We start from the raw sequence: 57545 nt of genomic DNA on the forward strand, positions 1-57545 counted from the left end.
TGACCTTATCTTTCACAAGAAACGTCACAGCCGTTCCGGCAAATACCAGCCCGAAAGCCAGGTTGTCGTTGATCCAGCTTAATGGCCTGACGCCGAGCAGCAGGTCGCGCAGCGTGCCGCCACCATAGGCCGACACAAATGCTACTACCAATCCCCCGAATACGTCCAGCTTGGCTCCGCGTGCCTTGAAGGCACCGGCAAGCGCAAAGACGAATATACCCAGGTAGGTGATAACTTTCAGAAATGTCACTTTGCAAAAATATACGCTTACCGCCGTTCCGGGCGTGCATTGCCGATATACAGATAAAAAATTTTCTGTACGTTTAAGGGACAAAAAACAAAAGCAATGGATTTTAGTACAATACTTTTTGATGTGGAAGACCATATCGCAACGATCACCATCAACCGGCCGGATAAGCTCAACGCGCTGAATAAAACGGTGTTTGATGAACTTGAAGCAGCGATTAACCAGGTGATCAGCCGGGAAGATATCAGGTCGGCAATGATTACGGGCAGCGGAGACAAGGCCTTTGTTGCGGGTGCGGATATTTCAGAATTTACAAAACTGGATGCGGACACTGGCGCAGCCCTGGCGCGACGCGGACAAGCCGTGTTTGAAACAATCGAAAACAGTCCCAAGATCGTAGCGGCAGCCGTTAACGGTTTTGCGCTGGGTGGCGGCTGTGAATTGGCGATGGCCTGTCACTTCAGGGTAGCAGGCGACAACGCCCGGTTTGGACAGCCAGAGGTGAACCTGGGCCTCCTGCCCGGCTATGGCGGAACCCAGCGTCTCACGCAGCTCATCGGAAGGGGACGCGCGATAGAGCTGCTGGCAACCGGCAATATGATCGACGCATTGACCGCATTTAATTATGGCCTTGTCAACCATGTCGTAAGTCGCGAAGAGCTGCTGCCCAAAACACGTTCTGTGCTGGCCGTCATCAACAGCAAAGCGCCCGCCGCCATTGCATCCTGCATCCACGCAGCAAAATATGCCTATGATGCGGACCGGAAAGGCTTTGAAACAGAAGCGCTTGCGTTTGGGAGACTGTTAACGACCAACGATGCCAAAGAGGGTATTGCCGCCTTTCTTGAAAAGCGGAAACCCGTGTTCACGAATAGTTGATCCGGTTGCTGCGTTATTCTACGAAAAAGTCGGAAAGTTATAGATTTCCTAAAACTGGAACAGGATTTGCTTCTTTATAGAAAACGCAACAGCAAGATGATGACAATACGCGAAAATGGGTGCTATTGCTTGACATTGGAAACTATTGATACGGTAGATATCTTTACGAAACCTATGTACAAACAGATCATTGTGCATAGTCTCAATCATTTTATTGACAGTAAGGGCTTGATCGTATACGGATGGTGTCTTATGTCCAATAAACTCTATGTCATTTGTCAATCTCTTGAGCACATATCTCTGCCTGAATTAAGAGATGGATTTATGATTTTTACCTGTGAAAAGATCATCGAAGCAGTGAAAGAAGAACCTAGCGAACGAAACGCCTGGTTGATCAAGCATTTCATTCCGGTCGCGGAAGATGCTGCCAATGACCCCCGCTTTTCCTGCTGGGGTGATGTGAAAACCACCGCCCAGATTGATATGCGCCAGCCTCAAAGCATGGCCGAACAGCTCGAATTTATACACAGCATTCCTGTAAAAGAAAGAGTTGTCCAATATTCTTCTGATTACATTTACAGCTCGGCAAGGGATTATGCCGGTATGCCCGGATTGGTCAAAATCAGCAAACCCGCCACCGTGGAGCGTGAGCTCTACGAGATCGAAAGCCGTAAAAATGGTTTTCGCACCAATTACAACCAGCAATCCTGATCCTGTTAAAATTAGTGCCAGACCCAAGGTGCTTTTTGTCAACCAATATCTTTGCAAAAAGTAAAAACCCCGTCGTATCTGAATGCCTCGTAAGAAAAGATATCATTACAACAACCTGAAACTGATTGCCTCTGTAGCCCTTCTCTGCGTACTGGTGCTCGGATTGTTACAATGGATAGAATCGAGGAAAGTGAAATTCATTCATTATGATGCCTTCGGGATAGATATGCCGGTGGCCTATTCTATACACGGCATTGACGTGTCCCGCTATCAGAAGAAGATCGCCTGGAAAGGTGTCAAAGAGATGAACGTCAATAATATTCAGCTCAACTTCGCCTTTATCAAAGCCACTGAAGGGCAGGGACTTACGGACAAATATTTCAAGTCTAACTGGCGCAACGCCAGGAAAGCGGGCATTACCCGGGGAGCCTATCACTTTTTTATTGCAAGTCAGGATCCTTCCAAGCAGGCGCAATATTTCATTTCGCGGGTCAAACTGCAGCCCGGCGATCTGCCGCCGGTCCTGGATGCCGAACAAGCCAGCATCTTCCCGGTTAATATGTACCGGCAAAAGGTTCGCGCCTGGCTGGCGATCGTGGAGGCACATTACAAGGTCAGACCTATCATCTATACCAATGCCGAGTTCTATAAAAAATACCTGGGTCCCGAATTTGATGAATACCCGCTTTGGGTAGCGCATTATTATGAGAAGAAGAAGCCGCGCATCAACCGCGACTGGACCTTCTGGCAACACAATGACCTGGGCAATGTCAACGGCATTGATGCCAAGGTAGACTTCAACGTTTTCAACGGAGATATTGTTGCGTTCAATGCCTTGCTGATCCAATAGCTACTTCCTGAGCTGAGGATAGAATGATAATCCCAGGGACAACAAAAAATTGCGGGACTGAACGTTATAGGTAGACAGATCCGGCCTGAGCGTTTCATCGCCGCCATTAGATTTCGTAGTAAACGGATCTGTTGCAAAATGAAAGCCCAGGTCCAGCTTTAGCCAATCATTATTTTTGAAGCCTGTTTGCAGCAAAACAGATGGCTCGAACAATCCAAACGTATTCCGCCGGGCTTCGTCATACCCCAGCACTACTTCCTCTTCTGTGTTATAATTAGTCTGAATGCGTTGCAGTTTCGTCAGAGAAAAGCGCGGCGCAACCGACATCCTGAGGTAATCGTTAAAAAAGAAATTGAAGGAAGGGTGTAGAAAATACTTAAGCGTATTGGCCTTGTACCAGCGACTGCGCCCGGCTTCAAAAGGATTCGCGTTGTCTGTCGAGGACATCCGTCCAAAGCCCACACCCGCTACGCCATTAAAATAGGCTTTGTCGCCCGCTCCCACAGGCGTGTAGAAGCCGGCGCCTATTTCAAACATATGCCTGTCGTAGTGGACGCTCGTACGCTGTGACGTGCCCGAAAGATCATCATCCTTAAATCGGTCTTTTTCACTGCGATACATACCGCTTGCTGTCAGCATAAAATGATTGGTAACAGCAACGGCCGCCTGTCCGTCAAATCCGGCCGAGCGGTTTGGCGAGTCGTCTTCATCATCATCTGAAGAGATAAGGCTGGCGGGGTTACCTGCGGCCGCCGCAGAAAATTTAAAATCTCCCTGTTGCCGGAAAAAGGCTGCATTATGTGTCGAAGGGGCATTGATGTACCGGGGGTTGGAGCAGGCTCCGAGTAATACGATCATTGCTGTTAAGCAGATCAGCAGGTTGTGGGGCTTTTGTATGTTCATGCAAATGGTTTGAATCGTTTGGAGGGCGGGGCTTGATAAGCGGGCTATTCCCATTTTCCGGCGCCCTGTCGAATAACGTCATACTCGTCGTTCACACAGTTGATAATCGTAGATGGTACCGTTCCGCCCGGTCCGCCGTCAATAACAACATCAACAAGGTTTTTATATTTTTCATGAATAATCTCGGGGTCTGTATAGTCTTCCACGAAATCTCCCGGCAAGGTAGTGCTCAAGATCGGGTGTCCCAGTTCTTTCACCAGCATATGGGCTATTTTATTGTCGGGTATACGCAATCCGATCGTGTCCTTCTTACTTTGTAAAATTTTCGGCACCTGCTTACTGGCTTGTAAGATAAAGGTGTAAGGGCCTGGCAGATGCTCTTTTAAAATGCGGTAGGTGCTGTTGGAGATTTGCCTGGCAAAATCACTGAGGTGGCTCAGGTCGCAGCAAACAAAAGACAACTGGGCTTTTTTAGGGTCGATCTGTTTGATACGACAGATCTGTTCAATGGCTTTTGTCTGGTAAATATCGCAACCAAAGCCATAAATGGTATCTGTCGGGTACACGATGATACCGCCGCTCCTCAAGGTTTCAGCAACCTGTTTGATCAGTCTTTCCTGTGGATCTTTTGGATGGATTTGGATAAGCATGCCGGGTAAAGTTAAAAAGTTTACAGATTAAAATGTCGAAAAGGTTGCAACGCTTTTCAACCATCTACTTTCAAACTTTATTCTGCAACTACTGGACCGTCCAGGTTTCTTTACCTCTCAGCAGCGCATTCAGATCCGGAGTTTTACGGGCGATAGCATCTTCCAGCTGGAGCGCCATCATCTCTTCGTAGCAAGGTCTGTCTGTCTGGTAAAACACCCCAAAAGGTCTGGGCAGGTGCCCTTCGATGGAAGGGTCATCAAAAATACGCGTGAGGATCTGCGCTTTATAAATATCCTGTTCGTCGTGGATCCAAAGGTCATCGGCACTGAATTCTTCTCCGATGGTGACTACCTGAGGTTTAAAGCCATCGAGTCGCAGACCTTTGTTGCCTTCGGCCCCGAAGATCAGGGGTTTGCCTTGTTCCAGGAATAGGGTTTCAGTCGGCTTGGAACTTTTCTCCGTAAAGATCTCGAACGCTCCATCGTTGAAAATGTTACAGTTCTGATATATTTCCAGGAAGGAGGTGCCTTTGTGTGCATTAGCCCTGAGCAACATGGCTTGCATATGCTTGGGGTCGCGGTCCATGGTCCTCGCAACGAAGGTCGCGTCGGCACCTAAAGCCAGGGCAGCCGGGTTAAAGGGATGGTCGATACTACCAAAAGGAGTAGATTTTGTGATCTTATTTTCCTCTGAAGTAGGAGAATACTGACCTTTGGTCAAACCATAGATCTGGTTGTTGAAGATCAACAGGTTGACATCAAAATTCCTTCTGAGCAAATGAATGGTATGGTTGCCTCCTATGCTCAGGCTATCGCCGTCCCCGCTCACGATCCAAACGCTCAACTCCGGCCGGGCAGCTTTCAGGCCGCTGGCGATGGCTGTTGCACGCCCGTGGATCGAGTGCATACCATATGTGTTCATATAGTAAGGAAAGCGGCTGCTACAGCCGATTCCGGAGATAAAAACAATATTTTCCTTAGGAATACCAAGGCCCGGCATGATCCGTTGAACCTGGGCTAATATAGAATAATCACCGCAACCGGGGCACCAACGCACTTCCTGGTCTGTAGCGAAATCTTTTGCTGTTAATGTGGGCACTAAAACTTCTGACATCTTTATTAAAATCGGGTGCAAAGGTAAGATTTTAGCAGGGGATTACTAAAGCGAATGACAATTGCATGACCGATTTGGCGTAAATTGCTCTATGTTTCAGAAAAAATTGCCTCTGGTCATCATCTCGGTGTGCAGCCTGCTGATGGTCGGCTTTGTGACGAACCATCCCTCTTCTGCCCGGAATTTAAAAGTATTGCCGCAGGATATCAGTGATGAAAAGCTCGATAGCCTGATGGAAACCTACAACCAGGGGCTAGGTGTCACCTGCGATTTCTGTCATGCACGCGAAGTCAAAAGCGGCGATACCACTTTGAATTTTGCTTCCGATGATAATCCCGTGAAAGAAGAAGCGCGCAGGATGATGCGCCTGACCATCGATATTAACAAGAGCTATTTCAATTACGACCCTAAGATCCACCCGGCTTATCTGACAAGGATCAGTTGTAACACCTGTCATAAAGGAAACGCCTACCCGGAGGATTAGTTAAAATACAGATCGAAGCCGGCTTAGCCCTGTTTTAAATTTATTCAACAGCTGCAGCAGTCGCCGTATTGACCACCGGCCAGGCTCCGGGTGAGGGCACGCTGATGCCTTTGTTATCACCTTTCGCAGCGTCGCTTCCAAAATAGTACAGCGGCCAGCCTTTGTAAGTCAGCTGTTCTTTGCCATGTACCGTTATTTTCCCGAAGTCATCTTTATTTAGAATACTGGGTAGCCGATCGATGTCTGTGTAAAATACAGGCCAGATACCATTATTGGAAAAGTCGCTTTTCGTGAAATTGTTCGTGTTCTTCTTGTCTTTGGCTTTGAAGATGTAGAGCGTTCTGCCCAGCGCATCCGTGATATACATGGTCTTTCCATCGCCTTCCACTACCGCGCCGGTCTGATTGATGGTGTAATTTTTGCCGTCGTTCCCCGTAAGCTGAGCGTTCACATACATCAACGAATAATCGGGCTTGGCCACATACCAGACTGAACCTACCTTGTCGCCATTAATATCACCGGCTTTCAAGTCTTTCGCAAAGTAATACAAAGGCCAGCCTTTGTAGGCTGTTTGTTTTTTGCCGTCTTCACGGGTGATGGTCGTGAAGTCAGTCTTCTTCAAGCCATCCGGTACATCAAGCTGATCTGTATAGAAAATGGGCCAGTTATCCAGGCAGCCTCCTGTACAGGTAGCCGTCAGTTTGGCATCATTCGAGAAAAAGTATAATGTTCTTCCGTTTGCATCCGTCAGAATTTTACCGTGGGTGTTATTAGCGGCCAGTTGCAGACTGTAGTTGATCCGGGCCCCGTCCGTGTCATCTTTCCAGCAGCTTTGTACAATGAACGCAACCAGCAGTAAGGCAAAAGCAATTTTGTGTTTCATATATTTTGGTTTTTGAGATTAATCAATGCGGCTAAAAATATATAAAAAATGTTAAATAAATTATTTTTTATATAAATATATCGCAATGAGCGTGGGGAGAAGTATGCTGTTTCTAAGGCAGGCTGTTAACATCGCGATTCACGCGATGCAGCAAGAGATCACCCGATCCCGGTTTGAATTGTTGAGATTAATGCCAGCAAAATTGCCGGTGAATCTCACTTAAGAAGTGGTCCCCTGGTCTGACCGTCCAGGTCTGACCAGATCTATAAATGATTTGACCTTACATGGATTCCCAAATGCGCCAAAGGGGTGGTGTCCAGGCATTCGCATTCGGTTCATCATTATGTATTCCCGGCTGGTTTTGTCGGGAAAGGTTAGACCCTGTTCCGGTATAAACGCATACTGCTTATTCGTTTTTAACAAAGACCATCTTAGCCTGATCCGCCTTGTATATTTTGTTATAAAAGTCCACGAAATCTTTATAGTCGCTTGCGGGAAACAGTCCGCTGTTTCTTTCATACACTCTTTGCAGGAGGATGTGGTTGCCTTCAATTTTGTACTCCATCGAGTAGCTGCCGAACTTGTTGTTGATCTTGAAAGGTTTGGGCGCCGACTCTATCGAATAACCTTCAGGGATAGTGATTGCCACGGAATCGCGGTCGACGAATGGGTAGGTGTATGAAATGTCGTTCTGCCGGGCGTCAGATTCGCTCAGTTTTGATGTGTAAGTAGAAAGAATGTTCGGACGGATAAACAAGCGCTTCCCTGTGATGGCCGCATAGTCGCGGGAAACGATTTCCAGCGTTTCGCTTACCACCGGTATTTTCTTGCTTTTATCTTCATAGTAGGTAAAAGCAGGAACTTCATAATTGGAAATGTTGAAAATATGCTGCAGCCGCTTTTTCTGATCTTCTCTGGAAGATCCATTGATCAGCGAGTGCAGATCATCTTGCTGAAGCCCCGAGCTTTTGGTGACTACCTTGGCGGTCAGGTTACCTGCTGCATCTACAGTGGCAACCACCTCGCGTGCCTGGATGTTCTGATCCTTGGTATATCGCGGCGTGCGCACGATGGTGCTGTTATTTTCATCCACCAACAACGCGTAACGATTGCCGGTAAAAGAACCCATATAGCCGGGCGTAACTGTCTGGCTCGTGCATTCTAACCAGGTGGTATCTTTCGCGCCGGGCACGCAAACCACTACGTGATTGAACTGGTTGGATGGGAAGTCCGTCAACAACGCCGTTTCATTGTCACCGGCCCTGATCAGCACATTATTGGCTTTAATACCCGCTTCTTTCAGCAGCGCCACCATGTAATTAGAAAGTGCTTTACAATCGCCGTATTTTTTTTGCGCGACGAAGGTCGCATCCAGGGGCTGCCAGCCACCGATTCCCAGCTGGATGCTGATATAATGCGTATTATCCTGCATGAACTTATAAAGCGCATTTATTTTTTCTTTCGGACTGGAAAGCTGATCTGTAAGCTGGTGTACTTTGGCTTTCACCTCTTGCGGCAGCACATCCCTTCCGCTATACAAGGCCTGCATGAATTTCCCAAAGTTTTGCCAGCTGCTCATTTCGCCTTTATAGCCGCCAATTTCGAATAATGAAGGAGCAATGAGCACACGCGTTGAAATATCATCCCATTCCGGCGAGTAGATTTCGTCGCGTGTGGCCATCTGATTTGCCAACTGCCATTGATATATTTTTACCGACTTCTCTTCTTTGGTAATCGGTGTCCCTTTGTAGCGCAGCGCCTTGTAGCGAAGCTGGTAATCTTTAGGGGTAACCACCGTTAAAGAGGATTGCTGCACGGCCACTTCCGGCGCGCTCACGGGCTGCCATTCCGGTAGGTTCAGCATGCCTTTCATTTCCACCTCCACTTCGTATTCAATCGTATAAGGATAATTTTTGTGGTAGAAGCTGTGCATTTTGTACCGGGCATCATCTGCGAGCGTATTCCTGCTCGTGCCGCTTTCATCAGCAATGTCTTTCTTTTTGACATTTTTAATCTTATTGCCTGCGGCGTCATACAAGGTTCCGGAGATGCTGAGAATATCCTGGAACTTATCATAGTGGTCAACAAAATAGGCGTACCGATCGGCCGCTTCGTCCAGGATCGTGTAGACATAATGCCGGTAATAGTAAGCCTTGCCCGGACCTTTGATATCCACTCTCGTGTCATCCAGTCTTTTTACCAGGTGCGCGTTTTTAAGCAAAGTGTCCGGGATGTCTTTAACGGCGTATTGTGCGTAAGAGGCGTAGCAGGCCAGCAAACACAGCAAAAGGGAAGCAATTTTTTGCACAGTTCAGTTTTTTTATTGATTAGTTGGTGGCGATCTTCTTCAGAACGATCTGTTCACTGTGTTTCTTGGTAACATATCCGAAAAAGTCGCGTAAAGATTTATAATCTTCCGCTGCAAAGGTCGCGCGGTTCAGACTGATCCTACAGTTCAGCATGATCTTTTTTTCGTCTGCAGAGATCAGGTATTCAAACAGACCGTCGTTTTCGTTGAGCCTTACCCGGGCCGACTTAGGCAATTCATCTACTTTGTAGCCCTTGGGGATCTCCATATTCAACACAAAGTTTTCGTTGATCCTGAAAGGCATTTCAACTGGATATTTGCGCTCTGCGGCAGTAAACGGATTTTTCGTTGTGCCTTCGGCAAACATGGGGTTCAGGTACACGATATCCTGGTCATCAAAATCGAATGAAATATCGTAACCCAACGACACGGGCGTTTCAAACCGGTTCAAAGAATCTACAAATTCGTTTTTGATATCGATCGGGAATGAATACAATTTCTTGGTTTCTTTCACCAGGTCTTCCAGGCGTTGCTTCGTCAGTTTTTCTCTCAGGTTGGTAGACTCGTAATAACCCGGCGTAGTTTTATAAAATCCTTTTAAACCGCCTTTGTCATCACGCGTCAGGAAAATCATGGTAAACTTGCTTTCCGAAAGAGAGTCTGACTGCAGGGAAATATTGTAGGGTTGTGGCTTTACTACGAAACCGGTACCATTGTAGCAGGAAGGCGAGAGTTTGCCAAAGCCCATCTTTGGTTCAGACGCATCCAGATACACCCGTTTACCGTTCATATTGGTTTCGCATAGAACGTAGTTGTACTTGTTCATCAGCGGATAATAAGGATGTGCCCATCCATGGCCGCGGGTGCTGATTACCACGGGATCTGCAGTGAGTCCGGCCTGGCGGAACATGGCGATCATCAACAGGTTGATCTCTGCCACGTTGCCGCTTTTCTTGCGGAAAATATCTTTCAAGGTAGTGCGATCATTGATATAAAGGCCGGAATGTTCCGTAGCGGTAAAATGATCTCTTACATATGCGTAGATCTTTTGTTTCTTTTCGTCGTCCGAAGTAGCGCCTTCCAAAATGGTCTTCACGTCGTCGGTCAGCCAGTTGTTGGGCCTTGTGATCTCGTAACCAAAATCTTCTCTTTTGAGCAGGTTTTCGGCGGCCTTGGCCCAGCTGCCAATGTGTTCCTGCACGGGCTGTTGCGGAAACTGCATCTGCTTCAACTGGAAGTCAATTTTAGAAATGTGATTGTCAATAGTAGAAGTGTAGGTCTCCTCGCGCAGAGCGGGGACATCTTTTGCGATCCATTGATTGGTGTTTTCATAACCGGAAAGGCTGTAACGGTCCGATGCCTGAGTGCCGTTCGCCTCTGTGACACTATAGGTCTGCATCCTTGATTGGTTATCTGTTTCAAGCGGGATATAACCCTGCGCCAAAAACACATAGCTAAAAAATTGCGGGACCTTTATGGTATACTCTGAATAAACACGCGGCCACGAAGTGCCCTGGAACTCCCAGGAACGCAGGCTGGCCAGAAACGGAGATTCAACCGTGTAAGTATATTCAATAATAGATCCTTCCTTAACGTTGGGGAAGGTGAACTTTCTTACGGAAGCGTACTGGCTCACTTTTTCTTTGAAGATGCTGCTGTTCTCCAGCTTTGTCTGTTTCACCTCGCCGTTTTCCAGGTTATAAGTAACAGCTTTGCATTCGTCCAGCTTTTCTTCTGCATTGTCCCCCATGAATAAGGGAATTGACACATCTGCAGCTTCCAATCCTTTTTTGTTAAGAATTTTGATGCGCCGCAGATGCGTGTAGATCAAAGAAAAGAAGCCTTTATCATTTCCTTTTAAAGTGGAGCTGCCAATATCAAGCAGAATCACTGCGTCGCTGGCAGAATCTACCGCCGGAGACTTTACGTTGAAATCAGCTGCAGTGACTTTCCCGATTTTGGGAGTCTTATTTTTTTGAGAAAAAGATACATGTGCGACCAGGATAAATAGGATCAGCAATGCCATGCGGAATCTGATAATCATAAGTTGTTAGTTAGTTGTTGCTATATCAATACCGGTGCAAGATAGAAAAAACCTGACAAGTATTCTGCAAATCGGATCTGGCAACTTCCTGATTTAGAGCCCGCGATGTCAAAATAACAGTGTCATATGTCAATAACTGTTAAATCATAGGCCGCTGTTTTATAATTCATTTATCTCACTAAAGAGTGAGTTTTGTAATTGGTAAGTGCAAAAAAAATTTTTTCAGGTTATTGAAAAAAAATTTGAAGCCGGTCCATTTGCGCCCGACTTCAAAGTCCTTAGTGTGATGCCTGCCTACAAGTGATACCTGCCCGATTCGATCACCGCCTCCGCAATTCTCCTGCGTGCGGCCTTCGTGTTATAAGGCGCCGCTTTGGTGAAGCGTTTAAGTCCCATCAGGATCATCCGTTGCTCGTCGCCCTCTGCAAATGCGTTAATAGCATCTTTACCGCTCTTGTTGATACGATCTGCCGCGTCATACAAATACGTTTGCAGGATGTCTGATTGAAGTGCAGTCGCTTCGGTTCCCTTTTCCCCGGTCATCTTCATCACACGCAACAAAGTGCTTTCTGCATGAAATACCTCGATGGCCATATCAGCAATGTTCATCAATATTTCCTGCTCGCTCTCAATCTGCATGCTCAGTTTCTGAACGGCTGCTCCCGCAACCATCAATATCGCTTTTTTGAGATTCGTAATGAGCTTCCTTTCTGCGGCAAAGGCAGTATCATCCCCCTCCCCAAAATCCGGGATACTCATCAGTTCCTTTTGTACTTCCATAGCCGGGCCCATAAGGTTCAACCGTCCTTGCAGCGCGCGCTTTAATGTCATGTCCAGTGTCAGCAAGCGGTTGATCTCATTCGTTCCTTCATAAATGCGGTTGATGCGGCTGTCGCGGTAGGCGCGTGAGATATTATATTCCGCACTGAAGCCATTGCCTCCGTGTATCTGCACACCTTCGTCCACTACAAAATCCAACAACTCACTTCCATACACTTTCAGAATGGCGCATTCGATCGCATACTCTTCTGCAGCGCCCAGCAGGGCTTCGTTAAATGGCTTTCCTTCTTCCACCAGTTTCTTCTCCAGGTCATCGATCCACTTAGAGGTGCGATATAAAGCCGACTCCGCCGCGAAAATCCGGATCGCCATCTCGGCGATTTTCTGCTTGATCGCACCAAAGTTGGCAATGGGTTGCTTGAATTGTTCGCGGGTTTTTGCGTATTGCACGCTGGTTTCAAAAGCCTTTTTCGCCCCTCCCAATGCTGCTGCACATAATTTCAGCCGGCCGATATTTAATATATTAAAAGCGATCTTGTGGCCTTTGCCAATTTCACCGAGCACGTTTTCTACCGGGATCTTTGCATCCTGGAAATACAGCTGAACGGTCGAAGAGCCTTTGATCCCCATTTTATGCTCTTCAGGTCCGTTAGTGAATCCCTCCATGCCGCGTTCAACAATAAAGCCGGTGAATTTATCTCCGTCTATCTTTGCGAAAACCGTGTACACCTGCGCAAAACCGCCATTGGTGATCCAGCATTTCTGTCCGTTGAGTATATAATGTTGGCCGTCTTCACTCAATTGGGCAGTCGTCTTTGCGCTCAGCGCATCGCTGCCTGCATTCGGCTCCGTCAATCCATAGGCGCCCGCCCATTCTCCTGTAACCAGCTTGGGAATATATTTTTGCTTCTGCTCATCGGTTCCGAAATATAAGATCGGCAAGGTGCCGATGCCTGTGTGAGCCGCGATAGCCACGGAAAAAGAGTGACCGGCGCCCAGGTATTCATTGATGATGGTAGAAGTAATAAAATCTTTCCCCAATCCTCCGTACTCCTCCGGAAAGGCTGCCGCCAGAAGGCCCTGTTCACCTGCCTTCTGCACGAGGGATTTCATCAAGCCTTCTTCCAGGCTGTCTATTTGATCCAGCCTGGGCCACACTTCGGCTTGCAGGAATTGAATGCACATATCTCGGATCATCAGCTCTTCTTCGGAAAATCCTTCGCTGGTAAAGGTTTCAGCGGGTTGCGATTCTTTAATAAGCCATTCGGCTCCTTTTATGGTTTCGGTAGCGGTGCTCATTATTTTAAGTTTATTTTTTATTAAAAATTCCCGGGCAACGAACCTCTTCAATCGGTTATTTCAGATTTTCATACACTTGCTTCAACACCGTCCGGCAAACTTCAATATCATCTTTGCTCACGCCTACCAGCGCTTCCTCCACTGTTTCCGCAGCAAATCCATGACAGACATCCTGAAGCGTCTTGGCCTTTTCCGTTAGCAGGATCAGGTTTTTTCGCCTGTCTGTCTTTGAAGCGCTTCTTTTCACGAGGCCGGCTTTCTCGAGGTTGTCTACCAATCTCGTCATGCTCGGTTTGTCCCTGAATGTTGCCTGGCACAGGTCCTGCTGACTGATACCATCCTCCTTCCACAAATGATATAGCACACTCCACTGCTCAATCGTAAGGTTCAGATCGGCATTGTTAAATTTCTTCTGCAATCGCCTCGCTATGGCCGTGCTCGCAACTCCTGTAATAAAACTATATAGTTCGCTCCTTTTAAAATGGTTGTTTGGCATATAGTTGTTTTAGCAACTAATTAAAGTTAAGAAGAATTCCTGATTGAAAAAACCCGGTGATCTTTTATTGATTTCAGGCAAAGGTTGTGCAGCCGGGGCTATTATTGGACTGAAGATAAAAAGGATATCGTACGGCGGAAGGTAGCGGATTGCGCTTACTTTTGCGGCATGGCCTTTTTGTTTATTGCTGTGTTGTTATGTGCGGTGTTGTACGCGATGGTGATCGGTTACTATCGCGGCAGCTGGCGCGGGTTGCCCCGCTACGAGCCAAAGAATATCATGATCCCGGATATCCGCTTTTCGGTGATCATTCCAGCCAGGAACGAAGCGGATCATATCGGTGCGCTGCTCGAAAGCCTGGCGGCGCAGACCTATTCAGGTGATCTTTTTGAAGTGATCGTAGTTGATGATCATTCGACAGATGCAACAGCCGATGTGGTGCGTCGGTTTGAAAAGGTGCGGCTGATCCAATTGAAAGAAGATCAGATCAATTCTTATAAGAAAAAAGCCATTGAAACCGGCATTGCAGCTGCCACTAATGAATGGATCGTTTGCACGGATGCGGATTGTGTCGCGCCGGATAGCTGGTTAACCACATTGTCTTCGTTCATTGCAGACACTAACCCGGTGTTTGTGGCCGCCCCGGTAAGCCTGGTTCCGGATCCGGCCGTAAGGCACGGACGTGGTTTGCTGTATATTTTCCAGGCGCTCGATTTTCTGACACTGCAGGGTATTACAGGCGCTTCTGTTTACAAGAAAAAGCACAATATGTGTAACGGCGCCAACCTGGCGTATCAACGGGAGGTTTTTTATGAGGTGGATGGTTTTAAAGGCATCGACACCATAGCCTCGGGCGATGACATGCTGTTAATGCATAAAATATGGAAGCGGTATCCTGATAAGGTCGGGTATCTCAAATCGCCGCAAGCGATTATTGAAACTGCAGCCGCTCCCACATGGAAGGCTTTTTTCAATCAGCGTATCCGTTGGGCCAGTAAGGCTACTACGTATGAGGATAAGCGGATCTTTGCGGTATTGCTTTTAGTATACCTCTTCAATGTCTCTTTTCTGATATTGGCGATCGCTTCCTTTTTCCATATGGTTTACTTTTATGGTCTTCTGGTATTTATTATTCTAAAGACGGTTATAGAAGCGCCGTTTGTATTGGATGTGAGCCGGTTCTTCAGCAGGCAACGGTTAATGAAATATTTTTTACCGTTTCAGCCGCTGCATATTGCTTACACCATTGTATCCGGCTTTTTGGGAAGTTTTGGCAAATATGAATGGAAGGGGAGGAAAGTGAAATAGGGCGATAATTATTTTTTCGTTCGCTTGTCGTACGTGCTACTCCTCATCGGCATGTGTATAAATTTTGATATTTTCACACCAAAACCATGATCCTCGCGCCTTTCATGGATTTTCTGGTATTGATTTTCTTTAAGGTTTAAAAATAAAGATGAATATCGAAAACGTTCAATACAAAGAATGGCTGTTTGAGTTAAAGAGTAAAATCCGCTCCACACAGATTAAAGCGGCGATAGCTGTAAATAGCGCATTGATTGCATTTTACTGGGAGTTGGGTAAAATGATAGCGGAAAAAGAAAGTATCTGGGGGAATAAACTCATTGAAAATCTTGCAAAGGACCTGAAGAAGGAGTTCCCGGATATGAAGGGGTTATCCCGAAGTAATCTTTTTTATTGCAGGCAGTTTTATTCTTTTTATAAAGATAGTTCTGTCCAACAACTTGTTGGACAATTAAAGGAGCATGCGGGAAGTCAGAATGACCCCGGGAACTCTGCAGACGAATTAATCCAACAACCTGTTGGACAATTTTTACAGATCGTTGCAAGGATCCCGTGGGGTCACAATATTCTTATCTTTTCTCGATCGGGTGACGTCTCCGAGGCAGCGTTCTATATTCAGCAGACCATCAGCAATAATTGGAGCAGAGATACACTTGCCCTGCAAATTAAAGCGGACCTGTACCAAAGGAGCGGGAAAGCGATCACTAACTTCACTAAAACGCTTCCCCAACCGCAATCGGATCTCGCACAACAAACATTGAAAGACCCATATATATTCGACTTTATGACGTTTTCCCAAAGCGTTAAGGAGCGGGATATCGAAAGTCAGCTGACAGACCCTATTGCTAAATTTTTATTGGAACTGGGGAGAGGGTTTAGAGGGTTTGCATTTATCGGAAGACAGCACCACATAGCCATTGCAGGGAATGATTATTATCTCGATCTCCTTTTTTATCACACAATACTAAAATGTTATGTGGTGATCGAACTGAAAAATAGAAAGTTTATTCCGGAATATGCCGGTAAGCTAAACTTTTACTTATCCGCCGTCGATGAACTTATCAAACAAAATGATGATAAGCCCACAATCGGCATTATGCTTTGCAGGGAGAAAAATAATATTGAAGTTGAATTTGCGTTACGCGACATAAACAAACCCGTGGGTGTGAGCGAGTTTGTAATTACAGAAAACCTTCCCGAAACTTTGAAAAGCAATTTCCTACTATCCAGGAAATTGAGGATGAATTAAGTAGTTTATAAAAATGAATAGTGCTTTCAATAATCCTGCATGGTTAAGGCTGAAAAAAAATAAGGGCGCGATGGCCGGCCTGGTCGTCATTGCACTTTCTGTTGTCGTGGCCGTCTTTTGCTATTTCATAGCGCCCGACGATTCTCCTTTTTCCAACAGGATCATATTAGAAACCGGCGGTGAAAAACCGGGATTCGAAAAAACATTTCTATTAATCAAAAGATCCCAGCTGCCGTCGCAAACGGGTTTCTTTGAACGGCTTCTGAACGGCCGTCCCGACGCGTATCAATATTTACCCGTTAATAGTTATGAGTTGACGAAAGATAGTGTCGTTGCCGAAAAATACATTGACGACGATGTTAGTGAGCGGGTTAGTTTTCCCAAAACTGCACTGGCGCCAACGCCCGTCGTTACTAATAAGTACTGGTTGGGCACTGATAGTTATGGCAGGGATATTTTAAGCCGGCTGATCGTCGGTACCAGAGTCAGCCTGAGTGTGGGTCTCATCACGGTGATCATTTCGATCAGCATTGGTTTGATACTCGGATCGCTCGCGGGTTTTTACCGCGGTAAAGTGGATGATGTGATCATGTGGTTCATCAACGTTATATGGAGCATACCCACCTTGTTGCTCGTATTTGCCATTACCCTGGCGTTGGGTAAAGGGTTCTGGCAGGTGTTCATTGCAGTAGGTTTAACGATGTGGGTCAACGTGGCCAGGCTGGTCCGCGGGCAGGTGCTGGCCGTGAGGGAGCTGGAATATGTAGAGGCCGGCCGCGCCTTAGGATACACCAGCATCCGTATTATATCGATGCATATCTGGCCCAATATTGTCGGGCCTGTCTTAGTTATTGCTGCGGCTAATTTTGCCTCCGCTATTGTCATCGAGGCGGGTCTGAGCTTTTTGGGAGTAGGTGTGCAGCCGCCGATGCCCAGCTGGGGTCTGATGATCAAGGAAAACTATAACTTTATTATCACGCAGAACCCTATGCTGGCGCTGGCTCCCGGCTTTGCGATCATGATCCTGGTGCTTGCATTCAACCTGCTTGGGAATGGCCTGCGGGATGCACTGAATGTGAAAGGGAAATTATAATCCGGTATGTTGGGATGATATCAGCATTCCGTCAGGTTCTTTACACTATTCCTCTATTTTTTCAAAACGCCTCTTCATGTCGGTCACATCATGGGCTTCCTCGAAATTATGCTCTGCTGAACGCATAACCATTTCCGCGTGTTGCAGAACAAACGTGTGATAGTCCGTGCCTTTGGTGAACTTACCGATCAGCTGAAGCGCGTCCATCAGCCTGATCAGTACGGCCGGACTGCCGGATGCGAACTGCCGGATCTGGTTAAAGGCGGTATCGATCATGCCGCTAAACGTCACCTGGCAACTAATGATGCGCAGGTTATGCTCGTCATCAAAATGGTGTTGGGAAGGGAAATCTGCTTCGGCGAGATAACACAAAACAGCAGTCAGGTTATCGATGCACGCGATGGCCGTGTAAGGATCATTAACGCCTGGCGAAAGCGCCCTGGAGGCAATTTCAACCATTTGATGGATCGCGTATTTGGAATCTTGTAAGGGTGTTCTTACGCCACCTACAATGAAGCTTCGGCGGATATGATCGCGGATACTTTCAGCACATGCTTTTGTAGCATAGACATCCACCATATGCAGGTGATCTACCAGGAAATCGCCCGGCTTATAGTGTATCTTCAACAGCAGGTTTTCTTCGGTGGCAATGCGAAGTAAAGAGTCCAGGTCGACACTCTGCAGGTAACCGCTTTTAGTACTTTCAATATGGTGTGTGACGGGATACGCGCGTTTACAGGCATCCAGATCCGGCGAGATCGTTGCGGCATGCCGGGTGTCTTCGCTTTTATATTTTTGAAACTTCGACTTGATATGTCGCGTTAATGTTGATGTGATATTATACACCACGTTGTCCGATTGAATGCTCACCGCGACATGATGGATGAAAACGATCAGCAAAAACATATTAACGATCACGAGAATGATCGCTACCAGCACTGAAATGATGGGAAGGAAGATCTGGTAATTGCTGTCTTCAACGGCGTTCAATACCAGCAAGCAATAGATAAAAGTGGAGATGTAAGAGCCCAGCACGATCTGGTTCAGCCGGTCATACATGAAGTTTCTGAGCAGCCTTGGTCCAAATTGGGAAGAAGCCAGTGTGAGCACGACCAGTGTGATAGAGAAGATGGTTCCCGCCACACCAATCATGGCGCCCGCAATGGCGGACAATACACTCCTGGCTGAATCGGCGCTGCCCGGAAAAATATAGCTGATAATACCTTTGGGTGTATAAGAGATCTTACTATCTGCGTAGACCACCAGTATGCTGCCAATAATACCTGCGGTGATGATGCACACGGGCAGGAACCAGAAGCTGGATCTTAGCTGATCCCACAGGTATTTCAGTTTTGCTTTCAATAAGGTTGTTTTGGAAAGCAAGATAGTTGTTTTCAGAAAAACCTATTATCTTTTATTGTAAAATGTTCTCACAGTTGTGATCATAAAAAAGCTGTCTCAGAGCGTTGTTAACCGAACGTTTGAGACAGCTTTGTATTATATCTGTTGGCGTAATGAATGCGTTAGTACAACCCTTCAATACTCAGGTAGCGTTCACCGGTGTCATAGTTAAACGTCAATACCGTCGCCCCGGCAGGGATTTCAGGCAGTTTCTTGGCCACCGCCGCAAGTGCAGCACCGGTAGAGATACCGGCAAAGATCCCTTCTTCCCTGGCCAGCCTTTTAGCATATTCAAAAGACTCGTCCTTACCGGCAGTAATGGCGCCATCGAGCACACCGGTGTTTAAAATGCCGGGAATAAATCCTGCTCCCAGGCCTTGCAAGGGGTGTGGTCCCGGAGCACCGCCGCTGATCACAGGTGACAGTTCGGGTTCTACGGCAAACACTTTAAGATTCGGAAACTTCTCCTTCAGGATTTCTGCAACGCCGGTGATATGGCCGCCCGTGCCCACGCCGGTGATCAGGTAATCGATACCATCGGGGAAATCAGCAAGAATTTCCGCCGCCGTCGTCTTACGGTGGATTTCTGTGTTCGCTTCGTTGTTGAACTGTTGTGGTATCCAGGCGTTAGGCGTTTCAGCAGCCAGCTCTTTGGCTTTTTCAATCGCGCCGGTCATACCTCTTTCACGAGGTGTCAGAACAAATTCAGCACCGTACACGCTCATTAATTTTCTGCGCTCTACACTCATGCTTTCCGGCATCACCAATATCAGCTTGTATCCTTTTACCGCCGCCACCAACGCCAGCCCGATACCGGTGTTGCCGCTGGTAGGTTCTATAATAACCGATTCTTTATTTAATATGCCTTTTTGCTCCGCATCTTCGATCATTGCTAATGCAATACGGTCTTTGATGCTGCCGCCGGGATTTGCTTTTTCCAGTTTGATCCACACTTGATGCTGATCACCGAAAAGCCGGTTGATCCTGACGTGCGGCGTATGGCCAATGGTTTGCAGAACGTTTTGTGCTTTCAATTTTTTAAGTGTTTAAAAGTTAAAAAGTAGATTGGGCGAACCGGGATCAGTAAAAGATATGATCGCCATTTCAGGTTAACCAATCATTAAATTACAAAATTCAGAACAGAATCATCCGGAGGTAAAAGGTCTTTCACACTGACCTGACTTTTGTGATATACCACCGAATTGTGTGGCACACTGCTCGTAAGCCAGACGTTACCACCAATGATGCTGTCTTTGCCAACGACGGTATTGCCTCCTAAAATGGTAGCGCCCGAATAGATCACGACATTGTCCTCAATGGTAGGGTGTCGCTTGGTAGTCGCCAGCTCTTTCACAACGCTTAAGGCGCCCAGGGTTACGCCCTGGTAGATCTTGACATGATTACCAATCAAGGTTGTTTCCCCGATCACCACACCGGTGCCGTGGTCAATGCTGAACGCGTGCCCGATGGTAGCGCCGGGATGTATATCAATGCCTGTCTTGCTGTGCGCATATTCGCTAAACAATCGCGGTAATACCGGTACGTTATAGCGGTAGATCAAGTGGGACAGCCGGTAGACGGCCGTTGCATAAAAACCGGGATAGGCGGCCATTACTTCTTCTAAAGATTTTGCCGCAGGATCCGATTGCAACAAGGCTTCCGCATCTTCTAACAACATCGAGTGGATGCCCGGTAACGCCTCAAAATAATGGGCGCTGATATTTCGAATACGTTCTTCATCTGTGATCACATCACGCAAAAGATGCGAAAATTTATCCTGCAGAGACTGAAACTGTTCTTTCAGCTGCGCTTCACATTTGTGATTGATGTCGTTGGGTAAAAACAGAACCGTATACAGTTCGTCGATAAAGCTTTCCACAGCTCCTTTATCAGGAAAGCCGGAAAAGCACCTGGAGTTTCTTTCAAACAGGGATTTTATAAAATCTTCACTCATTGTTTATCCTATTAACACAGTAGACAAAAATAACTGATAAATAGGAAAGTGTAAAATCGGGTCCTCTGCCGCGATATATGCAAGACCCGGGAATGGGAAAAACAACCCCCGGGTTGTTATAAAGCCTCAAAGCCATGGTCGCTTGGCGTGTAGCCTATCGGAACAAAGACTTTCACAAATGCCAGATGCAGGCTTTTATCAATCGTTCTTAAAAAAATTTGGCAGAATGAGAAACTATACTATATTTGTGGTGTACTAATACAATAGTACACCAAATCACTCATTATGATAGCCATTAAAAACTTACATTTTGCTTACAAAAGGAGAAAGGTCTTTAACGGGCTCTCCCTGTCGTTTGCGCCCGGCCATATTTATGGTTTGCTGGGGAAAAACGGAACCGGAAAGTCAACGCTCCTGAAAAACATAGTAGGGTCGCTTTTTCCAACAGAGGGTGAGATCCGTGCATTGGGTTACGAACCCGGGAAGCGACAACCTGCTTTTTTACAGGACGTGTTTATCGTACCTGAAGAGTTCTATCTTCCCGATGTACCCATTAGTCAATTTGTGAAATGCAATGCCGCCTTCTATCCTAAGTTCAGCAATGAGCAGTTTGAAACGTATTTGCGGGAGTTCGACATTCCCCTTCAGAATAGTTTGCAGCAAATGAGTTATGGTCAGAAGAAAAAAGTACTGATCAGCTTTGCACTTGCCGCTAACACGGCTATTTTATTGATGGATGAGCCTTCAAACGGCCTCGATATCCTGAGTAAAAGCCAGTTCCGGAAAGTGATCGCGGGTGCTATTGATGATCAAAAATGCATGATCATTAGCACCCACCAGGTAAAAGACCTGGAAAGCCTGATCGACCGGATCACGATCATCGATGAGGGCGCAATCTTGTTTGATCAAACCATCGAGGCGATCAGTTCGAAACTACTGTTCAAAGTTTCGTTTGACGATGCCGAAACCAAAACGGCTTTCTACAAAGAGGAAGCGTTGAAGGGCCATCTGATCGTGGGTAAAAATGACACCGGAGAAGATTCAAAAGTGGATCTTGAGTTGTTATACAAAGCTATTGTGACCAACGGGCATGCCGTAAACACTGAATTTAAACATCAACCTTAAACCTTATTTTTTTTATGACTGCCAATTTCAGTTTTAACAGGCTCATGAAACTCATATCGAAGCAGTGGGTGGAGAACCGGAGACTTTATTTCATGTCTATCCTCGCCTTGCTGGGCTTGTTGGGTATCGTATTTTTAATTTGGGTCAGCACAACTGGTCGCCGCTACGAAGAAGAAAACTTGTATGGAATAGGTCTTTTTGGATTGTTTGCGACAGGGGCCATTTTTGCCAGCACTACCTATAGCATGCTGAGCTCAAAAGACAAGGGCATTTACTGGATCAGTTTTCCCGCCAGCCATTTAGAAAAATTCCTGGCCAGTTTGTTCTTCAATGTGGTTGTGTTTACGGTTGCTTATCTGTGTTGCTTTTTCTTGCTGAAGACGGCAGTTGAGGGATACATCCATTACCTGATCGAGAATGATCCGCTATCTTATTCTTACAGCAAGGTAAAATGGGACCAACACAACAGCCCGGGTCCTTATGTGCCGGCTTTTTTCGGGGCGTTTTTTGCCGTGCAGGCCGCTTTCCTGTTAGGTTCGGTGTCATTTAAACGGTTCTCTTTCATTTTGACGCTGATCGTCGTGGCGGCACTCATCTTTCTGTTTGTTTTTTATATGGCGAAGCTCTATAGAGATGACTTTGACGGTTACAGTTTCGACCTTTTTTCCTTGCGTAGTTCCGCCACTGGCGAGGGAAATGAGATGACCTATAAAGAGTACGAGATATCGCCGGTGTTGAAGCATAGTGTCGTCTTTTTTATCAAATATCTGATCGCGCCGTTCCTGTGGCTGATCACCTGGTTGAAGTTGAAAGAAAAACAAATCTGATTCACCTTGTCCACTCCGGAGACGCGGAAGTAACTCTTAAAGAAAACTTTTATGGAATTCAATAATAATGCACAAGCCATCTACATTCAGATAGCAGATTATGTGTGCGAAAAAATACTTTTAAAGGAATGGCCTCCCGACGCCAAGATCCCCAGTGTCAGGGAACTCGCCATGCAGCTCGAAGTGAATCCCAATACAGTAGCGCGGGCCTACGAGTTTTTAAAACAGCAGGATATTATCTATGACAAGCGGGGTATCGGTTATTTTATATCCGGCGACGGAAACAAAAATGCCGTAACCTATCGCAAGCAGGAGTTCGTAGAAAAAGAAATGCCGCTGTTTTTTAGAAACATGTATTTGTTGGGCATTGAACCTGACGATCTGAAAACCAAATACGAAAAATTTAAAAAGCAGTATTTATAAAGCCAGGCAGAAACAGTTTTATACCATGTTCTGCCGGCAAAACAAAAAGCAAAACACAGCAAATGAAAACCAGCAACAAATTATTGATCCTATTGATCCTGCTTGTATTTTCTATACCACTGATCATGATGATGAGTTTTAAAGCGGCTATTAAAAATAACAGGTATGTAGTAAAGACCGTTAACAACTTCAATGCGATGCCGTTCCGGAAGACCGATTCCTTCAAAGTAGTCAAGTTTAGCGGTTATGTAAATCCCGAGTCTTTGCAATGTACTGTTAAGCAAGGGGACGTAGTTGGTTACAAGTATCTGTATGCCTCCCAAAATGGAGACGGCGGTTTAGACACGAGCAGAATTAAGATCATAGGAGATACACTGTTCATCTCTCATGAAGCACAATACGAAACAGTTGATGATGGTAAGACCAAGATGCCCCGGTATTTTGAAAATCAGATAGAGCTGTCGGTTCCTGAACAGGTTACGATCATAGGCGATGCTGTAAAAGTCAATATAAATAAAGATGTGGATCCGAACGGATCTATTCATCTAATGCTATCTAATTCAATCCTGGAGGTTCTGACGGGTGCGCCGGAAGTTGAAACTCACAATGTCGGAGACAGCTTGGTAGTCGATTCGCTGGTTGCTCAAACAATGGTAGCAAAAATGACAATAGATGCCACCAGTTCCACCATTAACATTAATAATTATCCGGCCTTCCAGACGCTGAACCTCTATCTTAAACAACAATCAAATCTCAACATACGACTGGGCGTACAAGCCGGAAGTGTAGACGGATTTATATCTAAGGATTCTTACATCAATGCCACCGCTGGAGAAGCGCATAAATTTTTACGTTTGATCAACCCATAGCCGGGTAATGTAAAGGTGTTAGTTGCTGTTCTGCTGGTATGTGTAGGATATAGCCGGACTGGCCGGTTGTAAAACAATCACTGGTTTGAATTAAAACTCAGGACTCCAACATAAAATCCGATGAAGAAATATTCAGGACTTTAAGTTCAAACCTTCAAGCCTGTCAAGAAACATTTCTATTTTAGCTGAAAACATTCAGCTATGCTACAACCATCTACTATACAATTTTTAAAAGACCTCAAGCGCAATAACAATAAACCCTGGTTTGATGAAAACCGTAAAAATTACGAAGCGGCTCGTCAGGATTTTGCTGATTTTATTGACCAGGTAATCCAGGCGTTTTCCGCTACGGATCCACACATTGCCCATCTGAAGGCTAAAGATTGTATGTTTCGCATCAATCGAGACGTGCGGTTTTCGAAAGATAAATCGCCATACAAAACCAATTTCGGTGCTTTCATCAATAGCGAAGGAAAAAAATCGATGACGCCTGGTTACTATTTTCACCTGGAACCCGGAGCCAGTTTTACGGGCGGCGGCATGTGGCAACCTCCGGCGGATATGCTGTCCAAAGTGCGGCAGGAGATCGATTACAACTTAGCAGACTTCCGGAAGATTGTCACCTCGAAAAAATTCAAAACGGTATACGGAGGACTTGCGGTAGAAGACGGCCAGGTACTGACCCGGGTGCCAAAAGGTTATGAAGCGGATAACCCCGCAGCAGAATACCTGAAACATAAAAGCTTTATCGCTATCATGAATGTGGCCGATTCCGATCTTACGCAAAAGTCGCTTGTAAAAAAGGTCTGCAACGCGTTTGACACTTTATTGCCGTTGAACCAATTCCTGAATCGCTCCCTGGAGTAAACGGTTCTTGTGATCAAAACAAGCGCAGGCTGATTTTCGGCACCTTATTACGCCTCATGCCCATTGCCTGTTATCGGCTGCCCATCGTTTATGTGAGAAAAATGTCAAAGTTAACCTACATTAATTGATGTTGAAACAATGATCTTTAGCTTTGTGTCATAATCACAAAAAAAAATACAATTTTATGGCAACTTGGAAAATAGACACAATGCACTCCGAAGTAGGTTTCAAAGTGAAACACCTGGTAATCTCTACCGTTTCGGGAAAATTCAAAACATTTGAAGGCACCGTAGAAGCCAGCAACGAAGATTTTTCTGATGCGAAGATCAGCTTCTCGGCGGATGTGAATAGTATTGACACTGGTGTAGCTGATAGAGACGCGCACCTGAAATCGGGAGACTTTTTTGAGACAGAAAAATTCCCCACGTTATCTTTCGTTTCTACTTCAGTGAAGAAAGATGGAGATGACTACCAATTGACTGGAGACCTTACCCTGAAAGGAATTACCAAGCCGGTGACGCTGGCAGTAGAGCATGGCGGTGTAGGACCTAATATGTATGGTCAGACAGTAGCAGGTTTTGAAGTGACGGGCAAGATCAACCGTAAAGAATTTGGTTTGACCTGGGGCGCGGTTACCGAGGCCGGTGGTATCGTAGTAAGTGATGACGTGAAGCTGGTAGCGAACATTGAATTGGTAAAAGAGGCATAAGCTTTCTACATAACAACTTTTTGCTAAGCGGCTTTCATTTTGGAAGCCGCTTTTTACATGGTCCGCCCCTGGCCGTAAAGTAGAGACGGGCGCCGCGGCCTGGTTATACTCCATCGCAACTTTTTAATAAGCTGTTTTCATTTTGGGGGGCTGGTTTACATGGTCTGACGGTCCCCGTCTGACCATCTTCCGTTCGTGATATCTTTTTTGTACACCCTAGCTTACGGGCATCTACGTGAAAAACCTTTTTTATTCGCTGGCAGGGATAGCGTGTTTTGATTTATCTTCGGAAGCAACTTCCGGATATTATTCGCTAAACATTCAGCGCTTTTGCACGTATGATGAAGAAACTTATTCTCGCAACCAGCTTAGTCGCGATGACGATGACGTCATTCGGCCAGCAACCCGCTTCTGTAAAGGAATATCAACAGGCTTTTCCCACGTATCCTTTTTCAGATCCCAATCCCATCGCATTACTGTCGCCGGTATATCCATATTTCAGGTATGATGGATTTACTGATCGACCAGTGACCAAGCAATGGAAGGTCGTCGAGCTGCAGAACGATTATATCAAACTCCTGATCCTGCCGGAAATCGGCGGCAAGGTCTGGGCAGCTATGGAAAAGAAAACCGGGAAACCTTTTATTTACTATAACCATACGGTGAAGTTTCGAGATGTCGCGATGCGCGGTCCCTGGACCAGCGGCGGGCTTGAGGCTAACTATGGGATCATGGGCCATACGCCCAATTGTGCAACCCCCGTCGATTATACAACAAGATCCAATGCCGACGGAAGCGTGAGCTGCTTTATCGGCGTGCTCGATTTATTAACCCGAAGTAACTGGCGCGTCGAGATCAACCTGCCCAAAGACAAAGCGTATTTCACTACCCGCTCTTTCTGGTACAACAGCACTCCGGAACCCCAGCCCTATTATCACTGGATGAACCTCGGTGTAAAAGCGAGAGGAAACCTCGAGTTTGTTTTCCCCGGCACCAAATACATCGGTCATGATGGTGAAGCATCCGATTGGCCGGTTAATAAAGAGCGTGGGAAGAAGATCAATTTTTATGAAGAGAATGATTTTGGAGGATATAAGTCGTATCACGTATTTGGAAAACCTGCTCATTTTTTCGGGGCATATTATCATGACGAGGACGAAGGTATGGTCCGCTATGGAACTTACGATGACAAAGCCGGCCGCAAGATATGGATATGGGGGTTGTCGCGCCAGGGCATGATATGGGAGAAGATGCTCACCGATACTGACGGTCAGTATGTCGAGATCCAGTCTGGCCGCATGTTTAACCAGAACGGTGTAAAAAGCACCTTCACGCCTTTTCAGCACATCAGCTTTGCGCCATACGCCACAGACACCTGGAAGGAGTACTGGTATCCTGTATCAAAGACCAGGGGAATAACGGAGGCCAATGAATACGGAGCTTTGAACGTTAAACATGAAGATGGCCGGCTCAAGGTTTTCTTTTCCGCTGCCCAGTTCATCGACGACACGATACGGGTTATGGCCAACGGGAAAACCGTTTACCAAAAGAAGCTGCGGCTACACCCGTTGGAAGTCTTTCGCGATTCCTTAAAGATGAAGGCAGACCTCAACGACGTGGAAGTTTCATTGGGTACAAATACGCTCGTTTATCAGGCCGATCCTCGTAAAGAGGTGTTGAGCCGGCCGGTTACCGCTCCCGCTGACTTTGACTGGAATACTGCCTACGGACTGTACATGCAGGGAGAGGAGCTGATGGACCAGAAAATGTATCCAGAAGCGGAGATCAAGCTAAAAGAGTCGCTGGAGAAGGATGGTTATTTTCTGCCGGCATTAGTGAAAATGGCGGCCTTGCAATATCGCAATATGTTATATGCGGACGCGTTGAAAACGATCATGCGTGCTTTGCAGATCGACACCCACGCCGGCGACGCCAATTATTATTACGGACTGATCAATGCTCGGTTAGGAAATATCGCCGATGCTAAAGACGGGTTTAGTCTGGCCGCGCTCACGCAGGAATATAGAAGTGCGGCCTACACGGGTTTGGCGCATCTGTTTATTAAAGAAAAGAACTTCGCCGCCACTATCGATTACTGTAAAAAGGCGATAGATTATAACCGTTACAATATAGAAGCGCTGATGCTGCAGGCCGCAGCCCTACGTTATTCAAATAAGGCGGCTTACCAAGCCGCGCTCGATACCATTCTTTCTTACGATCCGCTGAATCATTTTGCTCGTTTTGAAAAATATTTGTCACAACCCACTGCTGCTACAAAAGCAGCTTTCACCGCGCTTATAAAAAACGAATTACCCCAGGAAACCTATGCAGAGTTAGCCACCTGGTACTATGGCGCAGGTCTGGCAACGGAAGCGGAAATGGTTTTCAGGATGAGCCCGCCTTCGGCCGAAGCCGGCTACTGGCTTGCCTTCCTGAATGATAAAAAAGTTGACGTCAATAAGATCGATCCGGAATTGGCTTTCCCTTTTCGGGCAGAAACGGCCATGGTGCTGGAGCGATTGCTCAGCCGCCAAACAGATTGGCTCCTGAAGTATCAGCTGGCCCTGATTTATAAAGATCGCAACCGCGTGCAGGAAGCTCAGCAGCTTCTGAACGATTGTGGCAGGAAACCCGATTTTGCACCGTTCTACGTAGTGCGGGCGGCCATTGGCAAAGATGAAGCGCGGGAGCTGACCGATCTACAGACCGCACTGGCACTGGACAAACAGCAATGGCGCTACCACAAGTTGTTGGCGGAGTATTACATCCGGCATCAGCAGCCCGCTAAGGCGCTTTCTATTGTTGAGCCTTACTACAAATCCCATCCGGATCACTATATCATGGGCATGCTGTATGCAAAGTGTTTGCTGCTCAATAAAAAATATGAACAGGCTGATAAAGTCGTGTCCGGACTTCATATCATTCCTTTCGAAGGTGCTACAGAAGGGCGCGCGCTGTATCGCGAAGCGAAGTTGATGCAGGCAGTCAACGCACTCAACCGTGGTAAACAGGCTCAGGCGAAAGCTTTGATAGCAGAGGCCAGATTATGGCCCGAGTCGTTAGGTGTCGGCAAGCCTTATGAAGCAGACATCGATGCGCGGCTGGAAGACTGGTTAGAATATATTGCCGGTAACAAACAGCCGCAATCTCTGCTACAGCGGATCAAAACTTTTACACCGAAGGTAGATAATACGGTAAAAAATTTTATTCCCTCCAACGCTGTGATAACCGCCTGGGCTATTGAAAGCACAGGGAGTAAAGAGCAGGCCAACCAATGGCTTGACGCCCAGATCAGTCAGCATAAAGACCAGGAAAAAATACTGAAATGGTGCAAGGCGGTTTTTAATGGCGACCAACCGAAACCTGTTGCTGAAGAGGACAAGGATGCGAACCTGCGTATTATTGAGGCGTTGATATCGAAACAATCTTAGAACATTCAATGAATGCAATATTTTTCCATTGTAGAAAATTCTTTACTCGCAAAGATCGCCGCTAAAAAGTTGCGGGGAAAAAACGCGGCCATTGTGTTTGGAAACAGGATTTACCTGCATGGCGTGACCCGAAATGAATTTCTTGGTCATAAAAAATGGCTGCGTCATGAATTAAAACATATTGAACAATACGCGCGGATGGGTTTTTTCACTTTTATCTTTACCTACATGTGGCAAGCGATTCGTAAAGGCTACTATAACTGTGACCTGGAGCGGGAGGCCCGCGAGGCGGAGTCGGATGAAGCGATTATCGACCGCTTTCGAATAAGAACAAAGAATAAGATATAGCGTGATGTGCAAAAATCCGATAACTTAGAACCCGTTATTATTTTAAAAACCATCAAAATAGTGCCTGAACAGATTGTTGAAAGCTCAGGCAGACAAGATGCAGCGATCCACCTCAACCATTGAATCTAAAAATAAGTACATGAAAAAAGCGCTCTTTGCCTCCTTAGCCCTGGCGGTTTTACTCGCCGCTTGTGGCGTTTCCAAAAAGTCAATGACATCCGACATGAAGTTTGCCAACAAAGTAATTGCCCATCGCGGAGCCTTTAAACATACCGGTGCACCCGAAAATTCGATCGCTTCCCTGAAAGCCGCGATAGCCATGGGTTGTGGCGGAACAGAATTCGATATACACATGACCAAAGACGAGGTGCTGGTGGTCAATCATAATGCAGATTTTTTAGGATTGCCTATCGAAACCAGCACCTATCGCCAGTTATTAGAAAAGACACTGGAGAATGGAGAGAAGATCCCAACATTGGAGCATTATCTAAAGGAAGGCCTGACGCAGAGCAAAACCCGCCTGGTGGCCGAAATAAAGCCATCAAAAGTCAGCAAAGAGCGGTCGCTTCAACTGGCTGAAAAAGTAGTGAACATGGTCAGACAAATGAAAGGACAATCAAATGTGGCCTACATCTCCTTCGATTATGATGTGTGCAAAAAGGTAAGAGCCATGGAGCCTAAAGCGCCGGTACAGTATCTCAACGGCGATGTAGCTGCAGCACAACTGAAAGCCGATCAGCTGGATGCCGATTATCATTACAATGTTTTTCAGAAAGACAAAAACTGGATCAGGAATGCCAAAGCGATCGGTGTAAAAACCAACGCCTGGACAGTGAATGACGAAAAAATAATGGACGACCTGTTGGCAGAGGGAATCGACTTTATCACAACCAATGAGCCGGAGCTGCTGCTGAAAAAGCTGGGGAAAGGTAAATAACTGCTATCCTTTTTGACGAATACATTACATCAAACATCATATTATGAGACTTGACAATAAACTTTTTATTTTAAGCAATGGCCGCGTTGCGGCGATCGATAAGAAATCCGGCGATATCGTTTGGGAAATAAAGCTGAGCAAAATCGTGAAGACTACCACTTCCTACGCCATCGGACAGATCGTCCTTGAGGGCAGCAAGCTCTACATCGGCATTTCCGGGGTCCTGGTTTGCCTGAATGCGAAAGACGGCTCCTTGTTGTGGAAAAATGAATTGAAGGGCTGGGGATATTCCTTCGTCAGCATAGCCGGTGGCGACACGTCCATGAGCAGCGCAGAAGCGGCCGCAGTGCAAGCCACACAGGCTGCTACAATGGCAAGTACGGTAGCCGCGACAACGTAGGGAATTAAATGGAAAGGGTTGTCCGTTCGCGAGTTATTAAAAAGTGGCAAAATTGTATCCTATTCCCAGCTCAACTTGCAATGGCCTGCTTTTTCGATAGACGTCCGGGTAGGTGTTTTCTTTTTTATAAAGTGAGTTAAAGAATTTCCGTCCGCCCAGCGTCAAGTAGAGTTTGTCTGCAACATGATATCTTGCGGAGACTATCCCTCCGATCAGAAATGATTGGGCGTCTCCGCGCCCATCAGTATATATGGTAACGTATTGCTTCTCGTCGGAACTAAAGGCTTGCGTAAATGTGTTGAAATAGCGTTTTTTGATCGCATAGCTTAGTTCCGGACCGGCAGTGACAGAGAATTTGTGCCATCGCTTCGAAATATTTGCTATGCGCGATGCCAGGTAGGTGATTTTAGTGTCGCCATACTTAGGATGAATGGTTTTCATGCTTATGCCCTCTAAAGATCGGCGGTCAGGATCATAAGTATGTAACATGTTATCGTAAGTATACTTAACCTGGTTGACCCCTAGAGAAATGCTGATGCCCCATCCGTTTTTAAGAGCTCTTTCCAGCTGAGCGCTGGCAGAAAAACTAAGTTGCTTTTTAGGAGATGTATGCTGCTGAAGGCCAGCGAAAGTCAACTCTGGTCCCGGACTATTTAATTCCGATAGGAGTTGGGATAATATCAGGTTCGATCGTCCGGTTATAGTAATATCATTATTAAATCCCGGTACAAAAGACGTATTTCCGCCAGCCTGGATGGATAACTGATATTTTTGTGCAAAGGCGCAGGAAGATGCGATAAGTGATGTTATCAAAAGCAGCCGCTTCATAAGTAGTATTGGTTTTGGAGCAAGTTAGGTAATCCAAACTGCCTCTCCAAAATCCAGTGTGCTTTCTTTGTCAGATTCAATGGTCAACTGCCCGTTAGCTGATACGCTCTTTACAGTAGCTTCAAAAGGTTCGCCGTTTTTTTCAAAAAGTACTTTTTCATTTTTCCGGAACAAATGCTGGTTGTAGTCATGCATAACATCCTGTTCCCAGGCGCTTCCGTGTCCCTGAGCCAACCGGTTTACAGCAGCATCATACCCACCGACTACCCGGTCCCTTAGTTCTCCGGCCAGCGAAAAGCAGTCAAACTGCTGGCCCGTTATCTGCCGGAGCGACACCGGAACGCGCCCGGTGACCTTCCGGAAATCAGTCTGGTTAATATTCAAACCGATACCTGCCACGGCCCATCGCCATTCGTTGCCGCTCACGATATTTTCGATCAGGATCCCACCGGCTTTCCGGCCTTTGAAATAGATATCGTTCGGCCACTTGATCGCCAGATCGCTTTGCGCATATGCGTCCATAAAATCTCTCACAGCCAACGCCACGAGGGCTGCCAGCAAAAATTGCCGCTGCAACCCGATGCGGCGCGGGTCCATGATGATGCTCAGATGAATGTTTTCGCGACGCTTAGAAATCCAGGTTTTGCCCCGCTGTCCCTTTCCCGCATATTGCTCATGTGCAAAAACTGCCGACCCGTGTCCAATCTGGTACTGACGCTCCGTCAGGTCGTTCTGTTTCAGGAGGCTTAGGGCATAATTATTGGTGCTATCGATTGATAAAAGTTCGATCAATGGCGGAAAAGGCCAATTATCTGCGGATTGTTGTACCAATATTCGTTATTTTTGAGCAAATTAAACAAGGAATATCGAAAGTTTAGTGTAGCGTGCACATCATACACTGTCATCAAGTCCTAAATTTCCTATTCCGGCGTAAATGTCTTCTTATAATTAAAATCTCATCTTCTATTGGAACCATTGGCTTCGCTAGCAAAACGCAGAAACTCCGGATCTGTAAAACTTACTAAAAATTCTAAATTATTTAAAACCATCATTGCCGCTATCCAGGAAAAGAAGGGCGAGAAGATCGTGTCCCTCGACCTGAGAAAGATACCCGAGGCAGTGGCGGATTTTTTTGTGATATGCGAGGCGCCCAGCCAACCGCAAGTTAAGGCGATTGCCGACAATGTGGAGGCGAGCGTAAAGGAAAATTGCGGCGAGAACGTCTTTCACAAGGAAGGTTTTCAGGGGCTGCAATGGGTATTGATCGATTTTGTGAATATTGTCGTGCATGTGATGCATCCGGAAAGCCGCAAGTTTTATAATCTCGAAGAAATGTGGAGCGATGCTGCCGTAGCAGAGCACGCCTGATTTTTTCAATAACTTAATAAACAATTCACAAGGTTTTTACCTTATACAACAAACAGATAAAATGGCGAAGCAGGAAAAGAGAAATAATCCGTTTTCTACAAATAATAATAAAGGGTTGACTCCGGGCGAGCCCAAAAAGGGGCCTAAGTTTGGCAGCTATTGGGCCTTTATCATCATATTGGCCATTATGCTGGCCTTCCAGTTCTTAAACCCGTTAGGGTCCACCAGGCAGGAAATCAACCTTTCACAGTTCCAGGAAATGCTCGTGAAGGGGCATGTGGAAAAATACACAATCGTTAATAACAAAGACATCGTTCGTGTCTGGTTGAAAAGCGATTCCCTGGCCACCTACCCTAATGCTGACAAAACGCTGGTGAAATCGGGTGACGATAGTAGTCCGCAGTTTTATTTTCATGTAACCAGCGGAGACGAGTTTGTCGGGCAGATGGATAAGTTTTATGAGCGTAATCCTTCTTTAGCGCGGCTCGAGCCGGAAGTAAATCCAGACAGTGACTTTCTGGGAAAAGCGATCGGGTATTTACTTCCTTTTGTGCTGTTGTTGGGCGTGTGGATCTTGTTGATGCGTAAAATGAGCGGCGGCGCCGGCGGTGCTGGTGGTCCGGGCGGTATTTTCAGCATTGGAAAATCTAAAGCAACGCTGTTTGACAAGGGCACCAAAGTAAACATCACTTTTGCGGATGTGGCAGGATTAGACGAAGCCAAAGTAGAAGTAATGGAAATTGTGGATTTTCTGAAAAATCCTAAAAAATATACGAGCCTCGGTGGTAAAATTCCTAAAGGAGCATTGTTGGTTGGACCTCCAGGTACCGGTAAGACGCTGTTAGCAAAAGCTATGGCGGGGGAGGCACAGGTGCCTTTCTTCAGTCTCAGCGGTTCAGACTTTGTAGAAATGTTCGTTGGGGTAGGCGCCAGCCGCGTGAGAGACCTGTTCAAGCAGGCGCGTGAGAAAGCTCCTTGTGTGATCTTCATCGATGAGATAGACGCCATAGGCCGTGCACGTGGCAAGAACGCCATGATGAGCAACGACGAGCGTGAAAGCACCTTAAACCAGATGCTGGTAGAAATGGATGGCTTTGGTACGGATTCAGGTATTATCGTTCTTGCCGCCACCAACCGTCCGGACGTATTAGACTCCGCCTTATTGAGACCCGGTCGTTTCGACCGTCAGATCTCAATCGATCAGCCAGATATGGCCGGAAGGGAAGCGATCTTTAAAGTTCACCTCAAAGAAATAAAAACATCGGAAAATCTTGATGTGCGCAAGTTAGCAGAACTGACTCCTGGCTTTGCCGGTGCAGATATCGCCAACGTGTGTAACGAAGCAGCACTGATCGCTGCCAGGAAAAATAAAACCGGCGTGGAAATGCAGGACTTCCAGGATGCCATTGACCGGGTCATTGGTGGTCTTGAAAAGAAAAGCAAAATCATTGCGCCTGAAGAGAAGAAAGTGATCGCCTATCATGAAGCAGGACATGCGGTAGCGGGCTGGTTCCTGGAGCATGCACATCCGCTGTTAAAAGTAACGATCGTGCCAAGAGGTACCGCAACTTTAGGGTATGCGCAGTATTTACCTAAAGAGAAATATCTCACCATGCAACAGGAATTGCTCGACGATATGTGTATGACCCTCGGTGGTCGCGCCAGCGAAGAGTTGTTCTTCGGAAAAGTATCAACCGGTGCTTTCAGCGATCTGCAACAGGTGACCCGCACCGCCTACGCCATGGTGAGCATTTATGGAATGAACGATAAGATCGGTAACATATCTTTCTATGATTCTCACAGCGACAATAGTTTCCACAAGCCATACAGCGAAGAAACGGGTAAGGTAATCGACCAGGAAGTGAAGAAGTTGTCGGATGAAGCGTATCAGAGAGCTAAATCGCTTCTGCAGGAAAAGAAAGCTGAAGTGGAGATCGTAGCGGAAGAGTTGTTGAAAAAAGAAGTACTTTTAAAAGACGACCTGGAAAGACTGATCGGAAAACGACCATTTGAGGAGAAAAAAGTATTGACCGATATCATATTACCGCCTACCAGCGGCGACGTAGATCCCGGCGCGATACCTCCGTTTAACAATACAGATAGCACACCAGCTGCCAACGAAGAATAAACGTGCGATCCGAAAAGGGAAATATTTTAAGGAAGATAAGGGAAGCGCTGGCTCAGCCCACGCCCATCCCTTTCCCCAAAAGTGAAGGCCAGTCGTCGGTGTTCCAACCTTTGACCCAGGAGATCGAAGTGGAATTTGCCGAGCGATTCACGGCCCTGCAGGGAAAATTTGCTTTTTGCCTCGACGAAAAACATCTCGTCAAACAGTTCAACGATTTAGCGGTGTCCCAGGGCTGGCGGCATATCTATTGCATCGAGCCGGAGCTGAGTAAGCTCTTCGCTGGTGGGCTCGCGTTTTTAAATGATTTCGGAGATCTTGCGGGATGTGATGTTGCCATTACGGGTTGTGAATACCTCGTTGCAAGAACCGGTAGTATTGTGATGAGCGCGGCTGAAAAGAGCGGTCGCAACACAAGTGTGTATGCGCCCATCCATGTATGCGTTGCCTACACGAGCCAGCTGGTATACGATATCCGAGAGGCGTTAGACGGAATTAAAGAAAAGTACGGTAGCCAGTTGCCATCATTGATCACCTTTGCCACCGGGCCAAGCCGTACAGCAGACATCGAAAAAACATTGGTCGTGGGCGTACATGGTCCTAAAGAAGTTTACGTTTTTCTCATCGATGATAAAAGTTGATTCATCTGTTTCATCATCACTTTATGCAAACACATAGCCATTTTCTTTTTGTTTACGGATCGCTGCTCAGCGGGTTCAAAAGTCCTGCCTATGAGTATATCTCCAAGTATTTCAAGCTAAAAGGTACCGCCCGGGTGAAAGGGACCATTTACGACATGGGTACTTTCCCGGTGGGAACGCCTGGCGACACGGGACGATTCATCAAAGGCGAGTTATACGAGATCAGGAACCCGAAGGAACTGTCTTTTATATTGGCCCAGCTCGACGACTATGAAGGATTGTATCCCGACGACGGCGAAGACATTTACTACAAACGCGAGCTCGTAGAAACCGCGCTGGACAACGGAGACATCATTATTGCCTGGATCTACTGGTACAATAAAGACGTTTCAGGAAAACCGGTTGTGGAGTCAGATAACATGATGGATTACCTGGAAAACAAACAAGGCTCCTGATAGCCTGATCATAATGATTCAACCAATGGAAACCGGTTGCTGGCTTTGATCGCCTGGTAGCCACCGCTTACATTTACCACATTTTCAAACCCCCTCGCTTTTAAAATAGAAGCAAAAGCCATAGACCGGTATCCGGCTGCACAATGTATGTATTGGGTCTTTTGTGGATCTATATCCGCCAGATATTCGTTGATATGGTCTAAAGGGAAATTCTTTGCCTTATCGATACGACTTCCTTCAAATTCTGATGGTTTTCTGACATCAATAATATCCGCGTTCGCGATTTCCGAGAGGGCTTCGGGTGTCATGTTTTCGATCCTATCTACCTCTTTGCCCGCGGCTTCCCAGGCTGCGATCCCGCCTTCCAGGAATCCCAGGCAATGGTCGTATCCTACCCGCGCGAGACGGGTGACTACTTCTTCTTCCCGCCCGGCATCGGCTACAATCAGGATCTCTTGCCTGGTATCGGGAATGAGCGTGCCGATCCACACTGCAAAACTTCCATCAATGCCAATGTTGATCGAGTTGGGAATAAATCCTATTGAAAAATCATCGGCCTTCCTTGTATCGACCACTACGGCGCCGGTTTGATTGGCTACTTCTTCAAAGGCTTTAGGATCCAGTGGCTGCGTTCCCCTGTCTAACACTTCGCTGATACTATCATATCCCTCAATATTCATTTTTACATTCTGAGGAAAGTATTGAGGCGGCGGCGTTAATCCTTCTGTCACCTGGTCAACGAACTCCTGTTGATTCAGGGCCATATTCAGCGCGTAGTTCGTTCGCTTCTGATTTCCGAGGGTATCACTGGTTTCCTTGCTCATGTTTTTACCACAGGCGCTGCCCGCTCCATGGGCCGGATACACGATCACATCATCCGGAAGAGGGGCAATCTTGTTCCGAAGAGAGTGGAACAACATGCCCGCCAGCTTTTCCTGCGTCAGGCCCTCGACCACCTGTTGTGCGAGGTCGGGGCGCCCCACATCTCCTATAAACAGCGTGTCACCGGTGAACAGCGCTTTTTCCTTGCCGGATGCGTCCAGCAAAAGATAACAGCTGCTTTCCAGGGTATGCCCGGGCGTGTGGATCAGCTTCATTTGAACATCTCCGATCTGGAATAGCTGGCCGTCGCCGGCGATCAGCGCGTCGTATCCGATGGGCGCGTCGGTAGGTCCGAACACGATCTGTGCTCCTGTTTTAGCAGCCAGGTCTACATGTCCGCTCACGAAATCAGCATGAAAGTGAGTTTCAAAAATATATTTGATCGTTACGCCGTCCTTTTTTGCCCGCGCGATATAGGGTTCGGTCTCGCGCAGGGGATCGATAATGGCGGCTTCAGTACCGGAAGTAATATAATAGGCGCCTTGAGCCAGGCACCCTGTATAGATTTGTTCGACTTTCATAATATATTTATATAGGGCCGGATCATTTGGTATGAACAGAATGCGGGAAGAGGTTTAATGACCAACTCCGACGCATCTTCCCATTCAAGATCCTGCCGGCAAAATTACTGACTCTTGTTTGCTTTATCCCGCCAAATCCATTTACCTTGCATCTTATGCATTTTTCAGATGTTATCGGCCAATCGCATTTGAAGCAGGAGCTTCCGGAGCTGATGCAGGAAAACCGCCTGGCGCATGCCATGCTTTTCCTGGGAAAGGAGGGAAGCGGCGCGCTGTCTTTAGCACTGGCTTTTGCCCAATTTATCGTGTGTGAGAAGGTAAACGGCGCAGCCCCGATGGAAGGGCCTTCTCTGTTTGGCGATGCCCCCGCGGAGCTCGGAGACCGCCAGCTGGCAACCGATTCCTGCGGCACCTGCCCCGCATGCCAGAAAGCGACTGTATTAGCCCATCCGGATATTCATTTTAGTTACCCGGTGGTAACAAAAAAAGCGGGAACGCCCCCGTTAAGTGCTGATTACATCACCGAATGGCGCGAATTTGTCAGGAGTTACGCTTACGGGAATGTATACGACTGGCTGCAGTTTATCGGCGCAGAAAATAAGCAGGGTAATATTACTGCCAACGAGTGTAATGATATCATCAGGAAACTGAATCTGAAAAGTTTCGAAGGCGGATATAAAGTGTTGATCATGTGGCTGCCTGAATATCTCGGAAATGAAGGGAATAAACTGTTGAAACTGATTGAAGAACCACCGGAAAAAACGGTTTTTATACTCGTAGCAGAAAATGAAGGGCAAATACTGCAAACGATCCTGAGCAGATGCCAACTGATAAAAATTCCGCAGCCGACGGATGAAGAGATAAAAACAGCGCTGGTAAGCCGGAATAAGGCGGATGAGGTGACGGCATCACGGGTGGCCGCTATCAGCGATGGAAATTATCGCGAAGCGCTGCAAATTATGCAGCATTCGGATGAGGACTGGCAAAACCTGCTTAGAGACTGGCTGAACAGCATTCTGAAAACAGGGCCGGTGGCGCAGTCTAAGTGGGTCGACGAAGTGGGGCAACTTGGCCGGGAGGGGCAAAAACAGTTTTTGAGGTATTTCAACCACCTGCTGCAGCTGGCGCTCCGCATCCACATCATGCCCGGGATGGCGGATGAGTTTCCGGAGAAGGAAAGGGATTTCGCCCTGCGGCTGAACCGGATCACTGATGTGGGTAAGCAACAAGCCATCATCGACGAGCTGGACAAGGCCGCTTACTATATTGAAAGAAATGCCAACGGCAAGATGCTGTTTATGGCGCTGACGATTAAAATATATCATATCATTCAGGACAATGTTGTATTTTTGAATGATTGAGGAGAGTGAATTGGGGCAGAGAAATAATAAATTTTAGCGGAAATCGGATAGTGCAGACGGAAAAATAGCGATAACTCTTAATCCTTCATTTCGGGAAGGATGTTTTTAAATAAACTGGTTTTCAGTTTTTTATATCTTTTTGATGCAGCGAGGTTGTTAGCTGCTGCCATTTTTTTATACGCCATATTTTCCAGCTCCTTTTTCCGCATTAAAGAATATACAAACAATGGGTTGTACAAGTTGTGGTACTGCTAAAGGTGGTAAGCCGGGAGGTTGCAAAAGCAACGGAGGATGTAGCACGGGTGCCTGCAATAGAATGAATACATACGACTGGCTGCGCAATTTACCGATTGCGGACATGGACAGTTATTGCAATGTGGTAGAAGTTAGTTTTAATAAAGGAACCCGGAAAGATTTTTACAGAAATACTACCGTTCATTTTTTTGAAAAAGGAGACCTGGTTACAGTGGAAGGCGTAAGTGGGTTTGATGTAGGGGAAATTTCTCTGACAGGAGAAATCGTGCGCCTCCAGATGAAGAAGTACGGCGTTAAAGAAGCCAATCCCGATATGAAAAAGGTGTTGCGCCTTGCAACAGATCGCGATCTGGATCAACGCTTGATGAACAAACAGCGCGAACCGGAAGCCGTGATCAGAAGCCGTGCGATTGCCCGTCAATTGAAGCTGGATATGAAAATCAGCCAGGTAGAGATGCAGGCAGATGGACGGAAAGCGACATTTTTCTACATCGCGGATGGCCGTGTTGATTTCCGGGAGCTGATCAAGGTGTATGCGACAGAGTTCAAGGTGAAGGTGGAAATGAGGCAGATTGGCGCCCGCCAGGAAGCCGGAAAAGTGGGAGGGATCGGTAGCTGTGGCAGGGAACTGTGCTGTGCTACCTGGTTGACTGATTTTAAATCGGTTAATACTTCCATCGCCCGCTACCAAAATCTTTCCATTAACCAGACCAAGTTGAGTGGCCAGTGCGGCCGTTTAAAATGCTGCCTCAATTACGAGCTTGATACTTATCTCGACGCCTTGCAGGGATTTCCGACTGATTGCGATCAGCTGGAAGTGGCGAAAGGCCGGGCCTACCTGATCAAAAAAGACATTTTTAAAAACCTGATGTGGTATTCGCTGCCCGATAGCAACAAACAATACCCGCTGACTATTGAACGTGTCAGAAAAATAAAATCGCTGAACCGGCAGAACATCATTCCTGAAGAATTAGAGGCGGTTGAAGTAGTGTCCAGCAAGCCGAAGGAGCTGGAGGCATCTTTTGTGGATGTAGTAGGACAAACTTCTTTGCGCGCATTGGAAAGGGCTGATAAGAAACGCAAACAACAGCGGAGAGGCGGAGCACCGCAGCAGGCGAAGACTAATGCGAACGCGGGGCAGGGACAGAACCAGCAACATGCGTCCCGGCAAGGCGGAAAGCAGCAGGGGCAACACAAAGGAGGCAATCAAAGGCAACAATCCAACCGGAATAGTGGCCATAACAGACCACCGCAAAAGAAGAAAGAAGGCGGTAATAGCAAATAAGTCGGCTGGATGTCCGTCTGCTAGCTTTCAATAACAACCACCGCAGCGGCAATATTCTTTAAATGACTTACAGAGATCTTTACCTTCGCCAGGTCGACCCGGTGAAGCGTTTTTGCCGTCTCCCCGGTCAGGTGCAGCTCGGGTTTTCCGGCGTCATCACCAAGAATCAATATCTCGTTATAAGCCGTGCCGTCGGTCCAGCCGGTACCCAGGGCTTTAAATAGTGCTTCTTTGGCCGCAAATCGGGCTGCATAATGTTCATATTTATGGGTTTTCGGCTCGCAGTAATTGATTTCCTCCTGCGCGAAAACCAATTCGCGGAAGCCTTGTTCTTTTTCAATCTTTTGCCGCACCCGTTCTACTTCAATGACATCTAAGCCGATTCCTGTGATCATATTTGTATCTTTTTACCCAATGGGCTTGTTGAATGTTTAAGAATGTTTGTTGACTTCCAATCAATAAGAAAAGATCCATTGCAAGGACCGGGGTAGCCTGATCTCTAATTTTAAAGGGCGTTAAGGTACCGGGTCGTATCCGCTTCCTCCCAGGGGATGACATCTCGATATACGTTTTACTGAAAGCCAGAATCCTTTAAAGATACCGTACTTTTTAAATGCCTCCAATGCGTATTGAGAACAGGTGGGTGTAAATCTGCATTTTGGACCCAGCCATGGCGAGATGACCCACTGATAAAATTTGATCAGGGCTATGAAAGGCCAGCTAAGTATTTTCAGTAGCCGTTGCATGTAAAATTTTAACCAGTTTCCGTAAAGCTACGCTGACATTTTCATATAAGCCAGCATAAACCGGTAATTCTCGTCCGGTATACAAAATAAAAACAGATAAGGAAGCCGCGGCTTGCAGGCTGTAATCGCGAAGCGGCTTCTGCTGGAGGCGGTAAGCTTCTCTTAACAGGCGTTTGATCCTGTTCCGGTCGACCGCTTTTTTAAAATGTTTAGTCGTCAGCCCTACACCGCATTTCAGGTCAGGAACGCCGTTTTTTTCGTTGAGAAAAACGATCCGAACATTTTCGGCGCGTACGCTTTTTCCTTCAGCAAAAACCTGCTGTAGTCGCTTCCGGCTTTTTAGCCGGTGTGATTTTGGAAATATATTATGGGGCTTATGGGTCAAGTTGTTTTTATTCTGATATCGTACACAAAATCGGCAATGTCCACTATTTTAAATTTTTCGCTATCGGGATGCCTTGGATTTAACAGGTAATTATATTCATTCGGAAGAATAGTGGAAGGAATCCGGATCACTGGATCTGCGGCCGATAGCAATAATTTCGAACCAAAATCTTTTGTTGACGAAGGGGCCGGAGCCTGTTTCCAATCGCCGGGTAAATTGACTTCCTCGAGCAGCACAATTTTTCGGTCTGGTATTTCTATCGTTACGATGTTCAGTGCGCGTGGTACCTCGTCCAGACTAATGTTGACCGTATATTCCAGTACAGCCAAGGCTCTGCTTTCCGAGGTATAGACGCATGCGACCATTTTGTTGTTCCATCTCCCTCCCCAAAGCCTGGATCCTTCGCCCTTTAGATCAGTTGCATATTTTGCCTTCGCTACACGATATACCAACATAATCACCTTATTAAGAGTAAACGCCGTAATCGATCCTGCCAATCAGGCTTTTTACCTCTTCCCGCCCAAACTGGTTGTCCAGAAGCTCAAAGGGAGGCCTTCCACCCAAAGCCCGGTTGGGTCTAAACACCCATTCGTTGAATGTATCTTCGTCCTCGAACACCTCGAACCCATATGAATACACGTCGGCAATACTTACGATCTTTTCGCTCAGTGTGGTATTAAAATGCTCGGCGCCTTTTTTATTGATCAGCGTCGCTCTCGTTGTTGATAATAACGTTGACAGTTTATCATAGTCAAGGTTTGCTTTACTTTTCAAGCTTTCCAGACTCCTTTTGCTGATGCCGTCTCGGACCAGACCCATTTTTTCCACCGCGGTCATCTGCCACTCGGGTTTGCTCGCCTTGGCGACGACAATAGCAGGGTGATACGATGGAGTGGTCACATAGACCGCCTCAGGCTCGTGCACTTCGAAATTGGATTCAACGTCCGTCTTTTTCATCTTGGCCGTACGCTTTTTCATGGTATATTTTTTTATTACTTCAAGTATAAAATTATACCTTTTTTGCCGGATTTGGAAATTTTTCGATAAACCTCGTCTTTGACAATAAAAAAAGTAGCCCCGGAAAACGGGGCTACTAATAATTTGTTTGCTATAATAAAAGCTTACTTCAATCTTCTTTCGTCAGATACAGTAAGTTTTTTACGGCCTTTTGCACGGCGGCTTGCTAAAACCTTACGGCCGTTAGCAGTTTGCATACGTTTACGAAAACCATGAACAGTTTTACGACGACGGCGGTGCGGTTGAAAAGTACGTTTCATAATATCTTAATTTTTCACTTTTTTTGAATGTATGGCATGGGAGAACATGCTATTTCAATTTTTTCCGACAGAAGATCACCACATCTCCTGTTTGTGAAAGGACGGCAAAGGTAGGGAAAAGTTCAATAACTACAGTTCTGCGTGTTCGCTTTTTACCATTTGACCGAAAAAAGCCGATCCTTTTTCGTCGAAATCAACTGTTGCATCTGTGGTGAAAAATGACAACTTCCGGTTTTTACTGCATTGCTCGTCGATTTCGGAATGGCGCGATAAATAATTTTTCAGGCTTTTTGCTACGATTTCTCCTTGCGATAGCAATTTGACCTGCACAGGTAAATATTCCTGTATCTGCTTACGCATCAAGGGATAATGGGTGCAGGCAAGCAAGACAACATCAATGTTTTCGCCTTGTTGAAAGAGGTGATGTAGATTTTTTTTGATAAAGTGATGGGTACCGGGGTTTTCTGTTTCATTGTTTTCGATGATGGGTACCCACATCGGGCAAGCCTCCTGGTAAACCGTCACATCCGGAAAAAATTTCTCAATCTCAATAGGGTAAGAGCCCGATGCGACCGTGCCTTTTGTGGCTAAAATACCGATCTCGCGGGTTTCGGAAAACTTTCCTATCATTTCAGTGGTGGGTCTGATCACACCCAATACTCTTTTGTGGGGTGCAATGGCTGGCAGGTCATTTTGCTGAATAGTGCGAAGGGCTTTAGCTGAGGCGGTATTGCAGGCTAAAATCACCAGGTGGCAGCCCTTGTCGAAAAACCATTTCACTGCCTCAAGTGTGTATTGATACACCGTTTCGAAGGAGCGGGTGCCATACGGAGCGCGCGCATTATCGCCCAGGTACATAAAATCATATTCCGGCAACTGTGCTACCAATTCCTTTAGAACTGTTAACCCGCCGTACCCGGAATCAAATACACCAATAGGAGCTACTTGTTGCATGATTGATAGAATTAGCCCAAAAGTAAAAAACCGCCCTGAATGAGGGCGGCTTTTTTATCCGTTGATAACAGCGAAATTATTTTTTAGGCGCTGTGGTCGGTGCAGTACCGCCGGCTCCAGACGCTGCGCCCTGATCATTTACTTTGATGCCGAGTTTTGTCGCAACAGGGATACTTATATTATCGCTATCAGGTGCTACTACGAAAGCATCTTGAGTCAACACATAAGTGTAACCTTTCTCTTTTGCGTAAGCGTTTACCGCATCCATTACTTTTTTGTAAAGCGGGTTGAATAATTGTGCCTGTTTCGCCTGAGATGCTTGTCCGGCAATAGATTGCCAGTTTCCTAAGGTTTCTCCCAATTGAGCCAGGTCTCTTTCCAGTACCTGTTTAACAGATGCTGTTGTTGTTTTTTTCAGTACGCTGTCTTTCTCCTGGTATTCCTGATACAATCTTGTATAAGTGCCACCAATGGAGTCTTCCTGCCATTTTTGAAGTTCTTGTTGTGTTTTTTGTGCTTCTGGAAGGTTATAAACCAACGCGTCCACATTGACATATCCGATTTTCTGTGCATTGGCTGAGAACACGCTTGCCATTACCAGGCCCAATGCAACTGCAAAAAATTTTAACTGTTTCATCTGTTTGTTTTCTTTTTTCTTTCTCAGCGGTTAATATGCTTCAATCCTAAAGCACTATTCACTTTGAGTTTTGTTTTTATTGTTTTAAAAAATTTACTTCAATTTCAATTCCCTCAACACATCCTCACTTTTATCCAACTTAGGGTCGGCAAAGATAATGGATTTGCCCTCACTTTTGTCGAATACCAGATCGTATCCATTGGCTTTTGACAGCCTGTTAACAGCATCGGCGACTTTTTTCTGTAGCGGTTCCATCAAGTCCTGTCTCTTTTTAAACAGATCTCCTTCAAAACCAAAGCGTTTCTTTTGCAGATCACGCAATTCTTTCTCTTTGTTAAAAAGTTCGTCTTCTTTTGTCTTTTTCAGATCCTCGCTCATCATGCCTTCTTCGGCTTCATAATCACTGTATAATCTGTCCAGCTCTGCTTGCTTGGCATCAATTTCCTTTTGCCAGGTTGCCGCCTGTGTTTCAACTTGCTTTTGAACCTGTTTATATTCAGGCATGTTGTCAAAAATATAGCGGGTGTCGATCACCGCATATTTCTGCGCATAAGTAAAAACGGTTGCCAAACACAGGGTAAGCGTCAATAAGAATATTTTTTTCATCGATTTATTTTTTTGTTTTTTCTGAATTCACATTCTGATAACTCCCGGCAGATTCCGATCAGGCGGGCAATATCATTTGCTAAAGTTATAAAAATGGGATTTCAGGGTTGACGTTATTTATAGCCGTTGCGTTGCTTAAACTTATAGTGATTGTGAAAAAAACCAGCGTTACTGTTATTCCGGCTCAAATCCTAACATAAAGGTAAATTTACCTGCGCCTTTCAATCCGCCGCCAGGAGTAAGCCTGTCTAAACCGATACCATAGTCAAATCCTAACAAACCGAACATCGGCAAATAAAACCTCATGCCTAAGCCGACACTGCGACGCAATTTGAATGGGTTATAATCTTTATAATCTTTCCAACCATTGGCAGCCTCGAAAAATGCAAGACCAAAAATCGTACTGCTCGGATTAGTCACTAACGGGTAGCGCAGTTCTGCCTGGTATTTATTAAATATAATAAAGAAGTTATTAAAATCCTGTGATGTAGTGTTGTCCGGGTTGATGGAAGGATCGGACGTATTATAGATCGGGTAACCTCTGTGGGCAATGATATCAAATCCGGTCAGGGAGAAGGTATTGTTCAGCCCTGCATCCCCCAACTGGAAACGCTCAAATGGTGAATAGTTCAGCTCGGGATTGTATTTACCCATAAACCCGTATTTGGCAGCCAGTTTTAATACAAACTGACGGTCTTTATTTTCACCCTTACCGCGTCCCAACGGAACGTACCAGGTTGAATTAAAGCGCCATTTATGGTATTCCACGTTTTTGTACTGGTCGCCCGCACCACCCAGCAGCGAGTAGGGAGGGGTAGCCTGCACGCTAAACATCAGGTCGCTACCACTTCTTGGGAAGATCGGATCTGAAACCGAGTTACGCTGGATCGCAATTTTTAAGCTCAAGTTGTTAGAGATACCGGTATTGAAAGGCAGGTTATAAGCCCTTCCCATATTTTTTACATTATAGCGCGTCAGTGCTGCGGTATAGGTCATGTAAAAATAGTCATCCGGCCAGTTGAGCTGTTTTCCTAAACCGATTGAGAATCCGTTCACGGTAAGTGAAGTATCTCTTGAATACCGGTAACGCCCGGTAGAATAGAAGCTCGTAAAGTCGGGGTTATAGTATTTACTATTGTTATATGAAAGGATCAGGGAGTTTCTCTTTTTACCACCTAACCAGGGCTCTGTGAACGAGAAGTTGTAAGAACGGAATGCACGGCCGTTCGACTGCACACGCAGGCTCAGCTTTTGTCCGTCTCCCACGGGAAGTGGGTCCCAGGCTTGTTTTTTCCAGATGTTCTTAATAGAAAAGTTGTTAAAGGTCACCCCAAGCGTTCCGGTAAGACCGATACCTCCACCCCAACCGGCAGAAAGTTCCAGCTGATCGGAAGATTTTTCTTTAAGGTTCCAGTTAATATCCACTGTACCATCATTCTGGTTTGGCCTGGGCTGAGGGTTGATGGACTCCTGCTCAAAATAGTTCAGTGCGTTCAGCTCGCGGATCGTACGCATCAATGCACTCTGGCTATATAATGCACCCGGATAAGTCCGCATTTCGCGGCGTATTACGTGCTCTTTAGTGCGCTCGTTACCGGCAATATTTACATTTTTGATCCGGGCCTGGGGACCTTCGATGATCCTGATCTCATGATCAATGGTATCGTTCCGGATGCCCATTTCCACTGGCGTTACCTGGATGAACAGGTATCCCTTATCACGGTAATAGGTCTGGATGTCCGCAGCATCCTGGCTGGGCTCAATACCCAGGGCTTTATTCAGGGTGCTGGCGTCATACACATCGCCCCTGTTGATATTCAATACCTGGTTCAATAATGTGTCGCTGAAGACAGAGTTTCCTTTCCAGGTCACATCGCCGAAATAGTATTTGCGGCCCTCTTTCACTTTGATGTCGATATACATCTTATCATCCTTGATCACCTGTGTATCTGCGAGGATCTGTGCATCACGGTATCCTTTTGCATTAAAGTAGCTCAATACTTTTTCTTTATCCTCTACATATTTCTTTTGATTGAATTTAGAAGAGGAAAAGAATTTAAACCTGAAATAAGGGTCTAAAGCTTCCAGCGATTTCGTGCCAGACAGGAAGCCCCAGTCATTCACATATTCTTTGAAAGTGTAGTGATCGATCGGTCCGTAAGTGCTTACATAATCAGTAGGAAACAACGTCATCTTGGTCATTTCCTTGGTACCCTTCATTTGTTTTTTCAACTTGACACTTCGAACGTTTTCATTTCCAAAGAAGTTGATGGCATCGATTTTTACCCTTTTCCCTTTATTGACTTTAATGGTGAGGGCATTGGAGTTTTTAAATACGGGATCGGGTTTCTCGATAAGGTCCACGGTCACACCATGAAAACCCTTCTCCTCGTAAAAGTTCCTGACAACATCTACTATATTACGTCTTGTGTTTTCGGATAAGATCGTCGTTTGCTTGGCTATTGCCGTTTTCTTCACCAGTTCCTCCTGCTCCGTTTTCTTCACGCCCTCAAATTTGAAATCGCCCAATCGGGGCATTTCCTTTACAGCTACTTCTATGGTTACGTTGTCGCCGACAATATCGGTTACATAAATTTGGATATCCGCTACCAGTTTCTGTCTCCACAGGTTCTGGATAGCCCGCGAGAAAATATCTGATCCGGGATGAACAAATTTTTGACCTTTTTGCAGACCTGCTACAGACAGAATGATGGTGGAATCAAGATAGTTAGCTCCGGTGACTTTAAGATCGCCGATCGTATATTCCCTGGGTTGCCTGGGGTTCTGCCAATCCAGCATTTCCTGCGACAACCTGTTGCCGGGGAGGGTATCGGTTTGAGCAAAAACACAGTTTACCGTAGTTAATGATATGATTGTAACACAAAACCTGTAAAGAAGAAAACGCATAAGGGATTTAAATATCGGTAATCAATTTAGTTTTTGCAAAAGCAGGAAGTTATTATTTATCACCACACTGTTACACTAATTCCTATTGCGGCGGCAAATTAAAGGTAAAAATTGGAAAACTCATGTTAAAATAGGCGATTGCGCTGTCCGCCGCCTGAAGTATTTGGTTTACGGTTAACTTTTTACAGACGAGACAGGAATGCTGGCCTTGCGGGAAACGCCGACTTTTAGCTGGCCTCTTTCACCTGCTTGGACGTTTTGCCAAACCTTCGCTCGCGTCCCTGGTAATCGATCAGCGCTTCATACAGGTTTTTTTTTCTGAACTCCGGCCACCTGACATTAGTGAAATAAAGCTCGGCATACGCCAACTGGTACAGCAGGAAATTGCTGATCCTGTACTCGCCGCTGGTACGTATCATCAGCTCCGGATCCGGAAACTCACTGGTGCATAAATATTTTTGCAATATGTCCTGGTCGATGGCCTCCACCTGCAACCGGTTATTTTTAACTTCATTGGCAATATTTTTCACGGCATTGAGCAATTCCCAGCGACCGCTGTAGCTTAAAGCCATTACCAGGTTCAGGCCGCTGTTGCCAGCTGTGATTTCCAAAGCCTCATTGAGCTCTTGCTGCGCGTAGGCGGGCAACATGCTCATATCACCGATGACATGCAGCCGGATATTGTTCTTGTGCAACGTTTCTACTTCCTTCCGGATGGTCGCCACCAGCAATTCCATCAATCCTACGACCTCATATTCGGGACGGTCCCAGTTTTCAGTGCTGAACGCATAAAGGGTGAGGTACTGAATACCGATCTCTGCGCATCCTTCCACGATGTCGCGCACACTTTCCACGCCATGATAATGGCCAAAAAGCCGGTCTTCGCCCTGCTCCTGCGCCCACCGGCCGTTACCATCCATAATGATGGCAATGTGCCGTGGCAGCTTTTCCCGGTCAATATGATTGATTAAGCTATCCATACCCATTCGAAGCGGCGACAAAAGTAACTAATATCGGAGCTAACGCGTAAATTATTTTGGAGGTCAGACTGGCAATGCCGGACTGAACGGTGCAAATCGGTTTTGCGTATAATCGGGTACCGTGCGTTTTTCTGTTTTTCCTTCCCGAACCGATCTGTTGCATTAGTGGCATAATAATTTATATCAATTAATGACCGTTCCGTCATCTGATATATAAATAATATGTTGAATAAAATGCCCGACTTCCCGCTGCATCGATATCTGAGATGGTTGTCTGCAACAACCGGTATTAAAATAGGTGTTGCCTTATTGCTGGCAAGCCTCATGGGGGATGCAGCTGCTCAACAGCTGCCCGAAAAATTGGTTTATAGAAACAAATATCCATATGCCATCGTTGCAGGCGGAAGTAAGGGAATCGGCTATGCCATAGCGGAAGCGCTTGCTAAAAGGAATTACAACCTGATATTGATCGCGCGAAGCGAAGCGCCGCTTGTGGAGGCGAAACAAACGCTGGAAGCGGGTTACGGCATCCAGGTGGAAATCCTGTCCGCAGATCTTACTGACGAAAAAGTAGCGCCGCGTTTGGCCGACTGGAGCCAGAAGAATCAGCTTCCTTTGAAAATGCTGTGCAACGTGGCCGGTATGGGTGGCACTAACGACTTCCTGAAATTGCCGGCCGATAGCGTCCGCTACATGATCAAAGTAAACGTGGAATCGCCCATGGCGATGACGCAATACCTGCTGCCGCTGCTGGAACAGCATCGCCCTTCTTATATATTGAATGTAAGCAGCATGGCAGGCTTCAGCCCTATACCGGTGAAAAATGTGTATTCCGCCTCTAAATCGGCCGTTACCTTTTTTAGTTATTCCTTAAGATACCAGCTGAAGAAGAAGGGCGTCAGCGTCAGCTGTCTTGCGCCCGGACCGGTGTACACCAAGCCGTCCATTGTAAAAGATACCAAAGAGAAACTGGGTAAATTCGGAGATCTGATGGAAGTATCGCCAGAGCGTGTGGGAGAAGTGGCCGTAAAAAAGACCTTGAAGAAAAAGATGATCATCGTGCCGGGTACCACCTCCCGGTTGGTCTCCAATGTGATCCGCGCTTTGCCCAGGCGATGGGCCGCAGGCATCTATCACATGCTGAGTAAGGAATAATGACGGTTAATATTTTGCGGGAGTGCCGGACTTGGGTATAGATTTACGGATAAACTCGCGCAGATGTGCGGTGCTCGTTTTAAGATCTTCTTTGCGCAGGTACATCATATGTCCACTGCGATATCCTTCCCAGCTGATCCTGTCTTTCAATTTGCCCGACGCGTCCATTTGCCACAGATTATATTTTGCGTTAAAATAATCACAGGCGCCGTCATAATAACCGGATTGCACCAGCAAATGCAAATAGGGGTTGATCGCCATTGCCTGCCGGAGGTTTTCACCGGTTTGATTGTTTTTATTGTCCCAGGGATGAACGTTGCCAAACATCATATAAGGGAAGTCGGTCTTATAGTTTAGCTCGTTTTTCAGGTACATATTGATGGGCGGAGTGAAGGCATGCAGCCAGGCAGTCAGCTCGGCATTGAAATCCGGGCGTTCACCCGCGTCCTGCTTATCGATGCCCTTATACCTCGAATCGAGCCGGCCCACCGTAAACCCTTCGTCGCGAAGCAACTCTTTCCAGAATAAGTTGGTGCTGATAGAAAGGTTATTTTGCAGGATCACTTTTTCCGGGATACCCGAATAGCGGGCCATTGTGGCCGCCAGCGCCTGCTTTTCCGCCGGGCTAAGCATACTTCCTTTGTTAAGCGCGGGAAGCAGCTCCTTCAGTGTGAAGGCTTCCACCTCCGGCAACATCGTCGTTAGGTCTTTTTGTTGAAGGTCGGCAGCCTGCTTTTTATGGTACCATGCGGTCGCCGCATAATAAGGCAGCAATAATGCCGCATCTGTAGCAGTGCCTCTTTCAATACCCAGATCGGTAGGCGATACCAAAATCACACCGTTCAGGTACATCCAGTGTGATTGTTGCAGTTCCAGGGCCAGTCCTGACACACGTGTTGTTCCATAACTTTCCCCGATCAAAAACTTTGGAGATGCCCACCGGTCGTATCGGTTGACAAAAGAATTGATCCAATCACCCAAATATCTGATATCAGCATTTACGCCGAAAAATTGGTCCTTGCTCACATCCTTGCCCACGATCCGCGAATAGCCGGTGTTGACGGGATCCACATACACGATGTCGGTAGCATCCAGAATGGAAAAGGGGTTTTCGGAATAGCCATAGGGCTGAACCGGATAGCCTTCTTCATCAATGTTTAAAAACGCCGGACCTGTATACCCGATGTGCATCCATACTGACGCAGAGCCCGGTCCGCCGTTGAAGGATATTGTCAGTGGCCGTGTATTTTTATCTTTTATGTCCGTCCTTTCGTAATACACAAAAAACAAACCCGCAATGGCTTTGCCGTCATCGTCCCACACTGGCAAAGTTCCTGTCGTAGCTTTATAAGGAACGGACCTACCGTTGATCGTAACTGTATGATGGGTGACTACTGTTGCATCAGGATTAAATTCCAAATTAGAAGAAACGGCTGCAGTAGACTGCGGGCGTTCTGTTGTCTGCGATTTGGCTTTGTTGTCTTTTGATTGCGCCATAGTCAGCGTACTTGCTGCGCAAAGCACCAATATCATGAAATTTTTAAGCATGAAGATTCAGTTAAAGTCATTGTCAAGCGCGATCCCCGATGATTTTATTTTAAAAATACCAGGATATACCGACCTGGTATCGATCCTGTTTTCAAATCTACTTATTTCAAAACGCCCAGCTCTTTACCTACTTTGGTAAAAGCCGCTATCGCTTTGTCCAGATGTGCCTGTTCATGTGCAGCGCTAAGCTGCACTCGGATACGCGCTTGTCCTTTAGGAACCACAGGGAAGAAAAAGCCGATCACGTAAACGCCTTCCTCCAGCAGCTTCGCGGCAAAGTTGGCTGCTAACACGGCATCGTATAACATGATAGGAACGATCGGGTGGTCGCCGGGTTTAATGTCAAAACCGGCATCGGTCATTTTTTCGCGGAAATATTTAGTGTTATATTCCAGCTTGTCCCGTAAATGAGTAGACGCCGAAAGCATGTTCAGCACCGCAATGGAAGCGCCTACAATGGAGGGGGCCACCGTGTTGCTGAATAAGTAAGGGCGCGACTTTTGACGCAGCATGTCAATAATTTCCTTTCTGCCGGAAGTAAATCCGCCAGATGCGCCGCCTAATGCCTTACCCAGTGTGCCGGTGATAATATCAATCTTACCCATCACGCCGCGATATTCATGTGTGCCGCGGCCTGTCTTGCCGAGGAAGCCTGAGGAATGACATTCATCGATCATGATCACTGCATCGTATTTTTCTGCCAGCGCTACAATTTTATCCAACTGTGCAATAGTACCGTCCATGCTGAAAGAGCCGTCAGTAACAATAATGCGGCTGCGGCAACCGGACGCTTCCTGCAACTTCGCTTCCAGATCCTGCATGTTGTTGTGTTCATAACGGAAACGTTGCGCCTTACACAGCCTGACACCATCGATAATGCTGGCATGGTTTAATGCATCGGAAATGATGGCATCCTGGTCGTTAAACAAGGGTTCAAACACACCACCGTTGGCATCGAAAGCAGCGGCATACAGGATCGTATCTTCAGTACCTAAAAACTCAGATATTTTTTGCTCCAGTTCTTTGTGAATGTCTTGCGTGCCACAAATAAAGCGCACACTGCTCATTCCGTATCCATAAGATTCAATGGCTTCATGTGCCGCCTTGATAACATCGGGATGAGAGGATAATCCCAGATAGTTGTTGGCACAGAAATTCAACACGGTCTTGCCGCTTACTTCAATTTCCGCACCTTGCGGACTATTGATGACCCGTTCGCTTTTGTATAAGCCGGAGGATTTTATTTCTTCGATTTCGCCTGCTATGCGTTGGGTAAATTTTTCGTTCATAATGTTTTTATTATTCGGATTAATACGGACTGTTTAAGGGAGCTCCTGCAATTTATGTTCTCAATAACGGTACTTATCAAGAAATTGCCGCGTGCTCATATTCTGCTATTTTTTATACGGATCGATACTGCATCAATATGTTTTATTTCCGACATCCTGATACAAGAACAACTACTGCAGATAATAAACAATAGTTCCAGATAGCAAAGTTCAGATTCGCGGTCTAAGTTAATGATATTGCCTGCTGCAAATAAAACAAATTTTCGATAACTACATCATGGCAAACGATTGCGCATCTCTTATAAAAAGTCTCTGAAATTGTCCTGATTTATTAAAAGAATTTCGGTGTTATAAGCCGCTTTGAAACTTTTGGGTGCTTTCAGCTTTAATCGCGGACTCCATTTCATCTCATAGCCTTTTATATTACCATTGGTCTCTTCTACATAGTCTATTTCTTGTCGTTGGACGGTCCTCCAGAAATAGCCACGTGCATTCATTTTTTCGTAGCGTATCTTTTTTTGGTGATTAGCCCTTATTTTTCTTGATGGAATGAGCTGCTGCTTTGGAAACCAGGGCGTTGCCGAAACGCGTTTTAATATCATCGACCGCCTTGTAGAGGTTCAATTTATGATGCTGGTTATTAAAAAGATTCATCTGCATGCCACTGTCTACCAGTTGACTGAAACGAACTCCAATTAACCTCACGGGCCGTCCCTGCTGATACACCCGGTCAAATATTTCCTTTGCTTTCTCGATCAGCTCGTCGTCCAAAGAGGTGTAGGGAATCGTTTCCTGTTTGTTGGTCGTTTCAAAATCAGCGTATCTCAATTTTATCGTCAGGCAACCGGTAAGTTTTTCATCGCGCCGCAGATCATAGGCATTCTTTTCCGTGAGCCGGATCAGTTGGCTGTGCAAAAAGTCTATGTCCGTTTGGTTTTCATGGAAGGTCGTTTCGTGGCTCATGCTTTTCTGATTCCATTCCGTGGTCAGCTCCGCGCTGCCCATCCCCTGCGCCTTGTTCCAGAGATCACGCCCCCACTTGCCTAGCTTCTTTTCCAGTATTTCGACCGGCGTTTGTGCAATATCTTTAATAGTGTGGAGGCCGATAGCGCGAAGCCTTGGCTCCGTCTGTTTGCCCACGCCGTTTATTTTTTCAATTCCCAGCGGCCATAAAAAGTCTTTTTCCTTGCCATGGGGGATTTCTAGGAAGCCGTTTGGCTTTGCTTCGTTTGTAGCCATTTTGCTGATGAACTTGGCAGATGCTAATCCGCAGCTGATAGGAAGCTTCGTTTCCCGGATGATATACTCCCTCAGTTGTTGCGTATACCGGCTTACGTCAAAGAACCGGTCCATACCTGTAAGGTCGCAATAAAATTCATCGATCGAGGCTTTTTGAAACAAGGGCACTTTGGAGGCGATGATCTCGGTGACCATTTTGGAGTAGTGGCTGTATTGGTGGTAGTTGCCCTTCAACACTACTGCCTGCGGGCAAAGCTTCATCGCAGTGGCCATGGGCATTGCCGAGTGAACGCCAAATTTTCTTGCTTCGTAGCTGCAGGTAGAAACTACGCCGCGGCTGGCCGATCCGCCGACGATTACCGGTTTGCCTTTCAGTTCAGGTTTTAATAAGAGCTCTACCGAAACAAAAAAGGAATCGAGATCGAAATGGGCGATATAGGATTTGGCGCTGCTCACCTGGCAAAATTAAATTATTAAATTGGTGCTGCGATTGAAATCATGGCTCCGTCTTTTTCGTAAAATGCTATAAATATGAAACTAACGTTGAAATGGATTTCGGCGATATGCTGCTTTTCTATGCTGTTTCTTTCTTGTCGAAAGGAAGCTGCTTCAAACCATTGTGACGCCTATGCCATAGAAAAAATCGAATCCGAAGGTTATGTGCAAATAAAGGGCGAGCGGCCTGGGGTTTACACCAGCCTTTTGAGAGGAACGTATCGAAAAACTATCGTGTATTTTAAGTCTCTTTATTGTATTAGTTGTAATACAATTCCTATTACTTCAGGATTTGATTGTAACGGTAAAACAATAAATTTTGAAGCGGCAACAAAGGTAAACAACCTGGTTACCGTTGGCGACTTCTCTTATCAGTCTGAAGAATAGACTATTTACTTTCCAGGTATTTTTTGATCATTACGATCTGCCCGAGATGATAATGCACATGCTCTACCTGTCCCTGAAAGTTTTTATAGGCGCTGGTGTGGCCTGTTAATATAGGGCTGAACAGGTTGCCTGCATCATATCCCTCGATGACCGTCGCCAATTCTTCAGCGGAGTGAATATTGTCCTGTTGTAAAAACGCCCACTCGTTGTCGGACGTGATCGGCGGTACGTTCATCCCGTTCTCTTCGTTTATCCTGGGCAGCACTCCCAATCCTCTTTGCGCCACCACGCGGTTCCAATAGGTGATGTGATGAAGCAACATCGCAATACTATTAGGAGAAAAGGGCGTAAGGGTGTTAGCTTGCGACCAGGAAACATGCTTAAGTGTGTCGGCGATGTTGACGTCGGTCCAGTTGCCGCCGCGATGTACGTCTACAAGGTGCTGTGCGATCTGATGTTTGATGTTCATGTAACGAAAGTACTAATTAGTGCAGGGAGTTGAGCAGGTTCATATACCGCTATTGTCACCATTTTAATTATTCCATTATGACAAAACGGTATATTTATAAAATGAAATATATAGCGGGTGTATCACTAATCATGTTATCCTTCGCGGCGAGCCTCCTGGGTAATGCACAAAATGCCGGTAAAGAGCGTCAGCCAAATGCCGCACAGGAACAAGGGGTAGAAGCATCGTCCAAAGTAGTCAATCTGAACAAAAAGGAGCGGGAGCAGTGGTTCACTTCGCTGGGGTTTGGCATGTTCATTCATTTCAGTGTAGATGTGCAATTGGGAATGGTCATCAGCCACAGTATGATTGGTGCTTCTGACGATTATATTAACAGGTATATTCGCGAGCTACCCAAAACTTTCAACCCTTCTCAATTTGATGCGGTCGAGTGGGCCCGGGCGGCGAAAATGGCCGGAATGAAGTATGCGGTATTTACAACAAAGCATATGAACGGCTTTTGCATGTACGATACCAGGACGACTTCCTTCAATATTATGAACACGCCTTATGCAAAAGATATTACCAAGATGTTTGTGGAGGCGTTTCGCAAAGCAGGCATCGCAGTTGGCTTTTATTTTTCACCCGAAGATCTATACTTTCTCAAAGGCCAGGGCCACCTGCTGTCCCGTGTGAGACCTGAGGCGGGCGCATCCGGGAATCCAGCTTTAAACGAGTATGTGAAAAAGCAGATGAAAGAGTTGATGACCAATTACGGCAAGATCGATGTGGTCTTTCTGGATGGACTGGATCAGTATGGTATGACCGAACTGGCCAAGGTTTGCTGGTCTGCAGATCCGGACGTCGTAGTGACGCGCGGTGCGATGGCAACGCCGGAACAAACCACTCCCAAAGAGCCGCTGCCATCGCCCTGGGAGGCGTGCTACACACTCGGTGATCAATGGCAATACCGGCCCACCAATGAGCATTATAAATCGGCTAACAATGTCATCCGGAGACTGATTGAGATTCGTGCTAAAGGTGGTAACCTGCTGTTGAACTTTGGCCCGGACCCGCGTGGCGCTTTTCCCCCGGAGCAATGGGGCATATTGAATGAAGTGTCTTTATGGATGTTTATTAACGGAGAAGCTATGGAGCAAACCGAAGCCTGTCCGGTGACCAACGATGGGAATGTGTGGTACCTGCAAAACAAAAAGAAAGACCTTGTGTATGCTTTTATTTGCGAACCCGGCTGGAAGCTGGGCGAAAGGAAACAGATTCCGCTGCCATCGATCCGTGCCGGTGGCAAGAGTAAAATATCTGTATTAGGTCATGGTGGCAAAGTGCTGGAATATCATCAGGAAGTTGATCCGTCTCCGTCGATCAAGGCCGCTGCTGTCGGTTCAGAGATCTCTGTAATGAGGGCGCAACGGATCTACAATGACCGGAAATGGCCCAACCCTGTGGTGGTAAAGCTGGAGGGCGTTTCCTTTATCAAAGAGTAAATAAGATTATTTACGACAAATAGATATCCAGCAGTCCGTCCGGCAGGCTTACGTGGAGGGTTTTTGCTTTTGTGTCTGCTTTTACCAGCGTTTCTTCGTGAAGAGGTATTAGCACTTCTTTTCCGCGGATATGCAGCCTGCATAATACCTGGTGTGGCTGCTCGATGATCTCTTCGATGATGCCGAGGGTTTCGCCGTTGTCTTTGATCGTGTATCCTATAAAGCTGATCACGGCATTTTTAGCTACATATTTTTCAAAATCTGCCGCCTTGAGCCACACTTCTTTCTGGATCAGCGGTTTCGCCGATTCTACCGTATCAACACCTTCCAGTTTCAGAAAGGTCTCCGTATCATTTTTAATCTTTGTCGCCTCGAGGAACCAGGGCAGAAAACTGCCTGTTTTGTCTTTTATAAAAAGCGCTTTGAGATCTTTTAATGTTGATTTTTTGCCCAGGGCATGCTTCAGCACTACATCCCCTTTAAGGCCATGGGTGCCGGCTATTTTACCGACACTGATATAATCTGAAGCAGGTGATTGAGATGTCATAGGCACAAAATAAAGGAAAATAAAAAAGCGACCCCGACTCTCATCCGGATCGCTTTAATTTTTTGCTCCATAAGCTAATTATCCTTCGCTTCCTTCTGAGGCGGGAGTTTCAGCTTTAGGTTCAGCTACTTTG

General features: G+C 46.3%; 59 protein-coding genes (2 of these 59 running past the window's edge). 26 read left to right on the plus strand and 33 right to left on the minus strand.

What is annotated here, in order from left to right:
- A protein-coding gene (locus ACU37H_RS12670) for a trimeric intracellular cation channel family protein (RefSeq protein WP_472703882.1) crosses the window boundary here: on the minus strand, positions 1 to 250 show its start. It extends 356 nt beyond the left edge of the window; 250 of the gene's 606 nt are visible here — the first part of the coding sequence; it begins with the start codon at positions 248 to 250; its stop codon lies off the left edge, out of view.
- Positions 251 to 346: 96 nt separating this feature from the next.
- Here ACU37H_RS12670 and ACU37H_RS12675 point away from each other — a divergent pair, with 96 nt between their 5' ends.
- The 3 genes from ACU37H_RS12675 (at position 347) to ACU37H_RS12685 (ending at position 2687) form a co-directional block, all read left to right on the plus strand.
- The gene (locus ACU37H_RS12675) at positions 347 to 1126 is read left to right on the plus strand and encodes an enoyl-CoA hydratase/isomerase family protein (protein ID WP_472703880.1); all 780 of its coding nucleotides are present in this window, start codon (positions 347 to 349) and stop codon (positions 1124 to 1126) included.
- Between the two features lie 324 nt (positions 1127 to 1450).
- Entirely contained in the window at positions 1451 to 1837 is a 387-nt protein-coding gene (locus ACU37H_RS12680) for a hypothetical protein (protein WP_472703878.1), read from the plus strand.
- An 82-nt stretch (positions 1838 to 1919) separates the two neighbouring features.
- A complete protein-coding gene (locus ACU37H_RS12685; protein ID WP_472703876.1) occupies positions 1920 to 2687 on the plus strand; it encodes a glycoside hydrolase family 25 protein in 768 nt (255 codons plus the stop codon).
- Here ACU37H_RS12685 and ACU37H_RS12690 read toward each other — a convergent pair whose 3' ends face one another.
- The 3 genes from ACU37H_RS12690 to ACU37H_RS12700 all read right to left on the minus strand — a co-directional run bounded on the left by ACU37H_RS12690 (position 2688) and on the right by ACU37H_RS12700 (position 5354).
- A complete protein-coding gene (locus ACU37H_RS12690) occupies positions 2688 to 3590 on the minus strand; it encodes a hypothetical protein (protein WP_472703874.1) in 903 nt (300 codons plus the stop codon).
- A gap of 44 nt (positions 3591 to 3634) precedes the next feature.
- Positions 3635 to 4240, minus strand: coding sequence for an L-threonylcarbamoyladenylate synthase (locus ACU37H_RS12695; protein WP_472703872.1), 606 nt, complete (start codon positions 4238 to 4240; stop codon positions 3635 to 3637).
- Positions 4241 to 4328: 88 nt separating this feature from the next.
- Positions 4329 to 5354 carry a 2-oxoacid:ferredoxin oxidoreductase subunit beta gene (locus ACU37H_RS12700; protein ID WP_472703870.1) on the minus strand — a complete coding sequence of 342 codons (1026 nt, stop codon included), beginning with the start codon at positions 5352 to 5354 and terminating at the stop codon, positions 4329 to 4331.
- A gap of 91 nt (positions 5355 to 5445) precedes the next feature.
- Between ACU37H_RS12700 and ACU37H_RS12705 the strand changes: the two genes are divergently transcribed.
- Positions 5446 to 5838, plus strand: coding sequence for a c-type cytochrome (locus ACU37H_RS12705; protein ID WP_472703868.1), 393 nt, complete (start codon positions 5446 to 5448; stop codon positions 5836 to 5838).
- A gap of 40 nt (positions 5839 to 5878) precedes the next feature.
- Here ACU37H_RS12705 and ACU37H_RS12710 read toward each other — a convergent pair whose 3' ends face one another.
- The 5 genes from ACU37H_RS12710 to ACU37H_RS12730 form a co-directional block, all read right to left on the minus strand.
- Complete coding sequence (locus ACU37H_RS12710; protein ID WP_472703866.1) at positions 5879 to 6721, minus strand: hypothetical protein; 843 nt, start codon at positions 6719 to 6721, stop codon at positions 5879 to 5881.
- 406 nt (positions 6722 to 7127) lie between these two features.
- Complete coding sequence (locus tag ACU37H_RS12715) at positions 7128 to 9029, minus strand: DUF3858 domain-containing protein (RefSeq protein WP_472703864.1); 1902 nt, start codon at positions 9027 to 9029, stop codon at positions 7128 to 7130.
- Between the two features lie 19 nt (positions 9030 to 9048).
- Positions 9049 to 11073, minus strand: a complete 2025-nt coding sequence (locus tag ACU37H_RS12720; RefSeq protein ID WP_472703862.1) for a DUF3858 domain-containing protein — start codon at positions 11071 to 11073, stop codon at positions 9049 to 9051.
- A 294-nt stretch (positions 11074 to 11367) separates the two neighbouring features.
- Entirely contained in the window at positions 11368 to 13152 is a 1785-nt protein-coding gene (locus ACU37H_RS12725) for an acyl-CoA dehydrogenase FadE (protein WP_472703860.1), read from the minus strand.
- 55 nt (positions 13153 to 13207) lie between these two features.
- Positions 13208 to 13648 (minus strand): MarR family winged helix-turn-helix transcriptional regulator, encoded by a 441-nt coding sequence (locus tag ACU37H_RS12730; RefSeq protein ID WP_472703858.1) that lies wholly within the window; start codon positions 13646 to 13648, stop codon positions 13208 to 13210.
- Between the two features lie 168 nt (positions 13649 to 13816).
- On the opposite strand from ACU37H_RS12730, the gene ACU37H_RS12735 reads away from it, so the two are divergent.
- The 3 genes from ACU37H_RS12735 to ACU37H_RS12745 all read left to right on the plus strand — a co-directional run bounded on the left by ACU37H_RS12735 (position 13817) and on the right by ACU37H_RS12745 (position 17295).
- Positions 13817 to 14956, plus strand: coding sequence for a glycosyltransferase (locus ACU37H_RS12735; RefSeq protein WP_472703856.1), 1140 nt, complete (start codon positions 13817 to 13819; stop codon positions 14954 to 14956).
- A gap of 148 nt (positions 14957 to 15104) precedes the next feature.
- Positions 15105 to 16202: a PDDEXK nuclease domain-containing protein gene (locus tag ACU37H_RS12740; protein WP_472703854.1), complete on the plus strand. Its 1098-nt coding sequence runs from the start codon at positions 15105 to 15107 to the stop codon at positions 16200 to 16202.
- Between the two features lie 13 nt (positions 16203 to 16215).
- Positions 16216 to 17295: an ABC transporter permease gene (locus tag ACU37H_RS12745; RefSeq protein ID WP_472703852.1), complete on the plus strand. Its 1080-nt coding sequence runs from the start codon at positions 16216 to 16218 to the stop codon at positions 17293 to 17295.
- A 45-nt stretch (positions 17296 to 17340) separates the two neighbouring features.
- Here ACU37H_RS12745 and ACU37H_RS12750 read toward each other — a convergent pair whose 3' ends face one another.
- The 3 genes from ACU37H_RS12750 to epsC form a co-directional block, all read right to left on the minus strand.
- Positions 17341 to 18657 (minus strand): DUF2254 domain-containing protein, encoded by a 1317-nt coding sequence (locus ACU37H_RS12750; RefSeq protein ID WP_472703850.1) that lies wholly within the window; start codon positions 18655 to 18657, stop codon positions 17341 to 17343.
- Positions 18658 to 18818: 161 nt separating this feature from the next.
- On the minus strand, positions 18819 to 19730 hold the full coding sequence (cysK, locus tag ACU37H_RS12755; protein ID WP_472703848.1) for a cysteine synthase A: 912 nt from the start codon (positions 19728 to 19730) through the stop codon (positions 18819 to 18821).
- Between the two features lie 86 nt (positions 19731 to 19816).
- Complete coding sequence (gene epsC / locus ACU37H_RS12760; RefSeq protein ID WP_472703846.1) at positions 19817 to 20650, minus strand: serine O-acetyltransferase EpsC; 834 nt, start codon at positions 20648 to 20650, stop codon at positions 19817 to 19819.
- 285 nt (positions 20651 to 20935) lie between these two features.
- On the opposite strand from epsC, the gene ACU37H_RS12765 reads away from it, so the two are divergent.
- The 10 genes from ACU37H_RS12765 (at position 20936) to ACU37H_RS12810 (ending at position 30586) form a co-directional block, all read left to right on the plus strand.
- A complete protein-coding gene (locus ACU37H_RS12765; protein WP_472703844.1) occupies positions 20936 to 21775 on the plus strand; it encodes an ABC transporter ATP-binding protein in 840 nt (279 codons plus the stop codon).
- A gap of 44 nt (positions 21776 to 21819) precedes the next feature.
- The gene (locus tag ACU37H_RS12770) at positions 21820 to 22602 is read left to right on the plus strand and encodes a hypothetical protein (protein WP_494407550.1); all 783 of its coding nucleotides are present in this window, start codon (positions 21820 to 21822) and stop codon (positions 22600 to 22602) included.
- 51 nt (positions 22603 to 22653) lie between these two features.
- Positions 22654 to 23025, plus strand: a complete 372-nt coding sequence (locus ACU37H_RS12775; RefSeq protein ID WP_472703840.1) for a GntR family transcriptional regulator — start codon at positions 22654 to 22656, stop codon at positions 23023 to 23025.
- A gap of 62 nt (positions 23026 to 23087) precedes the next feature.
- Complete coding sequence (locus tag ACU37H_RS12780; protein ID WP_472703838.1) at positions 23088 to 23894, plus strand: hypothetical protein; 807 nt, start codon at positions 23088 to 23090, stop codon at positions 23892 to 23894.
- Positions 23895 to 24095: 201 nt separating this feature from the next.
- Positions 24096 to 24761 carry a DUF2461 domain-containing protein gene (locus ACU37H_RS12785; protein ID WP_472703836.1) on the plus strand — a complete coding sequence of 222 codons (666 nt, stop codon included), beginning with the start codon at positions 24096 to 24098 and terminating at the stop codon, positions 24759 to 24761.
- Positions 24762 to 24945: 184 nt separating this feature from the next.
- Positions 24946 to 25470 (plus strand): YceI family protein, encoded by a 525-nt coding sequence (locus ACU37H_RS12790; protein WP_472703834.1) that lies wholly within the window; start codon positions 24946 to 24948, stop codon positions 25468 to 25470.
- Positions 25471 to 25808: 338 nt separating this feature from the next.
- On the plus strand, positions 25809 to 28901 hold the full coding sequence (locus ACU37H_RS12795; RefSeq protein ID WP_472703832.1) for a DUF5107 domain-containing protein: 3093 nt from the start codon (positions 25809 to 25811) through the stop codon (positions 28899 to 28901).
- A 12-nt stretch (positions 28902 to 28913) separates the two neighbouring features.
- Positions 28914 to 29249 (plus strand): DUF4157 domain-containing protein, encoded by a 336-nt coding sequence (locus ACU37H_RS12800; protein WP_472703830.1) that lies wholly within the window; start codon positions 28914 to 28916, stop codon positions 29247 to 29249.
- A gap of 139 nt (positions 29250 to 29388) precedes the next feature.
- Positions 29389 to 30186 carry a glycerophosphodiester phosphodiesterase gene (locus tag ACU37H_RS12805; protein ID WP_472703828.1) on the plus strand — a complete coding sequence of 266 codons (798 nt, stop codon included), beginning with the start codon at positions 29389 to 29391 and terminating at the stop codon, positions 30184 to 30186.
- A gap of 43 nt (positions 30187 to 30229) precedes the next feature.
- A complete protein-coding gene (locus ACU37H_RS12810; RefSeq protein ID WP_472703826.1) occupies positions 30230 to 30586 on the plus strand; it encodes an outer membrane protein assembly factor BamB family protein in 357 nt (118 codons plus the stop codon).
- A gap of 36 nt (positions 30587 to 30622) precedes the next feature.
- Here the strand turns inward: ACU37H_RS12810 and ACU37H_RS12815 are convergent, their stop codons facing one another.
- Both ACU37H_RS12815 and ACU37H_RS12820 read right to left on the minus strand, forming a co-directional pair.
- Positions 30623 to 31414 carry a hypothetical protein gene (locus ACU37H_RS12815; RefSeq protein WP_472703824.1) on the minus strand — a complete coding sequence of 264 codons (792 nt, stop codon included), beginning with the start codon at positions 31412 to 31414 and terminating at the stop codon, positions 30623 to 30625.
- Between the two features lie 24 nt (positions 31415 to 31438).
- Complete coding sequence (locus tag ACU37H_RS12820; RefSeq protein ID WP_472703822.1) at positions 31439 to 32245, minus strand: biotin--[acetyl-CoA-carboxylase] ligase; 807 nt, start codon at positions 32243 to 32245, stop codon at positions 31439 to 31441.
- A gap of 144 nt (positions 32246 to 32389) precedes the next feature.
- Here ACU37H_RS12820 and rsfS point away from each other — a divergent pair, with 144 nt between their 5' ends.
- The 4 genes from rsfS to ACU37H_RS12840 all read left to right on the plus strand — a co-directional run bounded on the left by rsfS (position 32390) and on the right by ACU37H_RS12840 (position 36003).
- A complete protein-coding gene (gene rsfS, locus ACU37H_RS12825; protein WP_472703820.1) occupies positions 32390 to 32782 on the plus strand; it encodes a ribosome silencing factor in 393 nt (130 codons plus the stop codon).
- A gap of 61 nt (positions 32783 to 32843) precedes the next feature.
- The gene (ftsH, locus tag ACU37H_RS12830; RefSeq protein ID WP_472703818.1) at positions 32844 to 34910 is read left to right on the plus strand and encodes an ATP-dependent zinc metalloprotease FtsH; all 2067 of its coding nucleotides are present in this window, start codon (positions 32844 to 32846) and stop codon (positions 34908 to 34910) included.
- 2 nt (positions 34911 to 34912) lie between these two features.
- Positions 34913 to 35548, plus strand: coding sequence for a LutC/YkgG family protein (locus ACU37H_RS12835; protein ID WP_472703816.1), 636 nt, complete (start codon positions 34913 to 34915; stop codon positions 35546 to 35548).
- A 23-nt stretch (positions 35549 to 35571) separates the two neighbouring features.
- A complete protein-coding gene (locus ACU37H_RS12840) occupies positions 35572 to 36003 on the plus strand; it encodes a gamma-glutamylcyclotransferase family protein (RefSeq protein ID WP_472703814.1) in 432 nt (143 codons plus the stop codon).
- 8 nt (positions 36004 to 36011) lie between these two features.
- Here the strand turns inward: ACU37H_RS12840 and ACU37H_RS12845 are convergent, their stop codons facing one another.
- On the minus strand, positions 36012 to 37406 hold the full coding sequence (locus ACU37H_RS12845; protein ID WP_472703812.1) for an MBL fold metallo-hydrolase: 1395 nt from the start codon (positions 37404 to 37406) through the stop codon (positions 36012 to 36014).
- 155 nt (positions 37407 to 37561) lie between these two features.
- Between ACU37H_RS12845 and ACU37H_RS12850 the strand changes: the two genes are divergently transcribed.
- Both ACU37H_RS12850 and ACU37H_RS12855 read left to right on the plus strand, forming a co-directional pair.
- Positions 37562 to 38767, plus strand: coding sequence for a DNA polymerase III subunit (locus ACU37H_RS12850; protein WP_472703810.1), 1206 nt, complete (start codon positions 37562 to 37564; stop codon positions 38765 to 38767).
- Positions 38768 to 38993: 226 nt separating this feature from the next.
- Entirely contained in the window at positions 38994 to 40307 is a 1314-nt protein-coding gene (locus ACU37H_RS12855) for a PSP1 domain-containing protein (protein ID WP_472703808.1), read from the plus strand.
- 20 nt (positions 40308 to 40327) lie between these two features.
- On the opposite strand, the gene acpS is transcribed toward ACU37H_RS12855, so the two are convergent.
- The 11 genes from acpS to uppS form a co-directional block, all read right to left on the minus strand.
- Complete coding sequence (gene acpS / locus ACU37H_RS12860; protein WP_472703806.1) at positions 40328 to 40702, minus strand: holo-ACP synthase; 375 nt, start codon at positions 40700 to 40702, stop codon at positions 40328 to 40330.
- Between the two features lie 120 nt (positions 40703 to 40822).
- Entirely contained in the window at positions 40823 to 41053 is a 231-nt protein-coding gene (yidD, locus tag ACU37H_RS12865; RefSeq protein ID WP_472703804.1) for a membrane protein insertion efficiency factor YidD, read from the minus strand.
- Entirely contained in the window at positions 41028 to 41438 is a 411-nt protein-coding gene (rnpA, locus tag ACU37H_RS12870) for a ribonuclease P protein component (RefSeq protein WP_472703802.1), read from the minus strand. The genes yidD and rnpA overlap by 26 nt, the downstream gene beginning before the upstream one ends.
- The gene (locus ACU37H_RS12875; RefSeq protein WP_472703801.1) at positions 41435 to 41893 is read right to left on the minus strand and encodes an RES family NAD+ phosphorylase; all 459 of its coding nucleotides are present in this window, start codon (positions 41891 to 41893) and stop codon (positions 41435 to 41437) included. Before ACU37H_RS12875 ends, rnpA begins: the two co-directional genes overlap by 4 nt.
- 10 nt (positions 41894 to 41903) lie before the next feature.
- Entirely contained in the window at positions 41904 to 42416 is a 513-nt protein-coding gene (locus ACU37H_RS12880; protein WP_472703799.1) for an Xre family toxin-antitoxin system antitoxin, read from the minus strand.
- Positions 42417 to 42559: 143 nt separating this feature from the next.
- Positions 42560 to 42715: a 50S ribosomal protein L34 gene (rpmH, locus tag ACU37H_RS12885; RefSeq protein WP_114789870.1), complete on the minus strand. Its 156-nt coding sequence runs from the start codon at positions 42713 to 42715 to the stop codon at positions 42560 to 42562.
- A 129-nt stretch (positions 42716 to 42844) separates the two neighbouring features.
- Positions 42845 to 43669 carry a glutamate racemase gene (gene murI / locus ACU37H_RS12890; protein ID WP_472703797.1) on the minus strand — a complete coding sequence of 275 codons (825 nt, stop codon included), beginning with the start codon at positions 43667 to 43669 and terminating at the stop codon, positions 42845 to 42847.
- A 76-nt stretch (positions 43670 to 43745) separates the two neighbouring features.
- Complete coding sequence (locus ACU37H_RS12895; RefSeq protein WP_472703795.1) at positions 43746 to 44306, minus strand: OmpH/Skp family outer membrane protein; 561 nt, start codon at positions 44304 to 44306, stop codon at positions 43746 to 43748.
- Positions 44307 to 44399: 93 nt separating this feature from the next.
- Complete coding sequence (locus tag ACU37H_RS12900) at positions 44400 to 44912, minus strand: OmpH/Skp family outer membrane protein (RefSeq protein WP_472703793.1); 513 nt, start codon at positions 44910 to 44912, stop codon at positions 44400 to 44402.
- 174 nt (positions 44913 to 45086) lie between these two features.
- The gene (locus tag ACU37H_RS12905; protein ID WP_472703791.1) at positions 45087 to 47819 is read right to left on the minus strand and encodes a BamA/OMP85 family outer membrane protein; all 2733 of its coding nucleotides are present in this window, start codon (positions 47817 to 47819) and stop codon (positions 45087 to 45089) included.
- A gap of 227 nt (positions 47820 to 48046) precedes the next feature.
- The gene (uppS, locus tag ACU37H_RS12910; RefSeq protein WP_472703789.1) at positions 48047 to 48799 is read right to left on the minus strand and encodes an undecaprenyl pyrophosphate synthase; all 753 of its coding nucleotides are present in this window, start codon (positions 48797 to 48799) and stop codon (positions 48047 to 48049) included.
- Between the two features lie 222 nt (positions 48800 to 49021).
- Here uppS and ACU37H_RS12915 point away from each other — a divergent pair, with 222 nt between their 5' ends.
- Positions 49022 to 49954 (plus strand): SDR family NAD(P)-dependent oxidoreductase, encoded by a 933-nt coding sequence (locus ACU37H_RS12915; RefSeq protein ID WP_472703787.1) that lies wholly within the window; start codon positions 49022 to 49024, stop codon positions 49952 to 49954.
- A gap of 6 nt (positions 49955 to 49960) precedes the next feature.
- Here the strand turns inward: ACU37H_RS12915 and ACU37H_RS12920 are convergent, their stop codons facing one another.
- From ACU37H_RS12920 to dinB, 4 genes are all read right to left on the minus strand, one after another.
- A complete protein-coding gene (locus tag ACU37H_RS12920) occupies positions 49961 to 51502 on the minus strand; it encodes a S10 family peptidase (protein ID WP_472703785.1) in 1542 nt (513 codons plus the stop codon).
- 101 nt (positions 51503 to 51603) lie between these two features.
- Positions 51604 to 52791 carry a glycine C-acetyltransferase gene (gene kbl, locus ACU37H_RS12925; protein ID WP_472703783.1) on the minus strand — a complete coding sequence of 396 codons (1188 nt, stop codon included), beginning with the start codon at positions 52789 to 52791 and terminating at the stop codon, positions 51604 to 51606.
- Between the two features lie 299 nt (positions 52792 to 53090).
- Positions 53091 to 53288: a DUF4143 domain-containing protein gene (locus ACU37H_RS12930; protein WP_472703781.1), complete on the minus strand. Its 198-nt coding sequence runs from the start codon at positions 53286 to 53288 to the stop codon at positions 53091 to 53093.
- 28 nt (positions 53289 to 53316) lie between these two features.
- A complete protein-coding gene (dinB, locus tag ACU37H_RS12935; protein ID WP_472703779.1) occupies positions 53317 to 54486 on the minus strand; it encodes a DNA polymerase IV in 1170 nt (389 codons plus the stop codon).
- Positions 54487 to 54561: 75 nt separating this feature from the next.
- On the opposite strand from dinB, the gene ACU37H_RS12940 reads away from it, so the two are divergent.
- Positions 54562 to 54912: a hypothetical protein gene (locus ACU37H_RS12940; protein ID WP_472703777.1), complete on the plus strand. Its 351-nt coding sequence runs from the start codon at positions 54562 to 54564 to the stop codon at positions 54910 to 54912.
- A gap of 1 nt (position 54913) precedes the next feature.
- Here ACU37H_RS12940 and ACU37H_RS12945 read toward each other — a convergent pair whose 3' ends face one another.
- Complete coding sequence (locus ACU37H_RS12945) at positions 54914 to 55381, minus strand: DinB family protein (protein ID WP_472703775.1); 468 nt, start codon at positions 55379 to 55381, stop codon at positions 54914 to 54916.
- Between the two features lie 101 nt (positions 55382 to 55482).
- Here ACU37H_RS12945 and ACU37H_RS12950 point away from each other — a divergent pair, with 101 nt between their 5' ends.
- Complete coding sequence (locus ACU37H_RS12950) at positions 55483 to 56865, plus strand: alpha-L-fucosidase (protein ID WP_472703774.1); 1383 nt, start codon at positions 55483 to 55485, stop codon at positions 56863 to 56865.
- A 10-nt stretch (positions 56866 to 56875) separates the two neighbouring features.
- On the opposite strand, the gene rimM is transcribed toward ACU37H_RS12950, so the two are convergent.
- Both rimM and rpsP read right to left on the minus strand, forming a co-directional pair.
- Positions 56876 to 57412, minus strand: a complete 537-nt coding sequence (gene rimM, locus ACU37H_RS12955; RefSeq protein WP_472703772.1) for a ribosome maturation factor RimM — start codon at positions 57410 to 57412, stop codon at positions 56876 to 56878.
- 78 nt (positions 57413 to 57490) lie between these two features.
- Positions 57491 to 57545, minus strand: the 3' end of a protein-coding gene (gene rpsP / locus ACU37H_RS12960) for a 30S ribosomal protein S16 (RefSeq protein ID WP_472703770.1). It continues 410 nt past the right edge of the window; 55 of the gene's 465 nt are visible here — the last part of the coding sequence; its start codon lies off the right edge, out of view; it ends in the stop codon at positions 57491 to 57493.

The sequence above is a fragment of the Niabella sp. ZPM-14 genome (genome assembly GCF_055693045.2).

Coding starts and splice junctions, on each gene's coding strand:
- ACU37H_RS12930 (WP_472703781.1), bottom strand. CDS start 53,288: ATGAATGCACGTGGCTATTTCTGGAGGACCGTCCAACGACAAGAAATA.
- ACU37H_RS12790 (WP_472703834.1), top strand. CDS start 24,946: ATGGCAACTTGGAAAATAGACACAATGCACTCCGAAGTAGGTTTCAAA.
- acpS (WP_472703806.1), bottom strand. CDS start 40,702: ATGATCACAGGAATCGGCTTAGATGTCATTGAAGTAGAACGGGTGCGG.
- ftsH (WP_472703818.1), top strand. CDS start 32,844: ATGGCGAAGCAGGAAAAGAGAAATAATCCGTTTTCTACAAATAATAAT.
- ACU37H_RS12940 (WP_472703777.1), top strand. CDS start 54,562: ATGAAACTAACGTTGAAATGGATTTCGGCGATATGCTGCTTTTCTATG.
- ACU37H_RS12785 (WP_472703836.1), top strand. CDS start 24,096: ATGCTACAACCATCTACTATACAATTTTTAAAAGACCTCAAGCGCAAT.
- rpmH (WP_114789870.1), bottom strand. CDS start 42,715: ATGAAACGTACTTTTCAACCGCACCGCCGTCGTCGTAAAACTGTTCAT.
- ACU37H_RS12810 (WP_472703826.1), top strand. CDS start 30,230: ATGAGACTTGACAATAAACTTTTTATTTTAAGCAATGGCCGCGTTGCG.
- epsC (WP_472703846.1), bottom strand. CDS start 20,650: ATGAGTGAAGATTTTATAAAATCCCTGTTTGAAAGAAACTCCAGGTGC.
- ACU37H_RS12725 (WP_472703860.1), bottom strand. CDS start 13,152: ATGAGCACCGCTACCGAAACCATAAAAGGAGCCGAATGGCTTATTAAA.
- ACU37H_RS12735 (WP_472703856.1), top strand. CDS start 13,817: ATGGCCTTTTTGTTTATTGCTGTGTTGTTATGTGCGGTGTTGTACGCG.
- kbl (WP_472703783.1), bottom strand. CDS start 52,791: ATGAACGAAAAATTTACCCAACGCATAGCAGGCGAAATCGAAGAAATA.
- ACU37H_RS12905 (WP_472703791.1), bottom strand. CDS start 47,819: ATGCGTTTTCTTCTTTACAGGTTTTGTGTTACAATCATATCATTAACT.
- ACU37H_RS12915 (WP_472703787.1), top strand. CDS start 49,022: ATGTTGAATAAAATGCCCGACTTCCCGCTGCATCGATATCTGAGATGG.
- ACU37H_RS12730 (WP_472703858.1), bottom strand. CDS start 13,648: ATGCCAAACAACCATTTTAAAAGGAGCGAACTATATAGTTTTATTACA.
- ACU37H_RS12875 (WP_472703801.1), bottom strand. CDS start 41,893: ATGTTGGTATATCGTGTAGCGAAGGCAAAATATGCAACTGATCTAAAG.
- ACU37H_RS12850 (WP_472703810.1), top strand. CDS start 37,562: ATGCATTTTTCAGATGTTATCGGCCAATCGCATTTGAAGCAGGAGCTT.
- ACU37H_RS12900 (WP_472703793.1), bottom strand. CDS start 44,912: ATGAAAAAAATATTCTTATTGACGCTTACCCTGTGTTTGGCAACCGTT.
- ACU37H_RS12920 (WP_472703785.1), bottom strand. CDS start 51,502: ATGCTTAAAAATTTCATGATATTGGTGCTTTGCGCAGCAAGTACGCTG.
- ACU37H_RS12805 (WP_472703828.1), top strand. CDS start 29,389: ATGAAAAAAGCGCTCTTTGCCTCCTTAGCCCTGGCGGTTTTACTCGCC.
- ACU37H_RS12765 (WP_472703844.1), top strand. CDS start 20,936: ATGATAGCCATTAAAAACTTACATTTTGCTTACAAAAGGAGAAAGGTC.
- ACU37H_RS12685 (WP_472703876.1), top strand. CDS start 1,920: ATGCCTCGTAAGAAAAGATATCATTACAACAACCTGAAACTGATTGCC.
- ACU37H_RS12770 (WP_494407550.1), top strand. CDS start 21,820: ATGAAACTCATATCGAAGCAGTGGGTGGAGAACCGGAGACTTTATTTC.
- ACU37H_RS12720 (WP_472703862.1), bottom strand. CDS start 11,073: ATGATTATCAGATTCCGCATGGCATTGCTGATCCTATTTATCCTGGTC.
- ACU37H_RS12680 (WP_472703878.1), top strand. CDS start 1,451: ATGATTTTTACCTGTGAAAAGATCATCGAAGCAGTGAAAGAAGAACCT.
- ACU37H_RS12775 (WP_472703840.1), top strand. CDS start 22,654: ATGGAATTCAATAATAATGCACAAGCCATCTACATTCAGATAGCAGAT.
- ACU37H_RS12740 (WP_472703854.1), top strand. CDS start 15,105: ATGAATATCGAAAACGTTCAATACAAAGAATGGCTGTTTGAGTTAAAG.
- ACU37H_RS12700 (WP_472703870.1), bottom strand. CDS start 5,354: ATGTCAGAAGTTTTAGTGCCCACATTAACAGCAAAAGATTTCGCTACA.
- ACU37H_RS12880 (WP_472703799.1), bottom strand. CDS start 42,416: ATGAAAAAGCGTACGGCCAAGATGAAAAAGACGGACGTTGAATCCAAT.
- ACU37H_RS12815 (WP_472703824.1), bottom strand. CDS start 31,414: ATGAAGCGGCTGCTTTTGATAACATCACTTATCGCATCTTCCTGCGCC.
- ACU37H_RS12695 (WP_472703872.1), bottom strand. CDS start 4,240: ATGCTTATCCAAATCCATCCAAAAGATCCACAGGAAAGACTGATCAAA.
- rimM (WP_472703772.1), bottom strand. CDS start 57,412: ATGACATCTCAATCACCTGCTTCAGATTATATCAGTGTCGGTAAAATA.
- ACU37H_RS12855 (WP_472703808.1), top strand. CDS start 38,994: ATGGGTTGTACAAGTTGTGGTACTGCTAAAGGTGGTAAGCCGGGAGGT.
- ACU37H_RS12710 (WP_472703866.1), bottom strand. CDS start 6,721: ATGAAACACAAAATTGCTTTTGCCTTACTGCTGGTTGCGTTCATTGTA.
- murI (WP_472703797.1), bottom strand. CDS start 43,669: ATGCAACAAGTAGCTCCTATTGGTGTATTTGATTCCGGGTACGGCGGG.
- ACU37H_RS12840 (WP_472703814.1), top strand. CDS start 35,572: ATGCAAACACATAGCCATTTTCTTTTTGTTTACGGATCGCTGCTCAGC.
- ACU37H_RS12745 (WP_472703852.1), top strand. CDS start 16,216: ATGAATAGTGCTTTCAATAATCCTGCATGGTTAAGGCTGAAAAAAAAT.
- ACU37H_RS12675 (WP_472703880.1), top strand. CDS start 347: ATGGATTTTAGTACAATACTTTTTGATGTGGAAGACCATATCGCAACG.
- ACU37H_RS12690 (WP_472703874.1), bottom strand. CDS start 3,590: ATGAACATACAAAAGCCCCACAACCTGCTGATCTGCTTAACAGCAATG.
- ACU37H_RS12780 (WP_472703838.1), top strand. CDS start 23,088: ATGAAAACCAGCAACAAATTATTGATCCTATTGATCCTGCTTGTATTT.
- ACU37H_RS12800 (WP_472703830.1), top strand. CDS start 28,914: ATGCAATATTTTTCCATTGTAGAAAATTCTTTACTCGCAAAGATCGCC.
- ACU37H_RS12945 (WP_472703775.1), bottom strand. CDS start 55,381: ATGAACATCAAACATCAGATCGCACAGCACCTTGTAGACGTACATCGC.
- ACU37H_RS12950 (WP_472703774.1), top strand. CDS start 55,483: ATGAAATATATAGCGGGTGTATCACTAATCATGTTATCCTTCGCGGCG.
- ACU37H_RS12895 (WP_472703795.1), bottom strand. CDS start 44,306: ATGAAACAGTTAAAATTTTTTGCAGTTGCATTGGGCCTGGTAATGGCA.
- ACU37H_RS12845 (WP_472703812.1), bottom strand. CDS start 37,406: ATGAAAGTCGAACAAATCTATACAGGGTGCCTGGCTCAAGGCGCCTAT.
- yidD (WP_472703804.1), bottom strand. CDS start 41,053: ATGCAACGGCTACTGAAAATACTTAGCTGGCCTTTCATAGCCCTGATC.
- ACU37H_RS12705 (WP_472703868.1), top strand. CDS start 5,446: ATGTTTCAGAAAAAATTGCCTCTGGTCATCATCTCGGTGTGCAGCCTG.
- ACU37H_RS12795 (WP_472703832.1), top strand. CDS start 25,809: ATGATGAAGAAACTTATTCTCGCAACCAGCTTAGTCGCGATGACGATG.
- uppS (WP_472703789.1), bottom strand. CDS start 48,799: ATGGATAGCTTAATCAATCATATTGACCGGGAAAAGCTGCCACGGCAC.